This is a genomic window from Gallibacterium anatis DSM 16844 = F 149 (assembly GCF_000379785.1).
Lineage (GTDB): Bacteria > Pseudomonadota > Gammaproteobacteria > Enterobacterales > Pasteurellaceae > Gallibacterium > Gallibacterium anatis.
Map to the genome: position 1 here is coordinate 1 of NZ_KB903676.1, position 49,044 is coordinate 49,044.

Consider the following 49,044-nt stretch of genomic DNA (forward strand, 5'->3'; position numbering starts at 1 on the left):
AGGTTTATTCAACCGTTTCTCAAGCGAATCAACCCCCGCACTTACTACTTTTTGAGTTGAAGAAGAAAAGTTATTTTTGATAAATTTGCCTAATTTATATCCAAAGGTTTCTGACATAAATCCTCCTTTATTTGATAATACTACTTTAAAAATCAACTGCAATGAATTTCTATAACGTGAAGTTGAAGACAAAATTTTGTAAATCCATAGCAAAAACAAAGAAAAACAGAAATTAGCAATAACCAGTAGAGTTTTCGCTGTTTTTTTAGTAATTCATTGATTTTGTGCTTATCATTTTCCCAATCACTTTGTAAGGCATCGGGTATTTTACCTTTGACTTCAAATTGCTCTACATCATCAGCTATATTATCTAACATTTGTTTTTGATAACTTAACCCCAAATAACACATTGCACAATAAAAGCACAATGCAATATATACTAGCCAGTTATCGCCAGATTTTAAGGCGGTTGGTATAGCTGTTAAAAATGGTAAACCTAAGAACTGGGGCAATATTTTGCTAATACTATCGTTTACTTTTGTTATAAATTTCTCGCTATTTTCTGTGAGTTTTTTCACAAACTTCTCATAGCTGAAATTCTCCATATAGAGCGCAAATTGCTTTTGTACCGCTTTATCAATTTGCACAATTTGGTGTAGAACATCAATAATTGTCGCGCCTGGTTGCAATATATCAGAAAAAACAAATGCTAAAATGGACTTTTTTGCGTCAATATGAGAACTTGTTTTTTCATCATTTAGCCAAGCACTAAATCCTTGTAGAATTTGAATTTCTTTGTCAGTTAATGCTTTTAAAGATTGACTAAATGTCTCTACTTGTTGGTTTATTGCAATAGAAAGCTCAAAGTTCTTTTTACTAAAAAATACTAATTTTTTATTTACATTATCCACATAGGCTGCCATTGAGTTTAACTGTTGAACAAATTGTTTTACCTGTTCATAGTAATGGTAATAATCAGGTTTTTCAGCATCGCCTGAATATATTTTGTCTGCTTTGATAAAATACTCAGATTGGCTGATAGGCGAATGCAGCTGCCCCATATCGCCTTTAATCAACGCTTCAAAATTATCAAATAATCGACCCAATTTAAATTGAGGTTGCCTCAATTTCAGCTCAACAGTTTTACCAACAGCAACTGTTTCTGATAAGATTTCAATGGCGGTTTCTTCTTCGTATTCTTCTGATGCCAATCTCTTTAATAATGTATAATCCTCTCCTGAATTTGAGCAAAATACTGCTTTATCCGAGTTCTCAATAAACTCAGATTGACGGTAAATTTTAACTAAATCAGAAAAGGTTATTGTCATTATTGAAATGCACCAAGCAAGCTATCTGTTGGATTATTGATAATGATTTTATCATCAATAAGAGCAATTTCGCTATTTAAAACTGCTGTGCGATCAAAACTTAATCGCCAATGCTTTGTTTTACCAGTAAACGTTGAGAGTTTATTAATGGAACGTTTATCAGGAATAAAGCCATCTGCAATGCCATTTTCATCATCTGCCAGTTTATCTTTTAATTCTTGAGGATTTTCAGACCACACGCGATTAGCAAAGGTTTCAGCAGAAAAAGGCTCTTCATTTTCGTTTATTTCGTATAAGTATGCCTGAGAACGCTCAAAGAAAACTGTTTTTTGCTCAACATTTAATCCTTTTTCATTGGCAAATTCTTCTAATTGTTCGACCAGTTTTTTCGTTTCTTGTTGAGCAATAAGTACATCATTACAGCCTAAGAAAGACTTAAAGTATTGTGCAATATCGCCTTGTCCTTTTAGAAAGCTAATATAACGTTGTTCACCAGCTTGCCACGCAGTTAAGTTAATGCGACCTGCATATTTTAAATGTTCAAGGGCAAGCACCTCCTCTTCCTCTAGCTGCCAATTCGTTGTAGAGAAAGCGGTTTTTTCAGATAACATCGCAATTAAGAGATATTCGTTATGCTTTTCCTCAAAATGAATAATAAATACTTTTCCGCCTGTGGCTAAAGGTTGCTCTTGAATACGAGTAGATAAGGTATTCATCATCCTTTCTGTTGCGTTATAAAAATCTTGATTTTCTAAATATTCACGCACAATTCTTGGCATTGGGTAGCTATCTTCATCAACATCAAATTTACCAAATCCTTTTCCTGTCTTTCCTGAATAGGCTTCAATTAATTTACTTAAAAAGTTTAGGTGTACTCCGGTAGGTATAATTTCAGTGGGACTAGAAACAATACTTGGGTTACCTTTTACTTCTTTATTTAAAATATGGTAAATAATATGTTTAATCACCTTCTTTTCCCTCTATAAATTACTGATATTCAGTAGTTTTTCACTGCATTAAAGACATTTAACCCTATCGATAATCTACATACTAAATTACAGTATGTAAAGCCTATTGATTAAAAAGTGTGACAAAGATCAGGTGTGAGAAGACGCTTGATGAAACTCTTTAAATGCTTTTGCTATCGCTAACATTGCCATATGTTTTGATTGTTCGAGGGTATAACCTTTTTTATTTTTTTGATGAGAAGCTATTGCCTTTTCTATCTTAGCATTAGTCCATTTTTCATAATCTTTATCTTTCATTGGTTATCTCCATAATCTGCATTGGATATCATCCCAGCGTAGTTGCTCTATGCTACATTATAAACTTTGATATATTAAGTCTATTTGATTAGAAATAAGCGTGCTTTTATAATTTGGCAGATTCTTCATTTATTGTGGGCGTTGAACAGATGAAATTACAAATTTCTCCAAATATGATTCGTTGGATTGCCGATTTGCAGCATATTGAGCCGCAAGCGTTGGCACTCGAATTTGCGCCTAAAAAAGAACAGGCTTTCTTGAATGGTATTGTGACCAAAACGGTTGCTACTGAATTGGCGAAAAAAGCGAATATTCCTTTCGGTTATCTCTTCTTACAAACGCCGCCGGTTAAGCAACGTGTGGATATTCCTGATTTGCGTCAAGTGGTGGGGGCAGAGCCGTTAAGCAGAGATTTCTTTGAAGTGTTACAGGATATTGAATTTAAACAGGAATGGTTTAAAGATTATTTGCTTGATCAAGGCAATGAGGCGTTGCCGTTTGTAGCTCAATTTCCTTTTCATCACAACTTAAATCCGAATGATGTTGTGCAAGCGATTTTAAACACATTAGGGATTAAGGATTTTATGGCTGAAATTCAATACTTAAGTCGAAGTGATTATTTCCGGTTTCTTGTGGCGAAGTTTGAACAGGTGGGCATTTTAGTTTTTAGAAATGGTGTGGTGAACCACAATAATAAGAGAAAGTTGAATATTAATGAGTTTCGTTGCTTTGCCTTGGTGGATAGTATTGCGCCGGTGGTGTTTATTAATGGAGCAGATTATCCGGCAGCTCAACTGTTTACGTTGATCCACGAAGTTGCGCATATTTGGATTGGTAAATCTGGGGTTTCTTCTTGGAATCAGGAACAGGCTGTCGAGTCTTTTTGTAATAAGGTTGCGGCTGAATTTTTGATGCCTACGATGGTGTTTTGCCGGCATTGGCAGCCGGAAAATATTGAGCAAAGTATAGATGCGTTGGCGGCACTGTTTAAGGTGAGTCGGTTTGCGGTTGTGATAAAAGCGGTAACATTAAAATTATTGGATCAAGAGGCGATTGCTAAGGAACGTGAAAAGTTGAAACTTTCCGCTAAATCTGAGGCGGCAGGTGGAAATTTTTATAATACGGTAAAAATACGGCAAAGTGCCAGATTTTACGATACAGTGCTTAATTTGGCAATGAGTCGCCGTCTTCCTTTTAGAACGGCTGGAAAGTTGTTGAATATTCACGCCGATACGTTGATTCCTCTTTATCGGGCGACAAGGAAAAGTTAAATGGCGCGTTATTTAATTGTATGTTTTAACATTCAGGTGGACGCCTTTAATCTCCATAAATTCAGAGGGGTTGAATTCTTGGATGATCGGTTTAGCGCCATATTTACCGTGTAAATAATATTCTTCAACATTTTCATAATTTGTATTAGGTTTGAAATCAGTTAACGGATATAAAATGGTTGCTCTATCATTCCTTTTTTCACAAAACCAAATCTGATCTCTGCGTAATAAATTGTTTCTTAATACAGAGGTTTCGTGTGTTGTAAAAATTAATTGTGCGTTCTTAGTATTTATCGGGGAATTGAAAAGTTTAACTAAAAAACGAACCAAGTCAGGGTGTAGACTTTTATTTAATTCATCAACAATCAATGTATCACCATTATGTAACACGGCTAATATTAACCCTGTAAATTCAAATAGTTTTTGTGTGCCGTCAGACTCGTCTTGCAAATTAATTTTTTGTGCTTGTCTTTCGTCATCGTAATAAACAAAAAAAGTTTCGTGTTCAGAAATAATATGTTCTTCTATATTATTAATTATTTCATCCGGTAAGTTAGTAGGTAAATCTTCTAGGTTTATATTAGGTTTTTCAAAAATGATGTCATCGACAACAATGCCGGCAGCTTTTAATAATTCAATGACGATGGCTTTATTTTTTTCAGATTTTTTGCATAGGTGTTTAGATATTTCATTGCTGATTCTGTCTGTACGAATTACCGGCATTCGACTCGTTAAAGCACGGTAAATCGGTTGAAGTTGCTCACTGTTTAGGTGTACGGCAGTGGATAAAAATAATTGGTCTGTTCGGGTTTGTTTTTTCCAACTTGTTTTTTCACCTTTAAAATAATCAGACATTTTCCATTCGTAATCAGCGATCTCTTCTTTGTATTCGCGAGAAAACCAGTTTTGCTCCCTCCCTTTTGGGTAAACGCTTAACCATTCTTCATATACTTTATGTTCATCTACGACAAATCCATAATCAACACGCGTTTTTTGTAATTCGCCTTGATCATTGATTAAATCAACTACAAAAGAAATATCGTAAACTGTAGGCTGTTTACGATAGTGGCTATCAAAAAGGAATGTTTCTGTAAGAATAGGTTTGTTAGGTTTTTTATTGAATGAATTTGCAATAATCCCGATCATAACGTCCAATGCTTTAATAACATTAGATTTTCCTGAAGCATTCGCACCATAGATAACAGCAGTTTTTAACAACATAGGTGTAGCAGGAGCTTGACTAACGAAGTAGTTGTCGCTCATTTCTTCATCATCATTACGAACTAAAGAGAGTGTTTGTTCTTCTTTGATAGAACGATAATTTTCAACAGAGAATTGAATTAGCATAATATTTAAACACTAATAGATATCTATTGTAGATTATAAAATGAAAGTTAACTTTGAGGGGATAAATATCAAAAAAAGGCAAGAAAATCACGTTTCTTGCCTTTTTTATGATAAAAGTTAATTGAATTTTATAGGATTTTTTTCATCTTCTTCCATTTCTGTTTGAATTTCTTGAAAGAATTGTTTCAATGTGACACAATTTTGAGAATATTGCTCAAAGAGCAATTCTGCATTTTTAGGGCCTAAATTTTTCTTTTTTTCTTCATATTTTGCTTCATAATATTTTTTATATTTATTAATAGATTCTTGCACATTAAGATTAAAATCATCTTCAATGAGCAGTTTATTATCAGCTATTTCTTTAAAAGCCAATCCAGCCTCTCTATTCTTTCGAGAGAAATCGTATAAAGATTGATAAAAATATCCTTTATTTAGTGATAAATAATCAATTTTCCCCATTGTCTTGAGCATATCGACACAGCTAGATGGTAAAGTACTTTTATTATCCTCACAAGCTGTTAATATAGGTAAAATAACCAATCCTGAAATAATTAATTTTTTCATTTTGCATTTCCTTTATATTGGTAGATAACGTTATTTTTGTCATCTAGAACTTTAAATCCTACAATTTCTGCAATTAGATCAGACAACGAGGTTGCAGAGATAAATTTAAAGTCTAATTCCAAAGTAACTCGTCTGTCTCTTATCCCATCGCCTAGACTTCGTCTACTTTGTAAGAATTTTTTAGCTTCATCTTCATTCATTGGAATGCCGTTAACAATATCTTTATTGCTGAAAGAAAAGATAATTTCTTTAGGAAAAGCATATATACTTTCTGATGCTTCAATACGTGAAGCACTAATATTTTTCAATGGTTGGAAGTCAAACGCTTTTTTATCAAAATCGTATTCACCAAAACGAGAGTGTATTACAGAACTAAATACCTGAGGTTCTTTTTGTTGTTTTAATTTAGCAAAAAGATCTTCTTCTGCTTTGGCAATTAATCTTGGTCTTTCAAATTCATCATTTTGATATAATTGATACTCTTTTGGAGAGAATATCGCAAGGTAATCTGCTGCTACTGAAGTGGTAAATCGTTCAAAGTGATTTAATCTCAATGATTCTAACAGCACATTGGGATAATTATAGACTTCAGAATGAGCATAAAGAGATGTAGATAAAAATATTAATGGAAGGAAAAAGAAGCTGTAGATTTTTTTTAGGACTAAATCAATAATACTTGCTGTGCTGTGCTGTGCTGTGCTGTGCTGTGCTGTGCTGTGCTGTGCTGTGCTGTGCTGTGCTGTGCTGTGCTGTGCTGTGCTGTGCTTATCATTATGACCTCTTTTAAAAGCTAAATTATCTAAAAAGCTTATCCATTTTCTTGTTATATGTAAAGCCTATTTTGTGTTTTTTATAAAAATGAGATCAGCTTCATTATTTAATTGGATCAGGGAACTTTAAATAGATAAAAAAGAAGCTTACTGATTCTTCAATCAGCAAGCTATAAACAGGAGATCATCATATAACCTAGTCAGTAAGTTTTATAATTCGCTCTGCCAAATCATTAAATTCTGCTTCAAAATTTTTCTTGCTTTCATCCATTGTATTCAAAGAATGCCCAAATTGTCCTGAGTTCGCTATTTGCTCTTTAGTCAGAGAAAATACAGGAATTCTTAACTCTTGGCTAATTGCAATTAATGAATTAAAATCAGCAATATGTGCTAAGTCATAAGGCTCAAGGGTAGGAGATGTTTTTAGGATCTCTTCTATCTTGTTTTTATCAATAATGCAGTTTAGGTTATTTAATGTAGGCACGAAACGAGAATTAACTTCTTCTTTTATGCGTTCAATCCACTTATCGAAAGACTTCGCTGGACTTCCTTTTCTCGGTCTGTATCGTTGTTGGATCGTTCCTAAGAACTTAGGTGCATTTTTGATCGCATAATTAGCCGTATCAAAACCATTGCTTCTCTTAAAGTGATTAATTTCTTCGTGCCATTTTGAGATATTTTTAGTAAGTGAGCCAATTGCTTGCCAACAAAAAAAGTCAGGCGCGGTTGGAACAATAAAATAATCGCTAGACATTAGAATGACTTCATTCAATCCTCCAATATTAGGGCTTAGATCATATAATATATAATCAATATTATTTTTAGCTGCTAATTTATGGAGTAGTTTTGGTAAATTTCCAGGTATATTTCTTGTTGCAGGTACACCTACGGCGATTTTTAGAGATACGCTAATTTGAGAATCTAATTCAGAAACGTTGAGGTGACCAGCCAATAAAAATAAGTTTGGATTTAAAGTGTCTGTGATATTGCCAATAGAACCATCTAAAAATAGATCCGGATTATTTCCATTAATTAAACTTTCAACAATTGTTTCCATTGTGAGGTTATGACGGTTATTATAAAAGTTTTCTAATTCAGAGTCTTCTTTGCATTTACCATATCCTAAAACCAGTCCGGTCAAATTACATTGAGAATCTAAATCAACCATCAATACTTTATACCCTTTATTCGCCAAAGCCCAACCTACATTAAACGTTGTAGTTGTTTTACTAACACCGCCTTTATGATTAAAAAAACAGATTGCTTTGGTCATATTTTCTCCTGAACTAACTATAGGTCAATATTTTAAGATAGTATCCGTTGTATTGTCCGTTGTCTGAGTCAGTATGTAAAGTCTTTTATAAAATGAAAGTTAACTTTGAGGGGATAAATATCAAAAAAAGGCAAGAAAATCACGTTTCTTGCCTTTTGGGGGTACAGGAAGATTGATTAAATGCTATTTGCACTTCTCAAATGATTTTGCCCAAACCAAAACCGGTGTTTTGTGATGTGCGGTATGTGCACCAAATAAGCTGCCTTTCACAATCTGACAGCCAGTGGGCGTTTTGTCTCCAGGTCCAGCGTTAACATTGACGACTTGCATTCTTTTAACGTTTCTTGCTGGATTGTATAAGTCATCATTCGGGGCAGGAACAACATCAATTCCTTGTTTTAAATAAAGATATGGGTAATTTTTCTCAATTTTGATGATACCTTGTAGAGCCACATCATCTTTATCATACACATAAGTCTTAGCTTGGGCAGTATAACTCAATCCAAGTAAGCTGATACCTAACATTGTGAATAATACTTTTTTCATTTTGTCGTCCTCTAGTAGTAAATGTTAATTTCCTGAAGCTGGGATTTCTTTACCTTCTTTCCATCCCTCAACTTTCCGAATAGTTTGAACAAAAACATCCAATTGTTCTTTAGATAATTGACTCATTTTGGTATTTTTGTCAAGCCCTGTCGCATTGGTAATATGGCGAATATATTGCTCTGTCGGGTTTTCGTGCGGAGGCGCATATTTTTTCATTGTTTCTTCAATACTCAGATTGTAATAATCGTTCTTGTCATTATTACGTTGCAGCAAAGCATAAACCGCTTTCGTGCCGGTTGATTCATCCGGGAAAACGGCAAAGCCACCTGGGCCACATCCGATTGCTCCCATACTGCGTGAGAAGTTACCGCATTGAATATTACCAGGATTGTTATTACGCCAAGCTAAAGAACCACCTTCTCGGCGAGTTAGTGTGCCGTCTGCATTTTTATAGACAGTGGCTCGCCCATCTGCAAACGCACCATCAGATAACTTTGACAACGCGCCAGTACCGCCAGAATTTTTACCGCTTCCACCGGTATTGATGCCGTTATAAACACCTGTTCCGCCGGAACCATCAGGAATATCAAGATAAATAGGCTCATCAGGGCTGATGTAGAAATCCCCTTCGTTACTGTTATTAAGATCATCTTGTTTACCTTCAAAGTTATGCTGTTTATCGCCGGCATTACTGTTGAGCGTATTTTGTTGATCACGAACTCGTTTATTAATGACCATTAAAGCCGTATTGTTAGTGAGAGAACGCTGTAATTCCATTTCCATCCTGACTTGTTCAATCTCACGATCAAGCATTACTAATGCTTTTTCAAGTTCGGTTTGAGCCTTATCGTTGACGGACACGTTCGGTTCACGCATTCCTGCCAAAATCGCTCGTCTGGCTAATAAGGCTTTATTCAATACTTTAGAGAGAGCAACTTCACTGGCAAGCCGGTGAGCAAGTACTTTTGCTTCCGGATCTTCTTTCAATGCTTCGATTAATCCTCGAGTTACGGGAATCATTGGTGAACTAACAGCCTGTAATTGTTCAGCGGTTGGTTCTGGCGTATTAAGTACGTCTTGTAAATCTTTTAACACTTTGATGTGTTCTTCTTCAATTACCGGAGATAATCCAGAGCCGGCTGTCGCTTTTTGTTCACCGCAGGTATTGCACGTTTTAATACCCTTATCGCCGATCACGCGTTTGGTAAAATCTCGAATATCGGATGGTTTCGGAAAAGTTTGACACATAGCACCACTACATTCACTGTTTGACACAGCAGAAGAGCTTAAAACAGGTTTTCCGTTCAGAATGTTATGTCCGGCAGCGACAACATCGCCGATAACATCAATCAGCTTCTGACCTTCGCCTCCGCGTTTTTCGCCGCCTACCCAATTAATACCTCTTTTTCCATCTTCTTTATCAGATTTTTGTTTGGCTCTAACAGCATCTTGTTCGGTTGAAGCGATTTCTTGGAAATTTTGTTGTTTTGCCATCATTCCCCAGCCGGCGTCAGCCATATAATCAGCGGCTTTATTGGCAAGTTCTTCACAACTGGTTTTTGCATCTGCAAAATCTAGTCGTCCTTGCAACACACCGTTTGTTAGTATGTCATACAGCTGAGGGTTGGCGCGTTGGATAATCATAGCTGGCATACTGGCTACTGCACCGGTCGCCGATTGAATAACGTTACCCATTAGGTCTTTAAATCCGTCAGTGATGCCGTTAAGTTGATTTTTAACCGTTGTTTGTATATCAAAATTACCGCACATCAAATTCGCTTTCCAGCCAAGCCCTAGTGCTAATTCGTGAGGTCTTTTTCTGGACGGTGGAGTCATCACTGCAGAACCTCCGCCGATCTGATAAAACACATTATCAGATAACACCGATCCGGATTGATTAATGGATAAATCTTTGTTGGTGTTGGTAGAGAAAAAATCGGCGTAGCTGTAACTACCAGACATCAACAATAAAGCTAAAAATGAAAGTTTAAATTTGTTTGTTATCATAGGTATCCTCATTAGTTCCAATCAGTACTGTATAAGAAAGTTTGCCCACGGCGTTTACAACAGGAATACGGTCGCCATAGTGCCCAAGCGTAATCTTGTTGTGTCGACAACTTATCTTGGTAAGTGTTTAACGCATCTCTATCCGGAAAAATTGCACAGGTGCGCTCCATCTTCGGATAGAGCATTTGCCATTTGTGTGTTTTTATTTTGCCTTCTTCCACTGGAGGGGGAGGCCAGTATCCGCGACTAGGTCTAGCTTTCTGTGCAGCAGGCAAATAGACGTGAGGTTGTCCTGTTCGTGAAATGATATCGGCTGCGCGTTGCGCTGTAACGGCAGCCGCTTTATACGGATGCACTTGAGTGATGGCACCGGCGCGAGGGTAAATATTGCCCCACATATCACCAAGATTGCCAACTTCACGCATTCCGGGTGTTAAGGCTTCGGGATATAACGCTTCCGGCATTCCATTTTGCCACCCAATAACATCCAGTCCGCTTAAAAAGTGTGGCTTGAATGCTGTCGTTTGCGTATTGCAAAAATAGCCCATTGAGCTTAATACGCGATTAATTTCGCCACCGGGATGACCGATAACATCTACGTTCTTAAACGTTAATTGGGAATATTGTTTTGTTTGTGGACGGTCATTTTCTGGCCCAGCTTTAATACCTTGCCCGAGCATATTCATTTCAGACCAAGGATTTTGTCCGCCGTGGTTATAACTTGATACAACTTGTTCGGGTAAGTAGTGACGGACTTTTGTTGAGGTTCGTACTCTGCAACCACCCCAACCACAATAGAGCCAATAGCAGATTCCGACAACACGATATTCAACACAGCTAGGTGATGCACTTGACATCATTATTTGAGCAGTATTTAACGCAAATGCGCTTCCTGCAGCAGATGACAATAAAAAAGTGGTAATAAGAGAAAGTTTAGGCATTTTCATTGTGCTGACTCCTGATATGACTCCTGATATTGCTGATAACGAGTCAAAGCAACACTGACATCAGTAATGCCGTAAAGCACATAATTTTTATGATCTGACCCAGTAATTTGAATGGCCGGTATTTTGCGAATACCGTTAGTAAAACCGGCAGAAATGCCTTCATAGGCAGATTTTAATTGCTGTTCCAGTTGTAACCAGTCATTAGACTGTCGCAGTTTATTGATCTGTTGCAAAGCAGCCTCCGGCTGCTGTCCTAGTGGAAATTGTTCAGCAAATTTATCTTCTATTTGCTGCACTTGATCCAGATAGTAGATTTTGTTGGCCAGCTCAGCGTGCTGGATGGGATAGTGTTGAGAGCTATACACCGTGACTTGTACTTGTCTTTCTGTTTCTACAGCAGAAGCAAAATTAGCACACAGACAGATGATGAGAGACGCAATTAATTTCTTCATATGTTCCTCATTAAAAATCAAATGGGAACATTATTAAATTACATAAATAAGGGAGAAGTGAACAGGAAATTGATTATTGAATTAAATCAATTAATGTAGAGGGGGCATATAATCATCATAACTTCATCATTAATAATTTGTTATCGCCCCTCTCCATTAACGCCTATTATTCAATACATTGAACAAGATTCTGGATATTAGGCACTTGTGCATCTAATTGCGATTGATTTACTGAAACAGCCTTTCCTAAAACATCTCGCTTTCCTGAAGATAAACGACTTATTGGGATACCCAATGCACCAGAAACTACAGAGGCTGAATTAGCGTCTCGAACTTCATATTGAAACATTTTTCTGAAGCTAGTTTTGTTAGTAGGAGTTCCTGCTCCGGCAGGATGAATACAAAATAAATTAGCATTAGTATTCCAAACATTATAGATTTCATTACCGATTTCTTCTACAACGGTTTTAAATGCTGTCGCCGATGCTTTGGCATTGATAGTTAATCTATTACCGACATACATATAAATTTGTGGTAAAGCTAATTTGCTCTTTTGAGCTTCAGTATAAAAGTAAGAACTTACATCACCGGCGTGTCGTTTAACGCCATAAACAAGAGACAATACTGATTTAACAGCTCGTTTAGAAGAGCCATCAGCAGAAAATGGGATAATTAATCTATCAGAAGCGGCAAGAGCCAATTCAGTGTAAATAGTGAAACTTGGATTGCAATCTATAAATACAACATTATCGTCATTGTCCCAAGCATTTTGAATGTCTGAAATTAAATCACGTATCCATAGATGAACCAATCTCCAAGAGTCTGGAACGTGAATGGCTTGAGAAGCGTGTAAAATACCGGATGATTGAATTTCTAATTCTTCATCACCAACGACAAGATAAAGATTTTCTGGAACATATTCGTTTATGGTGCTTACTTGAGTAATAAATTTGGTCGCACTATTAATTGAACGATAAGGACTTACTAATCTTTCTGAAATATACCCAGCAATAGTGTTTTTATTGGCTTGAGAATGAATTTTGGCCAGTTCTAATTCTCCTTTCTCAATACCACCTAATAGCATAGATGATGAATTTGCCTGAGGACATAAGTCAACGACAAGAACTTTTTTATTTGGATGTTGCTTTGCATACTCACAGGCAATTTGAAAGGTTAAGTAACTTTTTCCTACGCCGCCTTTGTTATTCCATATTGCATAAATAGCCATAATTCCCTCTCATTCATTACAGTGAATACATAACTAATCCAACACCAATCAGACGTTTGATTGTATTTTGAACTTTCTTTTCTAAGTTTTATATTCTTGATATATAAGGCTAGTTAATAGAGTTTACATCTTAGTATCATTGTAGTCTGCTTTGATGTGGTATGTAAAGATAAAATGAGCTCTTATTTCTAAGAGCTCATAATGACTATGCTGGTTGTTGAGAAAATTGAGTGGTTAGAGTGTTTCTTGCCTCAGAGATAGCCTCTTTGACTACGTCTCTGAGTGAACCACAAAAGCTCTTATCTCCTGCTTTAAAACAACACAAAAGCGGATAAGATTCACCCAAAATAGATTTGGACTGCTTATCTTCAACAGCAGCACTGATAAAAGCGAATTGGTATCCGAGTTTAATATCTTCGATATCAAATTCATCAAGATCGTCCAACTCTGCCTTATCAACAGAGATTGAAATACGGTATTTATCCGTATTTTTCTCAATATGCTGACTATCTTCGACACTGCAGTTTTCATACAGCTCGTATCCTTCCTTTTCAAGAACGCGAGAAACATATCGAATATGTTCCTCTAACCAGCTGTAGAATTCAGGATAAACCTCAATAAAGAGGTTAACCTCTCTAAATGAGAGATCGTAATCTGAAGCATAACGTTTCAGAATCTCAATATCGTATTCATCGAGCTCTTCTGGACCTTCCAACTCCATTGTGTTGAAGTGGGAATAATGGTAAGAGAATCTATTACCATAAATTTTACTACAGTAATTCTCTTGATATAGTTCCTCTATCAAATCAAAAAACTTGTCTGCGTTGTGCCGCAGATTTATTTTTTGATTAATTGTTCCAACTTCTTTTAAGAATAATTGAAACAACCCTGTCAATGAATAGCGAAGCTCGCCATAAAAAGCGACACCATCGCCCTGACAATAATTCAGGCTGTACCTGATATCGAAGTCTTCGACATCCATCGTATCAAATCCTAAATCATTTAATCTTTTTTGAAAATATTCAGTTAATGAGTTCATAGCGTTTCTCCTAAAGAAAAAAGGGAAACACTATGCCCACCGGGATAATGTTTCCCGTATGGGTGAAGTGTGGAATGATAACGAAAAATTATTTCGTTAATTAGAAAAATTTATTAGCAAGTAATGCACCAATAATGGCAATCACTGAACCGATTAAAGCAAACGTTAAGCGATTAATCGCCTGGTAAAAATCCGCTTTTAGTCCTTGTAATCCGGCTCTTAATTCGGTTCTTACCTCATTGATTTCAGTCCTCAATTCAGTTTTTACTGCATTCAAATCCTCAACAGTGGCTAAAGCAGAATTGCTTTGTGTAATTGCCCCATCAACCGCTTCAGCTAATGCCTCCGATTGCTCTTGGGTATAGCCTTTAGCCGTTAATTTTTGAGTAAACACAAGTTTGTCAAAATTTAAACGCATAGTATTGTCCATTTTGTTAAACTCCTCTTAAATTAAGTGAGGAGCTTTCCTGTCGGGATTGCTCCCCACAGGGTTAGTAAAAATTAGTCGTTAAACAAACACTCACCATCGTTTACACGATAGAGGCTGGTTTCAAAGTGTTCGCAGCCTTAGAAAGGGCGGTGAATTTTTAAAACCGTCACCTCGGTTTAAAGGGCGACCATACATTTGACAACGTCAAACACGGCATTACAGGTCAGCCGTTATAAATGCTATCAACGATAGCGATTTATATAGGACGTGGATATAATCTGCTTGAGTGGATTACAGCAATGATCCAAATATGATCATCTCTTTCCTGGTAAACAATGCGATATCCACGAATAAATGCTTCTCTTGTATTTGTGCCGTCATTTCTAGCTCTGCCTATCGCAGACGGCATATAACCAATAGATTCTATTTTTGAAAAAATATCTTCTTGTAGTCTAATTCCGCTATTTTCAAAACCTGTATATATCATAACTTGGCGAACACAGGTTTTAATATCACTAACTGCTTCAGGAGATAAAATAACCGGTTTAGACATAATTTAAGCGACTGAACGTTCAAAATCAGCTAAATCTTTAGCTGTCTCTTCGATGGTTTTTTGCACAAAAGATTTAGCTTTTGCGAGGGGTATTCCTTTCCCTGCTTCTAACTCTGCTTGACCCTTTGCTATTTTTTGAGCTAAAAACTCATCATAACCTTTTTCTTTTAAAAACATTTTCCATCCTATCTATTTAGTAATTAAGGAGATCTACTAACGGTAGACTTTATTTAGTTCCATTATTGATTAAGGGTTCCGATGCCGTCAACCTTTTTTTGATCAAAACGGATATTCAATTTCCTGTTCACTTTCACGCCATCTATGTAATTTAATTATGTTCCCATTTGTTATCAAAAATAATTGAGGAACACATAAATATGAAAAAAACAACACTAGCACTACTCTTATCTGCAATTTTATCTTCAACAACATTAGCAGAAGAAACTCAATCACAACCAAACATTGTCAATATCACGATTAACAACGTTGGTGATGACAGTGGTTTAGAAATGGGAACTGGCTCACGAGCAAGGGGAATCGGTTCAATCGCAACAGGGAAAAACTCTGTTGCACTTGGTAAAAATGCGGTAGCCACAGGCGGCAATGAAACAAAAGATAGCATTAACGCAAAACTCGCAGAGAATAAACAAAAACTTGATGATATTGCTACTGCCGAAGCTAACACTAATCGCCTGTTAAGTGAATTACAAAATATCCGTAAACTCGAAGCCGATGTGATTGAAGCTGGTGAACGTGTAAAACAAGTACGTCTAGCAAAACAATCTGCATATGACGTATGGCAAGAAAAACTTAAAACCTATAACGATACTGTCGCTAGTTCGACTCAATTATTTAAAGATGCTCAAGCTAAGATTGACGATCTAAACAGTCGATTAACTGGGGTAAGCCGTATTGGTAATGTTGATATTAGCTCTGACGAGGGGTTAACTAATGCTGCAACACAACTTAAATCTATTGCCGAAGAGGGAACAACACTTAATTTAAGTGTAGATTTTTATAAAGATTATGTGAGTAGTTATTATCGAGCGTTAGGAGATTTGCGACATAATCAAGTTATTATTAATAATACTTATTCACCTTCAAGTTCAGCATTCGTCTATTCTTCACTATATAACTCAGGGCAATCAGTAGTTATTAATCCTTATTCTTTTTACGTTTCTTTTCTAAATAACATTCAAGTAGGAACATACCGAGATACAATGGGATCTGATGGCGGTACAGATAAAGTAATATATAAAAATATTTTTGCCGTAGATACAAGTATAACCATTCCCACAGACAATATTTATTTTAAAAATATAGAAACAGATTTATCTACACATGATGAATTTGAAAAAGCAAGATCATTATTACCAAAATATAAAACTGCTTTTAAATTGTATTTTGAGCACACAAATAATCCTTTTGCAACCAGTAAGCTAAAAAAATCTATTATCGATAGAATTAATGCAAAACTAGATGTCTGGGGAAAAGCATATGAAGTAACTTATTATCAAAGTCAATATGAAGATACACATCAAACAATATGGCTAGATAAAAAACAACAAGCACTTAATGAATATCATCAACTTGTTGCTGAATTTAACGCATTACCAAACCCAACATCAATTAACGCATCTGTTATAAATGAATGGAAAGCAGAAAATATTGATGCAATCGTCCAACGCAACAATATCACCACTACTACCCTCACATCAGAACTCGAAAAAGCCCTAGGCATTAACAAAAATGCTATTGCAGAAAAGCAAGCCGAAATCGCTCGTTTAAAGACAGCGGCTGACCAAGCCAAGAGTACATATGACAACACCAATCCAAGCACAGCAGACATTGCTTTATCACAACGCTATGAAGAAGTTATGCGTCAATTAACCGCTAAAGCAAATCAACTTAAATCCGAACAAGACCGTTTGCAAGCGTTAAAAGATGCTTTGACGTTACACGACCTCACAAATGTTGGTGAAAATGCTTATGCGATTGGGACAAACGCTTTAGCGACTGGAACTAACAGTCTTGCTATCGGTACTGATACTATCGTGACAGGTGAAAACTCAATCGCTATGGGTAAAGGTTCAGTTGTGACAGGTACAAACTCGATTGCGATTGGTACAGGGCATAATGTACTAGGCAATAATTCAGGAGCTTTTGGCGATCCCGATTATATCTATGGCGATGGTAGCTACGCTTTCGGTAATAACAACACGATTGGCGACCCAAACAAAGTACACCAAATAGGTAATAATACATTTGTTCTTGGTTCAAACATTGTTACTACTGCAAATAATGCCGTTATTCTTGGAGCGAATAGTACTGACGGTGGTGATAATACCGTATCTGTAGGCTCATCAACTGCACAACGTAAGATTGTTTATATTGCTAACGGAGCAATTAATCAAACAAGCAAAGACGCTATTAATGGAAGTCAACTCTATGACATCTTACAAAATGCAACAGATATTAATGTTGCAAACTGGCAAGCCAAACTCACTGGCGACACACTTAATTCCGCATTAAGTAATGTATCAGCAAAACTTAAAGTCATTGCAGGCACAAATACGACCGTGACAACTAGCACGGATGGTGACACAACTACTTATGCCGTAAACGTATCTGATCAGTTGATTAAAAATGTAATGCAATCTGATATGAATATAAAAGCTAATACTGATGCAAGCAACATTAACACTGAAAAATTTGCGGAGAAACTTGGTACAGGTACAGTTTCCGAAAATGATACAAATCTTGTAACTGGTAAAACTGTTTATCTTGCATTGCAAAATGCCGTATTAAATGGAGTGGATGTGGCAAATAAAGCGAATAAAGATGCTTCAAATTTAAGTGATGAAGACAAATCTAAGTGGCAAGAGGCTTTAGGCACAGGCACAGCCGAAGCTGGCAACAAAGGCTTAATCAGCGGAGATACGCTTAACACTGCATTAAGTGAAAAAGCCAATAAATCTGAAGTTATTCAGAAACTTGGGTCAAAAGCTGACAAAGACGCAAGTAACATTGACGTAGCAAAATACACTGAAAAACTTACTACGGGACGCATTGAGTTAGGTAACACAGGCTTAATCAACGGCGGTCAAGTGCATAATTACGTACAAAATTATGTTGCCGATATAAGTGGTAGAACACTGGCACAAGCCAACGCATACACTGATTATCGCATTGGCTCACTCAAAGCGTACACAGATAAACGATTGAAAGATATTCGTGATGAGGCAAGAGCAGGCGTCGCAAGCGCAATGGCAATGGGAGCAATTCCAATGGTTCCTAATAAGCGTTTTTCCATTGGTGCTGGCACAGCGACTTATCACGGTCAAAATGCGGTTGCAATCGGTTTAAAAGTTAAAACCGAAAATGACAAAGCAGTCATCAGTTTAAGCGGTTCCGCAAGTTCCAATGGCGACTTTGGCGCATCTGCCGGATTTGCGTTCGGGTTCTAAAAACGGCAAAAAAGGAAGGAAGGGAGCCTGCGGCTAAGGGTAAATATTAAGGGTAACCGTTCCTCGAAGAGGAACGGGCTTACCCGTAAAAGGCTCTCTTCATTACCTCAAAAGGCGAAAAGGCTAAAAGGCAATGAAAATCATAAACTTATTTTTGAAAATTCTTCGATTGAAAAAACAAAATAAACAAATATTAAAACAATCAGAAAAGCAACTAAAACTTGATGATGGATGGTTACAACCAAAAACTGCCTCAGAACTCTTATCAACGGCATTACGTCAAAGATTACTTAAAAACATATATCAATCTGTCTCTATGTCTGAGGCAATGTTCAACACACTTTATCGCACCCCAATTGAGAAATATGCAGAATTAGTGCAAGAACTGCCTGCATCAGAATCTCATCATCACGCGCATCTAGGTGGAATGTTAGATCACGGTCTTGAGGTAATTTGTTTTGCGGTAAAATTACGCCAAAATTATTTACTTCCACCCAACTCCGCACCGGAAGATCAAGCTCAACAAAGCGAGGCTTGGACTGGTGCAGTAATTTATTCTGCATTAATACACGATATTGCGAAAATTATCACAGATATTGAAATTGAAACATTACAAGGTAGATGGTTTCTTTGGCAAGGCAAACTTGATCAAGCATACAGATTTAAACACATCAAAGGACGTGACTATCATTTACACCCAACAATGGGCGCTTTTGTATCAAGCTATTTATTATCACCATTATCACTGGATTGGTTAGCGAAATATCCGGATGCATTTTCATCCTTTTTTTATTTAGCCGCTGGTCATTATGATAAAGCTGGCATTCTGGGAGAGATTATTCAACAAGCTGATCAAACAAGCGTATCGCTTTATCTCGGCGGAGACACGACAAAAGCCAAACAGCCACAAAAATCATTTGCTAATCAAATTCTTGTTGCACTACGTTATCTCGTTGAACACGAATTAAAACTCAATAACCCTAAAAGCGGATCGGATGGTTGGCTTACTGATGATGCATTATATCTTGTCAGTAAAACGGTTACAGACAAGATTAGAGCCTATTTAATGCAGAATGGTATATCAGTTCCTAGTCAAAACAGTAAAATGTTTGACGAAATGCAAGCACACCGGATTATTGAGTCAACGCCGGATAATAAAGCAATTTGGAATGGTACGATTAAATCAGATGCTGGTTGGCAACCGAAAAATACCTTTACATTGCTTAAAGTCAGCCCATCTTTAATCTGGAACAGTTTTAATGATCGTCCACCGGTATTTGCTGGAACAATTATTATTGATCAACCAACAGAGGCAGCAGAAATCACACAAGAACAAAGTACAAATAATCAAGCTGGTTCTAATCACATTCCAACTGATGTGATAACCGATACACAAGAAACCTCAAAAGTACTGCAGCAGGAAGTTATTAATAGTGAATCGTTATCAACCAAAGAAGAGCAGAGTAATCCGCAGGAAGCGGACAGCTTTGATTTCGCACTAAATTTATTTGCTGATAACAATCAACAAGATAAAGTAGAAAATGAAATTGGCAATGATGAAGTTAAACCGCATACTGAACTAACTGTAACAGCAGCCTCAATACTGTCTGATAACACTGCAGATAGTGAAAAACACAATACAACAATAGATATACTTTCATCATCTAACAATAATAAACCTAATGAAACAGCAGAGCATTTTGTTGAATGGTTAAGAACATCACTGGCAACTGATAAATTGAGCATCAATGAGCCAGAGGCCAAAATTCACATTGTTGAAAATCAATTATTTCTGGTTACTCCGGCAATTTTTAAACTGTATTGTGAAACGATGTTTGGCCACAATAATGATAAGTCTTGGCTCACATTGCAGAAGAGATTTCAGGCGTTGAACATACATAAAAGAAAACAGCCAGGAAATTATAATATATGGACTTGTAAAGTTGCCGGAGGGTATCGATCATCTGTAATTAAAGGATACCTTATTGAAAATATAGCTTTTTTTACCAATAAGCATTATTTTAATAATATGTATCTTACTTTACAGGATGTAAGTGATGACACTGAAGAATAGTTTCTATGAGAGTTTATCTTTTGACGATTTACTTGAAAAATTCTTAATTATGAAATACTTAAGACCGGAAACTAAAAAGAGCTATAGAAAGATGGTATCACTTTTTACTCGAGCGTATCCCGGAATATTAGCAGACGAGATAACAAAAGAGCTTGTCTGTAATTGGCGCAATGAGCAATTATGCAAACTTAGAGAAACATCCGTTAATAGTTATCTTCGAAACTGTAAAGCGGTCATTAATTGGGGAATTGAAAACCATTTCATTAACCGTAAAGATAACCCGTTTACGGGTACGTTTGTAAAAGAGCCGCGAAAACAGAGAAAAATTATTACACAGAAGGATATAAATATACTTATTAAGTGTATCACACAAGAAGATGTCGAAAAATTGTGTGGTAACGGTTATTGTACAATTGCTTTCGCGCAAGCCTTAATTTTTACGCTGTTATATACGGGAATGCGACGCAGTCAGCTTTTAAAATTAAAAATTCATAACATTGATCTGTCTAGCAGGACAATTTTTATTCCTCATTACATCAATAAAAATAATGATGATCATATGATTCCAATATCATCAAAACTATATCCCTATCTTGCAGTCTTTCTGGATGAGCTTAAAATAAGAAAAATACCAATTGATTCTCAGCTATTTAATATCAATATATTTTCATCAACCACGCGCAACAATGGCAATATGACAAACGATCAATTAGCGCATTTTTTCCGGAAACTTTCCAAAATAACGAGGATAAAGCTATCGTCTCATAGATTTAGACATACGATTGCAACTCAACTAATGCGAAGTCCGGAGCAAAATTTGTATGCGGCGCAAAAACTATTAGGACACAGAGATATAAAAACTACATTAAGCTACATCGAATTCGATGTAGATATGTTGAGAAAAGTTGTAGATTCTATTTAGTGTTTAGATACATACAATGAAAAAACAATGTTGTATAATTTATAACTACTACTAATAATAAAAATATACTTTACATACTAATATAGAAAATGTAGTATCGTTAATGACACAAACAATTAAAATAATCAATATAGAGAGCAGTTGATTCAAAATCAACCGCCTTCGGGTGTGCCGGTTCGAGTCCGGCCCTAGGCACCACTAAAAAGATTTCAAAAAAAAGACCGCCGATAAAAAGGCGGTTTTTTGTTATCGCTGTATTTTCATTGTTCAACAATTATTCCTCGATAAAGGAGCGAACGATGATTACACTAATTTTTCTGCTTATTCTTGCAATTGGTTTTGGTTTAATTGCAGCACTGCTTATCGCTAATCATTGCCGCTCCTGTGCTCTTTTTATATATGTTGATGATTGGCTCTATTCTGTGGTTATCAGAAATCAAAATCTTCCTGGATGTGATAAATAAAAAAGAGATCTAACTATTTAGATCTCTTTATATAAGAATAATTTATAAATGAATAAATTATGCTTGGTAACGTTTGAACACTAATGTTGCGTTAGTTCCGCCGAAACCAAAACTGTTTGACATTACAGTCTGTAAGTTGGCATTACGGATGGTTTTAGTGATGATATTGCAACCTTCAGCACGTTCATCAAGTGTTTCAATATTAATGCTTGGCGCGATAAAGTCGTGTTCTAACATTAATAAAGTGTAGATAGCTTCGTGTACCCCTGCCGCACCTAAAGAGTGACCGGTCATTGATTTTGTTGAAGAAATTGCCGGCATTTTATCAGCAAAGACATTTTTGATTGCTTCAAGTTCTTTTACGTCACCAACCGGAGTTGAAGTGCCGTGTACGTTAAGATAGTCAATCGGTGTATCAACGGTTGCTAACGCTTGTTTCATACAACGTTCTGCACCCTCTCCGCTTGGTGCTACCATATCGTAACCATCGGATGTCGCACCATAGCCTACGATTTCAGCATAAATTTTTGCACCGCGAGCCAATGCGTGTTCCAATTCTTCAACAACGACAATACCGCCGCCACCGGCAATAACGAAACCGTCACGGTTAGCATCATAAGCACGAGAAGCTTTTTCCGGAGTATCGTTATATTTTGTTGAAACAGCACCCATTGCATCAAATTCACAGGCACATTCCCAAGATAACTCTTCCGCACCGCCGGCGAATACAACATCTTGTTTACCTAATTGGATTAATTCAACTGCGTGTCCGATACAGTGAGCAGAGGTGGCACAGGCTGAGCTGATACTGTAATTAACGCCTTTGATTTTGAATGGCGTTGCTAAACAGGCGGATACACTTGATGCCATTGTACGCGTTACAGCATAAGGCCCGATAGCTTTGACGCCGCGAGGTGTGCGCATTGCATCAGCGGCTACGATTTGATTGTGTGCGGAACCGGTACCGGCACCGACCACTAAACCGGTTCTTTCATTGGATACCATTTCTTCGCTTAATCCGGCGTCCGCAATCGCTTCTTTCATAGAAAGATAAGCATAAGCAGCGGCATTACCCATAAAACGCATTACTTTGCGATCAATATGTTCGCTTGGGGTGATTTTTACTGTGCCGGCAACGTGAGAACGCATCCCCACTTCAACAAATTCCGGCATAGTAGTAATACCTGATTTCCCTTCTAATAATGACGCCAACACTTCGTCTTTGTTATTTCCGATACTGGAAATAACGCCAAAACCAGTAATTACAGCTCTTTTCATTCGTTGTCCTTAATGTCGCTTTTGATATAAAAATTAAAAAATTGTTGGTTGTTATACTAGGAATTTCCTAGATTACAAGAAATTTTTGCAAAACCGCCAACAGATAAGACCATTTTAAAACGCTATTGAACAATTCAAACTGAGAATAGTGAATTTATTCGTATCCGACAGAGCGTTTAATTTGCCCACAAATTATCGGTGATAAAGTCAAATGTTTCAACCGATCGGGAGATTTTGGTGAAATCGAGCGTCCATTATAATATCATTAGCTACCTTGATAAAGGTTGTTATGGATTGTTATGTCTATTCAAAAAATCTCGTTTGCACAGATTGCTTTTGAAATGCAAACGCCGAAATCGGAACAATTTGGCGATATCTATTTTTCTGCTGAAGATGGATTAGAAGAGAGTCGTTATGTTTTTCAGCAGGGAAATGCCTTATGGCAGCGTTGGCAACAGCATTCCGCATCGCATTTTGTGATTGCAGAAACCGGATTTGGTACCGGTTTAAATTTTTTTGCGGTGTGTGAGCTGTTTCATCAATTCAGAGCGCGTTTTCCACAATCACCGTTGAAACGGCTTTTTTTTATTAGCTTTGAGAAATATCCGCTTACAAAAACTGCATTGGAGCAGGCTTATCAGGCTTACCCTCAATTTCAATCATTATTGCAACAACTCTTGTTGCATTGGCAGCAACCGATCGCCGGATGTTATCGTTACCATTTTTCGTCAGACATCTATTTGGATCTGTGGTTTGGCGATTTGCTTGAGAATTTGCCACAGCTTAGCGATTATTATAATGAACGTGTCGATGCGTGGTTTTTAGACGGTTTTGCACCAAGTAAAAATCCAACGATGTGGAGCGATTTTTTATTTCAACAAATGTATCGTTTAACGGCGGTTGGCGGCACATTTGCTACGTTTACCGCAGCTTCTTTAGTACGCAAAGGCTTGCTTGCAGCAGGTTTTCAAGTGGAAAAACGGAAAGGTTTCGGGCGAAAAAGAGAGTGCCTACAAGGTGTGAAAACTACGGCAATAAAACAGGCGTTTGCGTTACCTTGGTATTTACCGCAAGCAGCCCAACAAAAGGATGAAGTAGCTATTATTGGTGGTGGTGTTGCCAGTGTTTGTTTAGCCTACTCTTTGTGGCAACGAGGATGCCGAGTCACAATCTATTGTCAGGATGATGATTTAGCCTTAAATGCTTCCGGTAATAAACAGGGAGCATTTTATCCGCAACTAAGCGATGATGATGAGCGTCATTGCCGTTTTTATGCCTATGCCTTTGCTTATGGGCAACAATTTTTGCGGCAGCTAACGAACCAAGTCGATTTTGAATATCAGTGGTGTGATGTATTGTTATGCGGTTATCAAGCATCGGTGCTGAAAAAATTGCAGAAAATTGCTGATCGTGGTTTTCCGGAAAGCCTGTTTCAGTTACAGACTGCAGCGCAATTAAGTGAACGAGCCGGTGTTGAGATAAATTGTGACGGTGCTGTGATCCACGGTGCAGCTTGGTTGAACCCACGACAAATGGTGCAGAATACGGCACAATTTTTGCAACGGCAAGGCGTTAAAATTGTGACAAAAACAGCTATTGATTGTTTGCAATATGATCAAGGGAAATGGACATTGTTCAGCGGCGAACAGCAGTTCGAACATCCAACGGTGGTGATTGCCAATGGGCATAAATTGAATTGTTTTTCACAAACGGAAGAGCTGCCGACCTACTCAGTGCGCGGGCAAGTGAGTCAAATCCCGACTTCACCTCATTTGCAACGGCTCAAAGCAATATTATGTTATGACGGCTATTTAACGCCGGTGGATACGGCTAAACAATTCCACTGTTTAGGTGCAAGCCATATCCGAAATTGCGAAACACGCGATTTTAGTGAACAGGAACAGCGTGAAAATCAGCAAAAAATTCAACAAAATTTAGCACCGGCATCTTGGGTAGAAGAGATTGATGTCAGTGCGCATTTAGCACGAACCGGCGTGCGTTGTAGTGTTCGCGACCGGTTGCCGATTTGTGGCAATGTAGGTGATTTTGTGCAGCAAACGCAAGATTATCATAATATTTTTAATTTACGTCGTCGCCGTCAAGCCATAGCAACAGCGGCATATTATCCGAATTTATATCTGTTCGGGGCATTGGGTTCAAGAGGCTTGACTTCTGCGCCATTATTGGCAGAAACCTTAGCTTCCCTAATTTATGGTGAACCGTTGCCACTGGGGCAAGATATTTTAACGGAATTGGCACCGAATCGTTTTTGGTTACGAAAATGGCTTAAAGGCACGCCGGTAGTGAGCAGAACGAAAAAATAGAGATTGGATTTATAACCATTTTAAGAAGGCAGGAATGAAACTATATAGTAAAAATCAACGAGTATTGGATCTTTCCCAAGCACAAGTGATGGGAATTCTTAATGTAACGCCGGACTCTTTTTCTGATAGCGGCAAATTTTTTTCATTGGATAAAGCGTTATATCACGCCGAAGAGATGCTAAAACAAGGTGCGAGCATTATTGATGTTGGTGGTGAATCGACACGACCAATGGCGGAAGAGGTAACGTTGCAGCAAGAATTGGATCGGGTGATTCCTGTGGTTGAAGCGATTAGACAGCGTTTTGATTGTTGGATTTCAGTGGATACCTCAAAAGCGGAAGTAATGAAAGCCGCCGCGGATGCCGGAATGGACTTAATTAATGATATTCGCGCATTAACAGAAGAGAATGCTTTACAAACAGCAGCAGAATTGGATTTGCCGGTCTGCTTAATGCATATGCAGGGACAACCGAAAACAATGCAAGCCAACCCTGAATATCAGAATGTGGTGGAAGAGGTGTTGGCGTGGTTGTTACAACGGGCAGCGATTTGTGAGCAGGCAGGTGTGCGAAAAGAAAATATTATTTTGGATATCGGCTTCGGTTTCGGTAAAACTTTGCAGCACAATTACCAATTATTGAATCATTTAGAGCAATTTGTTGCCACCGGTTATCCGTTATTAATCGGCTTGTCACGAAAATCGATGATCGGTAATTTGTTGCAGAAAGATGTCAATCATCGCTTAGTCGGTAGTGTTGCCGGTGCGTTGATTTCAGTAATGAAAGGAGCTCATATTGTCAGAGTGCACGATGTCGAAGCGACAGTTGATGCGTTAAAAGTATGGCAGGCGACAAAAGCGGCAATTTAATTAAACAAATTTTTAGGTAGGCATACTGATTAATGCGTAATTTGGAGTAGAATGGCGACATTTTACTGTTTGAACAAACTAAACAAGGAATAAAAATGGCAGAACGTAAATATTTTGGTACTGATGGCGTGCGTGGACGTGTTGGTACTTATCCGATCACACCGGAATTTGCATTGAAATTGGGATGGGCAGCCGGAAAAGTGTTGGCAACGCAAGGTTCAAGAAAAGTGTTGATTGGTAAAGATACTCGTATTTCCGGTTATATGTTGGAATCAGCATTGGAAGCCGGTTTGGCAGCCGCAGGATTGTCAGCGGCATTTGTTGGTCCGATGCCGACACCGGCAATCGCCTATTTAACCAGAACTTTTCGTGCGGAAGCCGGCATTGTGATTTCCGCATCACACAACCCTTATTATGATAATGGGATTAAATTTTTCTCTGCACACGGTACTAAATTGCCGGATGATATTGAATTAGCGATTGAGGAACTGTTGGAACAACCAATGACCTGTGTTGAATCTGCGGAATTGGGTAAAGCCAGTCGTATCAATGATGCTGCCGGTCGTTATATCGAATTTTGTAAAAGCACATTCCCGGCGCATTTAAGTTTGGAAGGGTTAAAAATTGTGGTGGATTGTGCCAATGGTGCCACTTACCACATTGCACCGAATGTTATGCGTGAGCTTGGCGCAACCGTAATTGAAATCGGCACCAAACCGGACGGTATGAATATCAATGAACGTTGTGGTGCAACGGATGTGCGTGCATTGCAGGAAGTGGTTGTACAAAGCAAAGCGGATGTCGGCTTAGCTTATGACGGGGATGGTGATCGTATTATGATGGTTGATCATTTAGGCAATAAAGTGGATGGTGACCAAATTCTTTTCATCATTGCTCGTGAAGCTTTGCGTTCCGGTAAACTCTCCGGCGGTGTTGTCGGCACTTTAATGAGCAATATGAGCTTAGAATTGGCATTAAAAATGTTAGGTATTCCGTTTGTTCGAGCCAAAGTGGGCGATCGTTATGTATTGGAACAGATGCAGGAACGCGGTTGGAAATTAGGTGGCGAAAATTCCGGACACATTATTATTTCTGAGAAAAACACAACCGGTGACGGTATTGTTGCTTCATTGGAAGTGCTGGCGGCAATGGTCAATCACGGTTTATCACTGAATGAGTTGGCTAGCGGCGTACAATTATTCCCACAAGTGCTAATCAATGTTCGTTTTGAAGCGGGAAGTAATCCTTTGGAAAACGAAGCCGTAAAACAAGCTGCTGCAGAAGTTGAACAAAAATTACACGGCAAGGGTCGCGTGTTATTGCGTAAATCCGGCACAGAACCTGTTATTCGTGTAATGGTGGAATGTGAAGATCAAGAGTTGGCTCAACAGTGTGCAGAAAAAATTGCAGAAATTGTTAAGAAAAGTTAATTTAAATTAATGCAAAATGTACTTTTATTCGGTAGAATTAAAGGCGTTTTTTATCGTTTTAACGTAAATTTAATTTAAAGGATAAGGTTTATGAAATTGACAAAATTACTCGTGCCTGCTGCGTTATCGATTGCACTGGCTGCTTGTGGAAACTTAAGTAAAGTCAGTGATGAGGGGACTACGGATAAACCGGTATGGCCAAAAGTTGAAGATAGCAGATTCAACTCTGATGGCTCTCAAAAAGGTACTTGGCCAAATTGGGATAATGTTCATATGATTGAGAAAGGAATGAACAAAGATCAGATTTATCACTTGATTGGTCGTCCTCATTTTGCTGAAGGTTTGTTCGGCGTGCACGAGTGGGATTATGTATTTAACTATCGTGAAAACGGTGTGCATAAAATTTGCCAATACAAAATCTTGTTTGATAAAAATATGGAAGCACAATCTTTCTTCTGGTTACCGGAAGGTTGTAGCGATCGTACCGAGTATCAGCTTTCAAGCGATTTCCGATTTGACTTCGATTCTGCCAACTTAAAAGCGGGAAGCCAAAAAGTGATTGCAGATTTAGTCAACAAATTACCGAAAGATAAACAGATTTCAATTGTTGGTTATACCGACCGTCTAGGTTCCGACGCTTATAATTTGGCACTTTCTCAACGTCGTGCCGTGGCAGTGAAAAATGCGATGGTCGCGTTAGGTATTCCGGCTTCTCATATTCAGGCGAGCGGAATGGGCAAGGCAGATCAGGTTAAAGCGTGTGAGAATGAAACCGGCGCAGAATTGCGTCAATGTTTAGCCCCAAATCGCCGTGCCGTGATTTCAACTAACTAATTGTTCTTCTCTATTTGATAAAGGCTTGTTAAAAACATTAATAAGCCTTTTTCTTTTCAATTTATTTTTAGTAGTGCTAAGTGTAAAATAAGTCACTTATCTCAAGCTATAATAACCACTAATCAAATGGCTTTTTATATGAGTTAATCTTTTTCTGTTGAGATTAAATCTTACAAAGAAGACATAAAGGATATTTCAAATATGACATCAGAATCTAGTGTAAGAACAGACGATAATTTTAATCTTATTGTATTATTTCAATATTATTGGCGTAAAAAATGGTGGATTTTGTTATCTACTTTATTGTTTACTTTTGTTTCTTATCTTTATGTAAATACAATTAAACCGGAGTGGAGTAGTAGTGCTGAAGCAGTGCCGGCAAGTAATGGTTCTATTGAGGCATTGCTAGATTTGCAGCAACGTTATAGCTTAATTAGTAATGAGCCTTTTTCTATGCAGGGTATTTCAAGTTCTTTGTTTAATCAGTTCGTTAATAATATTTCGATTATTGATGCTCGTAAACAATATTTTTTGGAATCTCCCCTTTATCAACGACTCAGTGTAAATCAAAGCGACACGCAGAAGCAAGCTCTTTTGAATAGATTAATTAAAAGTATTTCAGTAATTACACCAGATATGACTAAAAAAGGAAATAATATTACTGTAATTACGGCAGAAAATAGGGCTTTAGCAGATATTCCATCCGTTAAAATTAGTTTTATTGATAATGATGAGCAGCTATTGCAATCAACATTGGATGGCTTTGTAAAATATGTCAATCGTATTACTTATCAACAAGAAATTGAAAATTTATTAATTCAAATTAAACAGAAAATTAAGGCTTTAAAATACCAACAACAGCAAATTACTGATCAGTTAATGTTGGAAAAACAGACTTATTTGCAATATCTACAGACTGCTTATAATGTTACTGCATTAGTAGAGAAAAATAAGGGAAATAATATTAATATCAATGTTAATATTGATTTGGCGAAAAATATAACACAATTAGATAATCCTTATCTGTATTTATTAGGACGAGAAAATTTAGCTGCACAAATTGAAGCAATACAGCAGCAAAATATTATTTATCCTATTTCTTATTATCAAGCAAAAACACAGATAGCAGAGTTGGTAAAATTGGTAGATGAAACTGATAAATTGAAAATAAATATTTTTCAATATAAAAATCCTCCAAGTTTTCCGGTTAAAATTAAACCACAAAAAAGTTTAATTTTGGCAATTGGCGTGTTGTTTGGATTTATATTATCGTGTTTAATTTTACTATTTATTAAAGTATTAAAGAAAGATTAATATGTCGAATGCAATTGGAGATAAACTACTGAAAAATACATTGATTTATAGTATTGGTAGTTTTGGTTCAAAAATTTTGTCATTTCTGTTATTGCCGCTGTTTTCACTCTATTTAACGACAGTGGAAATGGGGCAATATGATTTGATTTTAACATTTGTTTTATTGGTTACCCCATTAATAACATTGCAATTATCTGATGCAATTTATCGTTGGTTGATTGCGACAGATAAAACAAGCAGTGCCGAACAGGTCATTACAACGGCATTAAGTTTATTCCTCGTTGCAACGATCATTACATTTATTGTTGTGGGAATTGTTGTCTATTTTGAACCACAACCTTATGTATTGGAAACAATGTTATTTCTTTTCTTTTCTGCACTTTTTTTTATTTTACAACAAGTATTACGCGGATTGGGATTAACACAAAAATTTGCACTAATTGGAATTTTATATTCGTTATTGCTGTTATTGTTTTCATTAGTATTTTTATGGGTATGCAATAACAAATTGCAAGCTGTATTATTAGCAATGATTGTAGCCAATATTGTTGTGAATATTATTATTTTATGGCGTTGGAAAATTTACCATTATTTATCAGGAAAATATATTGATAAAAAATTAATTATACCGATGTTAAGTTATTCTTTGCCATTAGTTCCCAATGCAGTGAGCTGGTGGTTAATGACGATGGCAAATAAGTATATTATTTTCCAACAGTTAAATACAGTAGCAAACGGTATTTATGCGATTTCATCACGATTGCCTAGCATTTTAATGATTATTTTTTCACTCTTTTTATTAGCGTGGCAAGATGTTATCTTAAAAGATGATAAAGCGGATTATCGTGAGATAACAACAAATACATTTTCACAATTATCCAAATTTATGTTCTCGATAGGTTTAATTTTTATCAGCATTAGTGAACCATTAATTCATTATCTTTTTTCATCCCAATTTTATGAAGCGTGGCAATATATGCCGATTTTGGTGTTAGCAACGATATTCACTTCATTCTGCGCCTTTTTAGGCACGGCATATCAACAGAAAAAAAATACATTAAAAATATTAATAACGACAATTATTGGTGCGGTTGTTAATATTATGATTAGCTATTTCTTAATTGAATATATTGGGTTATTTGCAGCAGCATTGGGAACGTTATTAAGTTTTATTTTGGTATTTGTTATTCGTCAGCAGGATGTAAAAAGTTTTTATCCGGTTGTTTTAACCGTTAAATCTTTTTGGTTACCATTCATTTTAAGTCTGGTTTATTGTTATCTTGTTAGCTTAAATCAAATGTCTATTAATTGGAGTTTGTTTGTAATCGCATTAATTATTTCTTTATTATTAAACCAGCAATTACTCGGCAAAATCTTACAGAAGTTAAAAGGGAGAATTTTATGATTAATCCAAATAGAAAGCAGTTATCCCGCTTAAGTGAAATTATTTATGATCGTCTTGATCCATTAATTGATGGAGATTATGTTTTATTAGACATTCCGGATCATCAAAATATTGGTGATCAAGCAATTTGGGCAGGTGAGCTGGCGTATTTATCTCGACTTCCACATAAACTCAAATATTCAGCACCTTATTACAATGTCGATATGAAGAAAATTGATAAGGATGATATTATTTTATTTCACGGTGGTGGTAATTTTGGTGATGTATGGGATGTATGCCAAAAATTAAGAGAGAATGTTATTTCTCATTGTCGTGAAAATAAAATTATTGTTTTCCCACAAACGGTTTATTTCCAATCACAACAAAATTTAGAAAAGAGTGCTGAAATTTTCAATGCACACGGTAATGTGACTATTTGTGCAAGGGATCAGGTTTCTTATGGGATTTTGAATAAATATTTTACAAAATGTCAGATTTTGCTCTTGCCTGATATGGCATTCTGTTTAAATTTGGATAATTTTATTCAAGAAGAAAAAAACGGCAAAACATTATTTGTAAAACGTACAGATAAAGAGTTAAATACAACAGCGGATTATCACGAAGTAGCCGAAGTGGAAAATGTAACGGTTTCTGATTGGCCAAGTTTTGAAAAAGAGTTTAAACAACTGATTAAATATAATCCTAATTTTTCCGCTTTTGGTTTTAGAGAGTTTTTATTTAAAGTGGCTAATCGGATGCCAATATTTATGCCGCTTTATTGCCAGCCAATTGAAAAAATAGAAAATCGTCGAGAATTTTATATGGAATTGGGAATTAATTTCCTTAATCATTACGATACTATTTATACTACGCGTTTACACTGTTTTATTTTAGGTATTCTTTTAGGAAAAACAGTTTATATTTATGATAATTCTTATGGTAAGAACGCTTCGTTCTATCAGACGTGGCTACAAGATTTTGAACAATGTTATTTATTGAATGAGTCAAAATAATGAAAAATGAAGCTTTAGTTTCAGTTATTATTCCCTGTTATAATGCTGAAAAATATATTGAAGCAGCGGTAATGTCGATTTTACAACAGAGCTACCACCATTTAGAAGTTATTGTTATAAATGATGGTTCTACTGATAAATCAGCGGAAATTTTATTGCAATTTGCTCAGCAGGATTTACGTGTTCGTTATATTGAAAATGAAAAAAATCTAGGGTTAATTGCAACTTTAAATAAAGGTATCCAGTTGGCACAAGGGAAATATATTGCACGAATGGATGCTGATGATATAGCGTTGCCGGATCGTATTGAAAAGCAGGCGGATTTTTTATCACTTCACCCGAATATTGCCGTATTAGGTGGTGCAATGAAAACATTTGGTGAAAATGTTCAATCTGAAATTTTAGCATTACCGACAGAAGATAATGAAATAAAAGCTTATTTATTTTTAGCTTCAGCCTTTAATCATCCGACAGTGATGTTTAATTTATCTGTATTGGATCGTGATGATATTTTTTATCAACAGCAATATTATCGTGCAGAAGATTATGGCTTATGGATACATTTATTGGCGAAAGGATATCAATTTGCTAATTTAAAAGATGTGGTATTGAATTACCGCATATTGGAAAATAGTGAAACACGGCTATTAGCAAAAAATCTTGAGCAACGTAATCAGATAATATCAAAAATTCATCATTATTTATTGACTCATCTTAAATTATCATTAACAGATAATGAAATATTACAATATTCTTTGTCTACGAATAGAGCTAATATTGCGCAATTAAATTTAATGATGTTGTGTCATATTTATCGCAAGATCAGCAGAACAGTGAGTTATCCAGTGGGTAAATTATTGTTTACCCGATGGATCAAACTTTTAGGTTTAAAATGGCTGAGAAAATAGGTATAGCTAAGTGAGGAAAATAATGAGAAAAATTATATTTTATTGGTTATTTCTCACTTGGTTATTTAATATCAAATATAATTTTATTCCATTGCATCCATCATTTACGATGGGTGTAATTGGTCTTTATTTAGCATTCCAAAATTATATTAACCGAGAGCGTATCGCAGTGAATGTACTGCCGCTAGCTTTTTTATTTGTGCCTTTCGCCTTTTCATTATTGCCGGCAAAATTATTAAATCCTAGTGGGTTTGAAGTTGCTTATTTAATCCAAAATGGATTAACGCCTATTGTTTATCTGTTTGCTGCTTATTTTCTCTATTGTTTTGCTACTTGGATTTATCAACCTGTTGATTACCAGAGATTAACTTCTATCTGGATTACTGCAGTTGTAATTCAGTCAATATTGACAATTGGTGTCAATATATTGCCTTTTATGCAACAATTATTATTGTTTTTGATTAAGTATAGTGAAGGTCGGGGGTTAATCATTGCTTCATTGGAACAAGGAAATCGATTTATCGGCTTTGGAACACAATTTTTTGGAGCAGGGATTATTTATGCCTTTACTTTAATTTTATTGAGTTTCCGCTTATCAAAACAGAGAAAGAGTATTTTATTTATTCGTGATCTGATTTTATTTGCATTTATCAGTTTAGTCGGTTTACTGTTAGCGAGAACAGTGCTTGTCGGTATTGTGATTGGTGCAGTAATTTTCTGTTTTCAGCGTTACTTTATTAATTATTATCGATTGGCGTTATTTTGTTTCTTATTGATTCCGGGCGTGTTGCTATTGTTATTATTGTTCCTTTATGCTGTATTAAATAATTTACTTGGAATTGATTTAATGCATTCTAAATTATTCTACTTTGCAGCAGAACTCTTTATTAATCTATTTTCCGGACAAGGACTAGAAACAGAATCAACGGATATTCTATTGGAGATGTATCAAATTCTACCGACAACATTGACAACTTGGTTGGTTGGTGACGGATTTTATTTAGCACAAAATAGTGTCGACGGCCTTTATTATATGGGAACGGATGTCGGTTATTTGAGGATTATTTTTTCAACCGGAATTATTGGCGTGGTCATTAATATTGCTGTGCACGCTTATTTGTGTGCTAAAACAATGGCAATTACACCATCAAGAGCAATCCTTTATTTTGCTTTATTGAGTCTTTATTTAATTTTATTGATTAAAGGGATGGTGAGTTTTATTGCTTTATTTGGTTATTTTTATATTGCTGAATTAGCGAATGGAACAGAGAAAAATGCAGAATAATAAAATACATATCTTATATTTTTGTGGTATAGCAGTACACGGTGGAGTAGGTAGTTATTTAAAAACAGTAGCGCAAAATTTCCCACAAGGAAATTATGTCTTGCATATTAGCTATTATGCGCCACAGCGATTTGTTGAATTTGAAAATCAAATTTTAGCAGTTAATCCAAGTGTGCTTTTTCATCATCTACCAATGTTTTCAATTAAAAATTTAATTACCGGAAAATTATGGAAAGCAACCAAGCAGCTTTATCAACAATATCATTTTGATTTAGTCCACGCACATAATCCTTATTTATCTTTTATGCATTTTTATTGTGCAAAACAGAAACATATAGGACGTATTTTACATTCACACAGTAGTCAGCCTTCGGGTAGCAAAATTAAAGCCCTAATTAATCGTTTATTTTATTCATTAACAAAACCATTAGTGACGGATCGAATTGCGTGCAGTCGGGTAGCAGGAGAATTTTTATTTAAAAATCAGCCTTATAGAATTATTTATAATGCGATTGATTGTAATAAATTCATTTTCAAAGCAGATATTAGAGCATTATTACGTCATCAATTTAATTTATCTGATGATACTGTTGTTTTAGGGCACGTTGGTAATTTTGAACCGGTTAAAAATCATCAATTCTTATTAAATTTAATTTCAATATTAGCGAAAAGAACGGAAAATTATAAATTGTTTTTAATTGGTGTCGGTGCCGGAGAAAATACGTGCCGGCAATGGGTACAACAACATAAATTACAGGATAAAGTTGTTTTTTTAGGCTTCCGTAAGGATGTGGCACAATTATTAAATATATTTGATCTCTTTTTATTACCCTCTTTTTTTGAGGGATTTCCGCTTTCTGTATTAGAGGCACAATGTAATGGATTACCTAATTTGATCAGCGATCGAGTTACAGATGAAGTCGCGATTACTGATTTGGTTCAGTTTTATTCAATAGAAAAAATTGATCAATGGATTGAGGCTATTAATGCTGGGCAGACAAATAAGCAGCGTGAGCGCTATGCACAGATTATGTCGGAAAAAGGGTTTTCTATTGAACATCATATACAACAATTAATGGATGTATATCAGCAAGTTTTACAACGTTCACACTGAGTGTGAAGGAGTTTTTAATGAAGTTTTCAGTTTTGATGTCTTTGTATTATAAAGAAAAAGCAGAGTATTTAACGCAATGTTTTGCCAGTTTGGCAGCGCAAACTATGCCGGCGGATGAGATTGTTTTGGTGTTTGATGGGTCGATACCGCAGCAGTTGCAGGATTGCGTTACTGAATGGCAACAGAAATTACCACTTAAAATCGTGCCATTACCGCAGAATGTCGGTTTAGGTAAGGCGTTAAATGCCGGATTGGCAGAGTGCAGCAATGAGTGGGTATTTCGGATGGATACTGATGATCTTTGTGTTCAGGATCGTTTTGCAAAACAGATTGCTTATATTGAAGCTCATCCGGAGGTGTCAATGGTTGGCGGACAAATTGAAGAATTTGATGATGCCAATCCGGGTATTACTTCAATTCGCCGAGTGCCGATTGAAGATGCGGATATCAAAAAAATGGCGCCGGTGCGCAGCCCGTTCAACCATATGGCATTGGCATATAAAAAATCAGCAATTCAAGCAGTGGGCGGTTATCAGCATCACCTTTTTTTAGAAGATTATAATTTATGGTTACGTTTTTTAAGTGCCGGTTATATTGCTCATAATTTGCCAGATATTTTAATTAAAATGCGAGCAGGACAAAATATGTATAATCGCCGTCGTGGTATGCAATATTTTAAGAGTGAATGGAAATTAGCTAAATTAAAGATGAAATTAGGTGTACAAAATCCAATCGGTGCATTAGCAGTATTTTTTGTGCGTGCTTTTACCCGAATTTTACCGGGAAAAATATTAGGGAAAGTTTATAAATTATTAAGAAAAATTTAGGAATAAAAATGAAAAAAGTGGCATTAATTCCGGTATTTTCATCAGAAAAGTTAATGAATAAAAATGTGTTGATGCTGGAAGGTAAATTGGTTGCCGGTTATAGCATAGAAGCAGCACTGGCAACAAAATGTTTTGAACGAATTATTGTTATTACTGATAAACAACAATATCAAGATGCATTAAACACTTACCCTATCGATGTTTTTCAAGTAGAAAAACCGATTTGTTCAGTACAGGCATTATTGACTATTTGGCAACAATTAGATCCAAAGGTAAAACAAAATGATTATGCCGTGATTTTAATGCCTGAAACACCGCTACGCACAACCGAACAGATCGTGCAATGTTGTCAATTATTCGAACAACAGGAAACAGATTATTTATATTCTATTGATCCAAAAAAACAGGAAAATCATTCAATTTATTTGTATCGATTACCATTTTATACGTTAAATAAATTGGCGAATATTCAAACTTATATGATGGATAAAGAAGGATCATTATTTATTGAAGATAGCTTTGAATATGAATGGGTAAAAGCAATTTTGCAATTAAGAATAAAAAATCAAACTTCTTTATTAAATGTTCAACGTAGAATAAGAGAAAAATCTAAAGATTTTAATCGTATTTCCGATATTACATTGGTAGGGCATTCTCTTTGGGATTATTGGCAAATTGAACAGTTAAATAATATTGAAGTGAACAATTTAGGCATCGGTGGCATTACCACTCAACAATATGTTGAACTAATTTTACAGAAGCGATTAATAAAAGGGTTAGGAAAAGATACCTTAATATTTTTAGGTATTAATGAAATGTTTCGTGTTGGTTGGCACGCAGAAGATACGCTTTATTGGTTGGATCAAACAGTGCAATATTTGAGAAAAATTAATGCAGAAAGCCGACTCTATTTAATGGAAGTGAGTTATGTTGCTTTTAAACGAGAAGTTAACAGTAAGATGATTGATGATTTTAATCAGCAATTGAGAGATTATTTTTCTGATAAAAATATTACATTGGTTGATGTGAACAGTGTTTTGCAGGATCAATATCATCAATTAGACTTAGCATTCACTTCTGATGGATTGCATTTTAATCCTATTGGATATAAAAAATTAGCCACCTTATTGCAAACTGTATTATTTAATTAGGACTTAATAGATGCTGCAATTAAAGCTACCAGTAAAATTACTTATTTTTTCAATTTTTTTATTTTTATTTTTCCGATTATTATTTATTGGATTATATCCAGATTATTTTCTTGATCAGATTAGTATAAAAGAGCTATTACAATCTTTTTTGTATGGAATTAGATTTGATCTTAATATTAGTGTTATTTTCTTGTCTCCTATTTTATTAATTAGTATATTACCTTTTTCTATAATTGGTTCTTTAAGATTTCAAAAGGTTTTATCTTATTTATCACTAATTGTTTTCATTGTTTTTTCTATTGTTTCTTTGATAGATTTGGCTTATTTTGGTGAAGTGTATCGTCATTTAGGTAGAGAAATCTTTTTAGTTAATAAAGATATAGGTTTTCTTTTTGATGTTGCTTTTAAATCACGTTTGCTATACACCATTTTAGGATTTCTTATATTAGGGATGATAATATTAAGTTATGTTATTTTTATTATTTATCCATTAAAAAATAGTGTAAATTTGAATTCGAGCTCTATATTTTCCCGAAGTTTATTAGGAGTTGCTTTTCTTATTTTTTGTTTCTGGTTGGCACGAGGAATGATTATTCAAGGTAGACCGATTAGTTATGCGGATGCTTTCGAGAATACAACATCATCTTCACAAGCTAATCTAGTTTTAAATAGTCCATTTGTGGTGTGGAAGCAGCTTCGTAAGCAAGAAAAATTAGGTCCAATAAATTTATTAACTGATAAAGAAAAAGATCAGTTTTCTTTTAAAGATGATACATTTTTATTCCAGTCAAATGAAAAAGAAAATTATAAGAATATAGTTTTTATTTTACTAGAAAGTTGGAGTTATAAATATATTGATGGTTTAGCACATCGTAATTATAACGTCACACCTTTTATCGATTCATTAATTGAAAAATCAATGGTTTGGGATAATTATTATGCTGCAGGGAAAAGGAGTATTATTGGCATTCAAGCAGTTTTGTCGTCTGTGCCGGCATTAAATAATCATCCGGTATTGGGTTTTGGATTGGAATTAAATAAGATAAGTAGGATTGGTAAAATATTAAACGATCATCAGTATCGCACTATTATGATGCAGACATCCAACCGTAGATCTTTCAATGTGAACAGTATTGCTAATGTTCTCGGATTTCAAGAATATTATGGCAAGGAAGATGTACCTATTATAAAAAAATATCCACAGGAACCACCACATTTCGGCTGGGATTATGATAGCCTACAATTTTTATTAAATAAATTAAATGAAACACCAGAAAGCAAACCTTTCTTCGCTTTTTTATTTACCGGATCTACACACGAACCGTTTGCTGATGCTGGTAAAGCGTTTCATATTTATCCGCATAATCAATCTAATGAAAATGGTTTTTTAAATACGCTTCGTTATTCTGATTGGTCATTGGAACAATTTATGAAAGCAGCTGAAAAACAGCCTTGGTATAACAATACTATTTTTATTTTTACTGCGGATCATACATTAAATTCATTACCTTCAGAAAATTTAAAAGAGCAGTTTCATATTCCGTTGATCGTTTATTCACCGGATGGCAGTTTATCGGCAAAAAGAGAATCTCAATTTGCTTCACAATATGATTTATTTCCAACAATATTGGATTTATTGGGTATCGATACGCCGATATCTACTTTCGGACAATCTTTATTACATCCAAAAACAACAACACCGACATTATTTGTCGGTAACGGACAAATTATTGGTATGATCAGTCCTGCCGGAACAGCTACTTTTTTAGAACAGAAGCAGTTGTCTATAAGTAATGATAATGATGAATTAAGACAGCAAATATTAAAATTTAAACAAAGAGTTACTTTAGCAGATATGATGTTGGATAATAATCAATGGGCTAAGTAAAGGGAGATAAATATGCAACAGCTAAATTCGGAAAATAAAAATATAGATCAGCAAGAATTGGATAAATTTGCCAAAATGGCGGCGAGTTGGTGGGATTTAAATGGTGATTTTAAACCAATTCATCAATTAAACCCTTTGCGTTTGAATTATATTTTGCAGCACAGCAATGGTTTGAATGGGAAAAAAGTGCTGGATGTCGGTTGTGGTGGCGGTATTTTGTCTGAAAGTATGGCAAAATCCGGCGCAAATGTAACCGGTATTGATATGAGTCCACAGCCGCTTGCCGTTGCCAAACAACATGCACAAGACAATAATTTAATAATCGATTATCAGCAATCTACAATTGAGGATTTTTTACAGCAACATCAACAACTTCAAGCAGAAAAATTTGATGTGATTACCTGTATGGAGATGTTGGAGCACGTTCCTGATCCGCTCTCAATTATTCGTAGTTGTCGGCAGTTATTAAAACCTGATGGCGTATTGTTTATGTCTACCATTAATCGCACTTTGAAAGCTTGGGCATTAGTGGTGATTGGCGCAGAATATATTTTGAAAATGTTGCCACAAGGCACGCACGATTATGAAAAATTTATTAAACCGGCGGAATTATTGGCTTATTGTGATCAAGTCGGACTAACCTGTCAACAGTTGAAAGGTTATCACTATAATCCGCTTACCGGTAATTTTTGGCTTAATGACGATGTTAGCGCCAATTATTGGGGAGTATTTTGCCATAGTCAGAATGAGGTATAACAATGTTGTGTGCTATTTATAAAAGTTGCAGAAAAGATGGAATGTATCTTTATATTGAAAAAAGAGATGATTTTTCATCAGTACCTGAGTCATTATTAAACGCTTTTGGGACACCTCAATTTGTGATGTTGTTCAATTTAGACGGAAAAAAGAAATTAATTCATACAGATAATCAAAATGTTAAAGAGCAGATTGAGCAAAATGGATTCTACTTACAGATGCCTCCGCCGGTAGAAGATCTCTTGAAAACACTTAAAAATTAGTTAATTCTTCCGCAATACAAATAGCGATATTTGTTGTTTTTAATAAAAATATCGCTTTTCTTCTCTTATCTTAATATCATTTACACAGTAAAGGTAAGACAAGGGATTGCAGATAAAAGAGAAGACAACGTAAATATTGTTCTTATCGTGGAGAAGTAGGTAATATCGCGCCGAATCACTTACAACGAGACTTCCACGCCACCGTTCCGCACTAGAAATGGTTGACCGATGTTACATTCATAACAAGGTGTGTAGTATCAAATGTTAAGTTATCAACAGCTACCCACTCAGCACAATATTGTGCTGAATATGTCGAGGAAAGAAAATTGTTTAGATAATGCTGCTATGGAAAGTTTCTTTGGTCGGATGAAGGTGAAATGTTTTTATAACAACACCTTCGAAAGCATTGAAGAACTGGAATTTGTTATCAAAGAATATGTTCGTTATTACAATGAAAACAGAATTTAATTAACATTAAATGGACTGAGTCCTGTTCAATACAGAATTCAGTCCTTAAAACAATAGCCAAACTTTTCGGGATCAGAGCATTCAACTCTTTTGCTTTTTTTCTTTATTTATATTGTTTACGGCAAAATGGAGTAGTGATATTAAATTTTCTGTTTATACAAGCTAACATATTGATTATATTGAGTTTATTTGAAAGGTGTTTTTAAATATTTCTATCCTTACGTGTAAATTTACATTTCTTTGTTAAAATTTACTTGCACCCTCTAAAACTTATGTACACTCCTACGTAAATTAACTTAATCCTGAAGGAGTATTTAAAAAATGAAAAAATTGCTTTTAACAACTTTAGTCGTCGCAGGTTTGAGCTTATCGGCACAAGGTGCGTTTGCGGATGATCCGCCAGCATAAAAAGGCACTATTACTATCACCGGTAAAATTGTGGATACTACTTGTACAATTAATGGTGGCACTGGTGCTGATATTCCTGTTACCTTAGCTACAATTTCTAAATCTGCATTGCCTAACCAAGGTGCTACCGCAATGGATACTCCATTTGAAATTAAACTAACAGATTGTACTAAAACAGGAGGCGGAGCATTTTCTGCTAACGAAAAAATTTATGCTGCCTTTATTAATGATCCTCTAAAAGTGAGTACAGAAGGGCGTTTGCTTAATAAAGCCACTGATAGTCCAGCCACTGACGTGACTATTGAAATTGCTAATAATGCTTCCGATAACACTACAGTAATTGATATTTCTAAATCAGCTACTGCACAAGGCTCTAAAACTGTAGCAATAAGTGGCTCTTCACCAACTGGGTCTGCGACTTTACAATATAAAGTACGTTATTATGCAGAAAGTAATGCTGTTAGTGCTGGTAATGTTAGAGGTCAAGTTGATTATATGATCGCATACGAATAATCTATGTTCTAGTTCTTTTTCGGGCAGATATTCTGCCCGATTTTTTATCATCTTTGTATTTGTTGGCGGATGTTTATGTTAAAAAAAAGATTTGCTACGATTTTTATATTGGCTGCTTTCTGGGCTTCTTCCTCGACAGCAAATATTGTTATTACAGGCACGCGGGTAATTTATCCATCTGATGCCAAAAATGTGAGTGTTCAATTAACCAATGTAGGCGACTCGCCTTCATTAGTGCAAGCTTGGATTGATGATGGTGATGCTAATACACCACCAGAAAAAATTCAAACGCCCTTTGTGATTACACCGCCTATTTCTCGTGTTGATGGGAATAAAGGTCAAACATTGCGTTTAATTTATACGGGGGGATCATTGCCTTCAGATCGGGAATCACTTTTTTATTTAAATGTGTTAGATATTCCACCGTCGCCAAAAGATAAGAGCAAAAATTATTTACAAATTGCATTACGCAGCCGTATTAAGCTATTTTACCGCCCTGCGAATCTCTCTCTTTCACCATCAGAAGCTTATACCAAAGTAAAATGGCAATTAAAAGGTAAACAATTACAAGTGGATAATCCAACACCATATTACATTACCTATGTCGGTGCGGGTGTCGGTCAAGGGAAAAATATGGCTAAAACCTCACGAGCTAATATGATTGCACCGTTTTCTAAAGCTGTTTTTGAATTGAACAAAGTTCCTTCAGGAAAAAATACTACTGTACAATGGGATATTCTTAATGACTATGGTAGTGATTCGCTTGGAAGCAGCCCATTACAACATTAATGCCTAATGATTATGCGAAATATTTTCTTACCCTTAACAAAATTTAGACGTAGCTATATATCATTGGTGCTATTTAGTTTAGTAGTTGTTGCATCAATAGTTATGCTAGTGACTACGTTGAATTTGACCCTGGATTCTTATACGGCACTGAAGCTCAAAAAAATATTGATATTCAACGATTCAGTTATGGGAATCCTATTCCTGCTGGTGAATATCTTGCGGATGTTTATGTAAATAATGAGTTACGTGGGCGTATCACTTTACAATTTGTGGAGCTTCTGATCAAAAATCTATCGGACTTTGTGCTACACCAACGTTGTTAACATTATTAGATTTAAAATCTGCTGCGTTTTCAGGTAAAACTCATCAAGTTAAGCAATGTCGCTTATTTGCACCACAAGTGCCAGAGGCAAAAGTAAATTTTGATGCTGGGCAATTGCGATTAGATGTGGATATTGCTCAGGCTCTAGTTGTGCAACGTCCAAAAGGTTATATCTCACCTGCACAATGGCAAGATGGTATTCCTGTGGCATTTTTACGTTACAACGCTAGCCATTATCGCTACCAATACAGTGATCAAAATTTTTATCAAAGCTATCTAGGCATTGAGTCAGGTATAAACTTGTTTGGTTGGGCATTACGTCATCGTGGGTCTATGAGTAGGAGTCCGCAACAAGATTCTCATTACCAACGGATCGCTACTTACTTACAACACGATGTTGCCGCACTTCGTGGGCAATTAACTATCGGTGATTTATATACTAATGGCGTTTTGATGGATAGTTTGTCACTGCGTGGAATAAAGTTAGCATCTGATGATAGAATGTTGGCTAGTTCTGAACGCGGTTATGCTCCCGTTATTCGTGGCGTTGCGAATAGCAATGCTGTTGTTAGCATACGGCAAAATGGCAATTTATTGCGAGAAGTTTCTGTTCCTCCTGGTGCGTTTTCAATTGATGATCTCTTTCCAACAGGGTATGGTGGCGATATTCAAGTAGAAATTTTAGAAGCAAATGGAGAAAAACGCACTTTTACTGTTCCTTATACTGCGGCAGCACAATTAATTCGTCCAGGTTATAGCCGTTATCAAATTGCTGCTGGACGTTATCGTTATGGTAATGTTGTTTTTGATACAAATGTTGCACAAGCCACTTGGCAGTATGGTTTAACTAATAATTTAACACTGAATCTTGGGGCGATCCTATCTATAGATTACCATTCTGAGCTGTTAGGTCTTTCTTTTAATACACCGATTAATACACCGATTGGAGCATTTGCGGCAAATGCAACGCTCTCTAATGCAACTTTTCATAATCTTGATCAAAAATTTAAGGGATACAATCTTTATTTTAGTTATAACACGCATATCGAACCAACAAATACAAACGTTACTTTAGCTGCATATCGTTATTTATCACGCGATTACTTCAGTTTACAAGATGTCATTTTAGCAAATGGACGGAATTTTGCTTACGAAAACGGACTGAATTTATCATTGAATAGCTATCGCCCAAAAAATCAATTTCAGGTATCTGTAAGTCAAACATTTAAAGACGGATGGGGTGGGGCTTATATTACTGGAAGTACGTTTACCTATTGGGGAACAAAGCAAAAACGCAATGAATACCAAATTGGCTATAGCAATAATTACAAGAAATTAAATTATAGTCTGTCATTTTCTCAATCAATTAATAATGATGGCAACAATGATAAACGAATTTATCTTTCTTTATCATTGCCATTAGGTGATAACGCTAATGGCTCTTATCTTTCACAAGATATTAGCCATAGCGTTAAGGATGGCTATTCTGCCTATACGTCATTATCTGGTACATTGGGTGAACAACAGCGTTATACCTATACTCTCTCTGTCAGTAAGCAACAACAAAGTGATGTTAGTTCAATTGCTTTTAGTAACACCTATTCTAGTTCTTTTGCCCGTCTTAATGGTTCATGGAGTCGTAGTAATAAAGGTAATCAACAAATGTCTGTTGGTGCTTCTGGAGCTGTTGTAGCTCATCCAAAAGGCATTACATTATCCAATGATTTAGGTGACAACTTTGCGATTATTCACGCTAAAGGTGCAAAAGGTGCGTTGATTAATAGCTCAATAGGTAATGAAATTGATTATTTTGGTAATGGTATCGTGCCATATGTTGAACCATATACTATCAATTATATAGGTTTAGATGGCAATAATTTGCCGAGTTCTGTTGAATTAGCTGCTACCGAGCAACAAGTTATTCCTCGTGCTAACCAAGCACTTTTAATTAATTTTGCAACCACAGCAGGCTCAGCCGTGTTCTTTGAAATCGAAAACAAAGAACAATTGCCACCATTAGGAACAGAAGTATTTGATCAAAATGAGAAATCTATTGGCGTTGTTGCACAAGGTGGGCAAAATTTATACCAGAGGTATTGCTGAAAAAGGTGAGCTTCATCTCAGTTGGGAGGGGCATCGCTGTCGAGCGAATTATCAGTTACCAGAACAAGAAGACGGTAAATTACTTATCGTGCCAATACAATGCCAATTTTATTAAAAGGGGAAAAAATGAAAGGGAAAATAATTCATTGGTTTATATCAATGATGGCTTTAGTGATTTTGTTTAAACCATCATTTTCTTTTGCCTATAAATTTGATGGGATAGAGGTTGGAGGACCAAGAGGAGTACCAACACAAGAAAAATATATTAGCGCTAATTATAATCGTGTTGGTTATAATGAGGTGGTTTATCGTTGGAATATAGGTGAAATAATGGCGGGAAACTACTGTAGGCAACGTGCTGGTGTAATGAATCCAGTGGATAAATATTAGTTAGAAATTAAATATTTTGATACACAAGAAAAAAATAGTCAGTATTTTGAAAGAAGGTTACTGGAAGTAAATAATCGTCTAGTAACAATTAATGATGCAAGCTCATATCAATTTGCTATTGTTGAGCGTGGACAATCATTAATATTTGATTTAAGACTAAAGCTAAAAGATACTTTTCTCTATAGTACAACGCCAGCGGATATTTCTATTCCAGCAGGCACGCCATTGGCAATCATTACGATGTTATGTGTGGATAAAACGACAACAGGTAATACCGTAGCGGATTATGAAGCTAATGATAATAGGGATTATAAAAAAAAACTCATTCTCTATGATAAAAGTTACCTCCACGAATGAGGCAACCTTTAGTTTTGCCCGAACCTGCACACTGGAAAATAATGACCAAACGGTTACACTAAAAGATGTGACTGTAAAAGAACTTAATGAGAATGACGAAGTGCTAGGTAACACTTTTGATATTGGGCTTAATTGCCCCGGAGGAAGTGTAAAAAATGCTTATATTCTCTTTACTGATGCTAATCCTCCATCAAATACAGACACTCTACCTGTTGGGGCATTAAATTCACCTGAAACCGATGCTACACAGACTATATTAAGCGTAAAAGATTCAGTGACTAAACAGTATTTAACTTATAGACAACCTTTAATAGCAAACGGTGATTTTTTTAATAAGCCAACAGGAGCTCAAGCGGCAGGTTTTTACTCATTTAATCAGGAGGCATTAACTATTAATCAAAAGCCTAAGCATCGTTTGATCTGCACCCCAAAAGTTGGACTGATTATCCAACACACAGAGGTGCAGATTTTTTATGACTAAAAACAGCCAAATATTTAAAAATCTGTTTTTTTACCATCCAGAAAATCTGACCAGAATGAGGAAAAGCAAGCGCTCAGAGTGCTTTCCTCATTCTCTTTGGGCAAACAAAGACAACCCTACGGGTTGAACGTTGCTTTAGCAACGGCACGAAGTGCAAGGCGCAGCCGCAGTAAAATGGGGTCGCTCTTTAGGGCGAAATCTAAGCCTTAATACAAAACCAAAACATTAACATCCCCACCATAATGCATTACAATAACATCCCAAATTTCTAACAACATAATCAAGCAAAATGTTCAAAAAAGCAGTACTCACAGTTCTCACCTTAGCGTTGGTGGGCTGTGGCAGTTCCACTAATAAAACGCCATCCGATGTTAATTATTCCCAGCCACGTTCAGTTGCCAACTTTGATCAATATGTCGATTATCTGCGTCAACAGGCAGTAAAACAGGGCGTTGATGCCAATGTGGCATATTCTCAACAAAATATCCATTTTGTTGAACGTTCGATTGAATTGGATCAACAGCAGGCGGGGCGTAAACGTACCGCTAAACCGAGCCAACCTAACCCGAACGGTGTGACGAATTACCTCAATCGTGTGCTGACAATGAATAAAATTGCATTGGCGGTGCGTTATTACAATGAACAAAATCAAGAAATTATGACCGCCAGTCGCCGCTTCGGGGTGCAACCGCAATATTTAGTGGCATTGTGGGGAATGGAAAGCAGCTTCGGACGTTATCAAGGCAATTTTGATGTGTTGTCGGTATTGGCGACATTAGCCTTTGAAGGCAGACGGGAATCACTGTTTGCACCGGAATTTATTAAAGCGTTGAAAATTATTGACCGTGGACATATTGAACGTGAAAAAATGAAAGGGTCGTGGGCAGGTGCAATGGGGCAAACGCAATTTATGCCGAGTTCCTATTTAAGTTATGCCAACGACGGGGATGGTGACGGTATCGCTGATATTTGGACCAATTATTATGATGCTTTTGCTTCGATCGCTAATTATTTAGCTACCGTTGGTTGGAATGATAAATTGCCGTGGGGCGTTGAAGTTCATCTTTCTACTTGGATTGATCCTTCATTAAGTGGAATAGAAAAATATAAAGCAAAATCAGTCAGTGATTGGTTGAAACGAGGCGTTGTTGTGCCGCAAGACAATTTTTCACAGCAGGTGTTGGTGCAACTGCAATCTGCTCCGGTTTGGTTAGTGTTGCCAAACGGCTTGGCAGGACGGGCATTTTTAGTATCTCAGAATTTTAAAACCATTATGGACTGGAATAAATCTTATTACTTTGCTATTAGTATCGGTAAGTTTGCCGATGCAATAGCACAACGAGTGATGTTGTGATGTTAACAACTGTTTGTATCTAAACTCCGTTTCTAGCGGAGTTTTTTATGAAATTTAGTCTTGTTTATGGTTTTATCTTGTTCAAGAAAGAAGAGTAGACAACGGAAACTTTGAATAAAGTTTAATAATAAAAAGGAGAATATTAAGGATTATCTGAGATAATATGAAAAGGATGGCGGAGGAAAAGAGATTCGAACTCTTGGAGGACGTAAATCCTCGCCGGTTTTCAAGACCGGTGCCTTCAACCACTCGACCATTCCTCCGCAGGATAGCTTGTTTTCAGCGATGTGAAATATAGTATAGTTCAGAGAGCGAGTAAATAAAAATTTGTAAAAATAGGTTTGATAGCACGCTTTTTGAGCTTTATGTGCTTTTTTTACACTTTATGCTTTTCTTACACCTATTTTGATTGACTTTTAATGTTGAAATTATTACCGTTATCAGGTTATTTTTGGATAGTTAAGGAGACTGAACTTTATGCAACAAAAAATTGTTATTGATACTCGAGAAAGCACTTCTTCCGTGTTAAGTACTAATCGTGTATTGCGCAACACCTATTTTCTATTGGCGTTAACTATCGCTTTTTCTGCGTTAACCGCTTATTTATCAATGGCATTTAATTTGCCGTATCCGGGATTAATCGTGATGTTGGTCGGATTTTATGGTTTGCTGTTTTTAACTTATAAATTCGCTAACAGCGGTTTAGGCATTTTAGCAACGTTTGCCTTTACCGGCTTTTTAGGCTACACCTTAGGACCGATTTTAAATATTTATGTCAGTCAAGGATTGGGCGATCTTGTGGTGACCGCATTGGGCGGCACAGCATTAGTCTTTTTTGCTTGTTCGGCTTATGTTTTAACCACGAAAAAAGATATGTCATTCCTTTCCGGTATGATGTTTTCACTTTTCATTGTGTTAATCGTTGGGATGATTGCCGGCTTGATTTTTAACCTTCCGGCATTGCATTTAGCGATTAGTGCCTTATTTATTGTGTTCTCAAGCGGCGCAATTTTATTGGAAACCAGTAATATTATTCACGGCGGAGAAACCAATTATATTCGTGCAACAGTCAGCATTTATGTTTCGCTTTATAACATTTTTGTCAGCTTGCTCAATATCTTATCCGCTAATCGTGATTAATATTCAATGAATAAAGGAAACCGCATCAATCGATGCGGTCAGACCGCTGACAAACCCATCTTTCCAAAATCATTTGATAAAAGTGGGTTTGTTTTTTTACTTTGTCGCTTTTCTCTTGCTTTTCCTTTCAGATAA

The 49,044-nt window shown here is 36.1% G+C and carries 47 protein-coding genes, 1 tRNA gene and 1 pseudogene; 30 read left to right on the forward strand and 19 right to left on the reverse strand.

Annotation, left to right across the window (positions count from 1 at the left end):
* Positions 1–152 precede the first annotated feature (152 nt).
* From A3EO_RS0102010 to A3EO_RS13460, 3 genes are all read right to left on the reverse strand, one after another.
* Positions 153–1,328 carry a hypothetical protein gene (locus A3EO_RS0102010; RefSeq protein WP_018345777.1) on the reverse strand — a complete coding sequence of 392 codons (1,176 nt, stop codon included), beginning with the start codon at positions 1,326–1,328 and terminating at the stop codon, positions 153–155.
* Positions 1,328–2,296: a nucleoid-associated protein gene (locus A3EO_RS0102015; RefSeq protein WP_018345778.1), complete on the reverse strand. Its 969-nt coding sequence runs from the start codon at positions 2,294–2,296 to the stop codon at positions 1,328–1,330. The genes A3EO_RS0102010 and A3EO_RS0102015 overlap by 1 nt, the downstream gene beginning before the upstream one ends.
* A 129-nt stretch (positions 2,297–2,425) precedes the next feature.
* Complete coding sequence (locus tag A3EO_RS13460; protein ID WP_018345779.1) at positions 2,426–2,593, reverse strand: hypothetical protein; 168 nt, start codon at positions 2,591–2,593, stop codon at positions 2,426–2,428.
* Positions 2,594–2,742: 149 nt separating this feature from the next.
* Here A3EO_RS13460 and A3EO_RS0102025 point away from each other — a divergent pair, with 149 nt between their 5' ends.
* Complete coding sequence (locus tag A3EO_RS0102025) at positions 2,743–3,864, forward strand: ImmA/IrrE family metallo-endopeptidase (RefSeq protein WP_026210951.1); 1,122 nt, start codon at positions 2,743–2,745, stop codon at positions 3,862–3,864.
* Between the two features lie 12 nt (positions 3,865–3,876).
* On the opposite strand, the gene A3EO_RS0102030 is transcribed toward A3EO_RS0102025, so the two are convergent.
* The 13 genes from A3EO_RS0102030 to A3EO_RS13465 form a co-directional block, all read right to left on the reverse strand.
* Positions 3,877–5,211, reverse strand: coding sequence for an AAA family ATPase (locus tag A3EO_RS0102030; RefSeq protein WP_018345781.1), 1,335 nt, complete (start codon positions 5,209–5,211; stop codon positions 3,877–3,879).
* 117 nt (positions 5,212–5,328) lie between these two features.
* Positions 5,329–5,775 carry a hypothetical protein gene (locus A3EO_RS0102035; RefSeq protein WP_018345782.1) on the reverse strand — a complete coding sequence of 149 codons (447 nt, stop codon included), beginning with the start codon at positions 5,773–5,775 and terminating at the stop codon, positions 5,329–5,331.
* A complete protein-coding gene (locus A3EO_RS0102040) occupies positions 5,772–6,329 on the reverse strand; it encodes a DUF4852 domain-containing protein (RefSeq protein WP_018345783.1) in 558 nt (185 codons plus the stop codon). Before A3EO_RS0102040 ends, A3EO_RS0102035 begins: the two co-directional genes overlap by 4 nt.
* A 412-nt stretch (positions 6,330–6,741) precedes the next feature.
* Complete coding sequence (locus A3EO_RS0102050) at positions 6,742–7,818, reverse strand: ParA family protein (protein ID WP_018345785.1); 1,077 nt, start codon at positions 7,816–7,818, stop codon at positions 6,742–6,744.
* Between the two features lie 183 nt (positions 7,819–8,001).
* Positions 8,002–8,364, reverse strand: a complete 363-nt coding sequence (locus tag A3EO_RS0102055) for a DUF4431 domain-containing protein (RefSeq protein ID WP_018345786.1) — start codon at positions 8,362–8,364, stop codon at positions 8,002–8,004.
* 24 nt (positions 8,365–8,388) lie between these two features.
* Complete coding sequence (locus A3EO_RS0102060; protein ID WP_018345787.1) at positions 8,389–10,371, reverse strand: integrating conjugative element protein; 1,983 nt, start codon at positions 10,369–10,371, stop codon at positions 8,389–8,391.
* A gap of 11 nt (positions 10,372–10,382) precedes the next feature.
* Complete coding sequence (locus tag A3EO_RS0102065) at positions 10,383–11,318, reverse strand: TIGR03756 family integrating conjugative element protein (protein ID WP_013745147.1); 936 nt, start codon at positions 11,316–11,318, stop codon at positions 10,383–10,385.
* Complete coding sequence (locus A3EO_RS0102070; RefSeq protein WP_018345788.1) at positions 11,315–11,770, reverse strand: TIGR03757 family integrating conjugative element protein; 456 nt, start codon at positions 11,768–11,770, stop codon at positions 11,315–11,317. Before A3EO_RS0102070 ends, A3EO_RS0102065 begins: the two co-directional genes overlap by 4 nt.
* Before the next feature lie 166 nt (positions 11,771–11,936).
* A complete protein-coding gene (locus A3EO_RS0102075) occupies positions 11,937–12,998 on the reverse strand; it encodes a ParA family protein (protein WP_018345789.1) in 1,062 nt (353 codons plus the stop codon).
* Between the two features lie 205 nt (positions 12,999–13,203).
* On the reverse strand, positions 13,204–14,037 hold the full coding sequence (locus tag A3EO_RS0102080; protein ID WP_018345790.1) for a hypothetical protein: 834 nt from the start codon (positions 14,035–14,037) through the stop codon (positions 13,204–13,206).
* Positions 14,038–14,137: 100 nt separating this feature from the next.
* Positions 14,138–14,467, reverse strand: coding sequence for a CCDC90 family protein (locus tag A3EO_RS12545; protein WP_018345791.1), 330 nt, complete (start codon positions 14,465–14,467; stop codon positions 14,138–14,140).
* A gap of 256 nt (positions 14,468–14,723) precedes the next feature.
* On the reverse strand, positions 14,724–15,020 hold the full coding sequence (locus A3EO_RS0102090) for a type II toxin-antitoxin system RelE/ParE family toxin (RefSeq protein ID WP_013745143.1): 297 nt from the start codon (positions 15,018–15,020) through the stop codon (positions 14,724–14,726).
* A 3-nt stretch (positions 15,021–15,023) separates the two neighbouring features.
* Entirely contained in the window at positions 15,024–15,197 is a 174-nt protein-coding gene (locus A3EO_RS13465) for a hypothetical protein (protein WP_018345792.1), read from the reverse strand.
* Between the two features lie 200 nt (positions 15,198–15,397).
* On the opposite strand from A3EO_RS13465, the gene A3EO_RS12550 reads away from it, so the two are divergent.
* From A3EO_RS12550 to A3EO_RS0102110, 3 genes are all read left to right on the forward strand, one after another.
* Positions 15,398–18,487 (forward strand): YadA-like family protein, encoded by a 3,090-nt coding sequence (locus A3EO_RS12550; RefSeq protein ID WP_018345793.1) that lies wholly within the window; start codon positions 15,398–15,400, stop codon positions 18,485–18,487.
* A gap of 133 nt (positions 18,488–18,620) precedes the next feature.
* Positions 18,621–20,561 carry a MobH family relaxase gene (gene mobH / locus A3EO_RS0102105; protein WP_018345794.1) on the forward strand — a complete coding sequence of 647 codons (1,941 nt, stop codon included), beginning with the start codon at positions 18,621–18,623 and terminating at the stop codon, positions 20,559–20,561.
* A complete protein-coding gene (locus tag A3EO_RS0102110) occupies positions 20,545–21,483 on the forward strand; it encodes a tyrosine-type recombinase/integrase (protein WP_018345795.1) in 939 nt (312 codons plus the stop codon). Before mobH ends, A3EO_RS0102110 begins: the two co-directional genes overlap by 17 nt.
* Before the next feature lie 100 nt (positions 21,484–21,583).
* Here A3EO_RS0102110 and A3EO_RS13290 read toward each other — a convergent pair whose 3' ends face one another.
* Positions 21,584–21,754, reverse strand: a complete 171-nt coding sequence (locus A3EO_RS13290; RefSeq protein ID WP_018345796.1) for a hypothetical protein — start codon at positions 21,752–21,754, stop codon at positions 21,584–21,586.
* 28 nt (positions 21,755–21,782) lie between these two features.
* On the opposite strand from A3EO_RS13290, the gene A3EO_RS13470 reads away from it, so the two are divergent.
* Positions 21,783–21,947 carry a hypothetical protein gene (locus A3EO_RS13470; protein WP_018345797.1) on the forward strand — a complete coding sequence of 55 codons (165 nt, stop codon included), beginning with the start codon at positions 21,783–21,785 and terminating at the stop codon, positions 21,945–21,947.
* Between the two features lie 57 nt (positions 21,948–22,004).
* On the opposite strand, the gene fabB is transcribed toward A3EO_RS13470, so the two are convergent.
* Positions 22,005–23,225, reverse strand: a complete 1,221-nt coding sequence (gene fabB / locus A3EO_RS0102125) for a beta-ketoacyl-ACP synthase I (protein WP_018345798.1) — start codon at positions 23,223–23,225, stop codon at positions 22,005–22,007.
* Positions 23,226–23,524: 299 nt separating this feature from the next.
* Here fabB and mnmC point away from each other — a divergent pair, with 299 nt between their 5' ends.
* From mnmC to A3EO_RS0102230, 24 genes and pseudogenes are all read left to right on the forward strand, one after another.
* Positions 23,525–25,549 (forward strand): bifunctional tRNA (5-methylaminomethyl-2-thiouridine)(34)-methyltransferase MnmD/FAD-dependent 5-carboxymethylaminomethyl-2-thiouridine(34) oxidoreductase MnmC, encoded by a 2,025-nt coding sequence (gene mnmC / locus A3EO_RS0102130; protein WP_018345799.1) that lies wholly within the window; start codon positions 23,525–23,527, stop codon positions 25,547–25,549.
* A 34-nt stretch (positions 25,550–25,583) separates the two neighbouring features.
* Positions 25,584–26,417, forward strand: a complete 834-nt coding sequence (gene folP / locus A3EO_RS0102135) for a dihydropteroate synthase (protein ID WP_018345800.1) — start codon at positions 25,584–25,586, stop codon at positions 26,415–26,417.
* 95 nt (positions 26,418–26,512) lie between these two features.
* Positions 26,513–27,847 (forward strand): phosphoglucosamine mutase, encoded by a 1,335-nt coding sequence (gene glmM / locus A3EO_RS0102140; protein ID WP_013745132.1) that lies wholly within the window; start codon positions 26,513–26,515, stop codon positions 27,845–27,847.
* 90 nt (positions 27,848–27,937) lie between these two features.
* Entirely contained in the window at positions 27,938–28,681 is a 744-nt protein-coding gene (locus tag A3EO_RS0102145; RefSeq protein ID WP_018345801.1) for an OmpA family protein, read from the forward strand.
* A 201-nt stretch (positions 28,682–28,882) separates the two neighbouring features.
* A complete protein-coding gene (locus tag A3EO_RS0102150) occupies positions 28,883–29,995 on the forward strand; it encodes an LPS O-antigen chain length determinant protein WzzB (RefSeq protein ID WP_018345802.1) in 1,113 nt (370 codons plus the stop codon).
* Position 29,996: 1 nt separating this feature from the next.
* Entirely contained in the window at positions 29,997–31,400 is a 1,404-nt protein-coding gene (locus tag A3EO_RS0102155; RefSeq protein ID WP_018345803.1) for a lipopolysaccharide biosynthesis protein, read from the forward strand.
* A complete protein-coding gene (locus A3EO_RS0102160) occupies positions 31,397–32,392 on the forward strand; it encodes a polysaccharide pyruvyl transferase family protein (RefSeq protein WP_018345804.1) in 996 nt (331 codons plus the stop codon). Before A3EO_RS0102155 ends, A3EO_RS0102160 begins: the two co-directional genes overlap by 4 nt.
* Positions 32,392–33,300: a glycosyltransferase family 2 protein gene (locus A3EO_RS0102165; protein WP_018345805.1), complete on the forward strand. Its 909-nt coding sequence runs from the start codon at positions 32,392–32,394 to the stop codon at positions 33,298–33,300. Before A3EO_RS0102160 ends, A3EO_RS0102165 begins: the two co-directional genes overlap by 1 nt.
* Before the next feature lie 22 nt (positions 33,301–33,322).
* Positions 33,323–34,585, forward strand: a complete 1,263-nt coding sequence (locus A3EO_RS0102170; RefSeq protein WP_018345806.1) for a hypothetical protein — start codon at positions 33,323–33,325, stop codon at positions 34,583–34,585.
* On the forward strand, positions 34,575–35,699 hold the full coding sequence (locus A3EO_RS0102175; protein ID WP_018345807.1) for a glycosyltransferase: 1,125 nt from the start codon (positions 34,575–34,577) through the stop codon (positions 35,697–35,699). The genes A3EO_RS0102170 and A3EO_RS0102175 overlap by 11 nt, the downstream gene beginning before the upstream one ends.
* Before the next feature lie 17 nt (positions 35,700–35,716).
* A complete protein-coding gene (locus A3EO_RS0102180) occupies positions 35,717–36,526 on the forward strand; it encodes a glycosyltransferase family 2 protein (protein WP_018345808.1) in 810 nt (269 codons plus the stop codon).
* Positions 36,527–36,534: 8 nt separating this feature from the next.
* Complete coding sequence (locus A3EO_RS0102185) at positions 36,535–37,677, forward strand: GDSL-type esterase/lipase family protein (protein WP_018345809.1); 1,143 nt, start codon at positions 36,535–36,537, stop codon at positions 37,675–37,677.
* A gap of 10 nt (positions 37,678–37,687) precedes the next feature.
* Entirely contained in the window at positions 37,688–39,565 is a 1,878-nt protein-coding gene (locus tag A3EO_RS0102190) for an LTA synthase family protein (protein WP_018345810.1), read from the forward strand.
* Between the two features lie 12 nt (positions 39,566–39,577).
* Entirely contained in the window at positions 39,578–40,321 is a 744-nt protein-coding gene (gene ubiG / locus A3EO_RS0102195) for a bifunctional 2-polyprenyl-6-hydroxyphenol methylase/3-demethylubiquinol 3-O-methyltransferase UbiG (protein ID WP_018345811.1), read from the forward strand.
* Positions 40,322–40,323: 2 nt separating this feature from the next.
* Positions 40,324–40,584: a YcgL domain-containing protein gene (locus tag A3EO_RS0102200; RefSeq protein ID WP_018345812.1), complete on the forward strand. Its 261-nt coding sequence runs from the start codon at positions 40,324–40,326 to the stop codon at positions 40,582–40,584.
* Between the two features lie 306 nt (positions 40,585–40,890).
* Positions 40,891–41,052 (forward strand): annotated as a pseudogene (locus tag A3EO_RS13880) (IS3 family transposase); the annotation flags it as partial.
* A gap of 438 nt (positions 41,053–41,490) precedes the next feature.
* Complete coding sequence (locus A3EO_RS0102210; RefSeq protein WP_018345813.1) at positions 41,491–41,973, forward strand: fimbrial protein; 483 nt, start codon at positions 41,491–41,493, stop codon at positions 41,971–41,973.
* Between the two features lie 75 nt (positions 41,974–42,048).
* Positions 42,049–42,762: a fimbrial biogenesis chaperone gene (locus A3EO_RS0102215; protein WP_018345814.1), complete on the forward strand. Its 714-nt coding sequence runs from the start codon at positions 42,049–42,051 to the stop codon at positions 42,760–42,762.
* A 170-nt stretch (positions 42,763–42,932) separates the two neighbouring features.
* The gene (locus A3EO_RS13780; protein ID WP_267895496.1) at positions 42,933–43,085 is read left to right on the forward strand and encodes a FimD/PapC N-terminal domain-containing protein; all 153 of its coding nucleotides are present in this window, start codon (positions 42,933–42,935) and stop codon (positions 43,083–43,085) included.
* A complete protein-coding gene (locus A3EO_RS0102220; RefSeq protein WP_267895477.1) occupies positions 43,079–45,187 on the forward strand; it encodes a fimbria/pilus outer membrane usher protein in 2,109 nt (702 codons plus the stop codon). The genes A3EO_RS13780 and A3EO_RS0102220 overlap by 7 nt, the downstream gene beginning before the upstream one ends.
* A complete protein-coding gene (locus A3EO_RS13650) occupies positions 45,126–45,302 on the forward strand; it encodes a FimD/PapC C-terminal domain-containing protein (protein ID WP_233432262.1) in 177 nt (58 codons plus the stop codon). Before A3EO_RS0102220 ends, A3EO_RS13650 begins: the two co-directional genes overlap by 62 nt.
* A gap of 11 nt (positions 45,303–45,313) precedes the next feature.
* A complete protein-coding gene (locus A3EO_RS13655; RefSeq protein ID WP_018345815.1) occupies positions 45,314–45,577 on the forward strand; it encodes a hypothetical protein in 264 nt (87 codons plus the stop codon).
* Positions 45,578–45,863: 286 nt separating this feature from the next.
* Positions 45,864–46,415 carry a hypothetical protein gene (locus tag A3EO_RS13660; RefSeq protein WP_018345816.1) on the forward strand — a complete coding sequence of 184 codons (552 nt, stop codon included), beginning with the start codon at positions 45,864–45,866 and terminating at the stop codon, positions 46,413–46,415.
* Positions 46,416–46,704: 289 nt separating this feature from the next.
* Entirely contained in the window at positions 46,705–47,769 is a 1,065-nt protein-coding gene (locus tag A3EO_RS0102230; RefSeq protein ID WP_018345817.1) for a lytic murein transglycosylase, read from the forward strand.
* A gap of 173 nt (positions 47,770–47,942) precedes the next feature.
* On the opposite strand, the gene A3EO_RS0102235 is transcribed toward A3EO_RS0102230, so the two are convergent.
* Positions 47,943–48,032 (reverse strand) — tRNA-Ser (locus tag A3EO_RS0102235).
* Between the two features lie 214 nt (positions 48,033–48,246).
* On the opposite strand from A3EO_RS0102235, the gene A3EO_RS0102240 reads away from it, so the two are divergent.
* A complete protein-coding gene (locus tag A3EO_RS0102240) occupies positions 48,247–48,909 on the forward strand; it encodes a Bax inhibitor-1 family protein (protein ID WP_018345818.1) in 663 nt (220 codons plus the stop codon).
* Positions 48,910–49,044: the final 135 nt, after the last annotated feature.

Bases quoted from the DNA above. Each gene is read 5' to 3' on its own strand.
- A3EO_RS0102035 (WP_018345782.1), bottom strand. From the start codon at position 5,775: ATGAAAAAATTAATTATTTCAGGATTGGTTATTTTACCTATATTAACA.
- A3EO_RS0102155 (WP_018345803.1), top strand. From the start codon at position 29,997: ATGTCGAATGCAATTGGAGATAAACTACTGAAAAATACATTGATTTAT.
- A3EO_RS13655 (WP_018345815.1), top strand. From the start codon at position 45,314: ATGAAAGGGAAAATAATTCATTGGTTTATATCAATGATGGCTTTAGTG.
- A3EO_RS0102150 (WP_018345802.1), top strand. From the start codon at position 28,883: ATGACATCAGAATCTAGTGTAAGAACAGACGATAATTTTAATCTTATT.
- A3EO_RS0102180 (WP_018345808.1), top strand. From the start codon at position 35,717: ATGAAGTTTTCAGTTTTGATGTCTTTGTATTATAAAGAAAAAGCAGAG.
- A3EO_RS0102165 (WP_018345805.1), top strand. From the start codon at position 32,392: ATGAAAAATGAAGCTTTAGTTTCAGTTATTATTCCCTGTTATAATGCT.
- A3EO_RS0102175 (WP_018345807.1), top strand. From the start codon at position 34,575: ATGCAGAATAATAAAATACATATCTTATATTTTTGTGGTATAGCAGTA.
- A3EO_RS13460 (WP_018345779.1), bottom strand. From the start codon at position 2,593: ATGAAAGATAAAGATTATGAAAAATGGACTAATGCTAAGATAGAAAAG.
- A3EO_RS0102170 (WP_018345806.1), top strand. From the start codon at position 33,323: ATGAGAAAAATTATATTTTATTGGTTATTTCTCACTTGGTTATTTAAT.
- A3EO_RS0102025 (WP_026210951.1), top strand. From the start codon at position 2,743: ATGAAATTACAAATTTCTCCAAATATGATTCGTTGGATTGCCGATTTG.
- A3EO_RS12550 (WP_018345793.1), top strand. From the start codon at position 15,398: ATGAAAAAAACAACACTAGCACTACTCTTATCTGCAATTTTATCTTCA.
- A3EO_RS0102215 (WP_018345814.1), top strand. From the start codon at position 42,049: ATGTTAAAAAAAAGATTTGCTACGATTTTTATATTGGCTGCTTTCTGG.
- A3EO_RS0102160 (WP_018345804.1), top strand. From the start codon at position 31,397: ATGATTAATCCAAATAGAAAGCAGTTATCCCGCTTAAGTGAAATTATT.
- A3EO_RS0102055 (WP_018345786.1), bottom strand. From the start codon at position 8,364: ATGAAAAAAGTATTATTCACAATGTTAGGTATCAGCTTACTTGGATTG.
- A3EO_RS0102200 (WP_018345812.1), top strand. From the start codon at position 40,324: ATGTTGTGTGCTATTTATAAAAGTTGCAGAAAAGATGGAATGTATCTT.
- A3EO_RS0102010 (WP_018345777.1), bottom strand. From the start codon at position 1,328: ATGACAATAACCTTTTCTGATTTAGTTAAAATTTACCGTCAATCTGAG.
- fabB (WP_018345798.1), bottom strand. From the start codon at position 23,225: ATGAAAAGAGCTGTAATTACTGGTTTTGGCGTTATTTCCAGTATCGGA.
- A3EO_RS0102185 (WP_018345809.1), top strand. From the start codon at position 36,535: ATGAAAAAAGTGGCATTAATTCCGGTATTTTCATCAGAAAAGTTAATG.
- A3EO_RS13660 (WP_018345816.1), top strand. From the start codon at position 45,864: ATGAAGCTAATGATAATAGGGATTATAAAAAAAAACTCATTCTCTATG.
- A3EO_RS0102050 (WP_018345785.1), bottom strand. From the start codon at position 7,818: ATGACCAAAGCAATCTGTTTTTTTAATCATAAAGGCGGTGTTAGTAAA.
- A3EO_RS0102090 (WP_013745143.1), bottom strand. From the start codon at position 15,020: ATGTCTAAACCGGTTATTTTATCTCCTGAAGCAGTTAGTGATATTAAA.
- ubiG (WP_018345811.1), top strand. From the start codon at position 39,578: ATGCAACAGCTAAATTCGGAAAATAAAAATATAGATCAGCAAGAATTG.
- A3EO_RS0102190 (WP_018345810.1), top strand. From the start codon at position 37,688: ATGCTGCAATTAAAGCTACCAGTAAAATTACTTATTTTTTCAATTTTT.
- A3EO_RS0102240 (WP_018345818.1), top strand. From the start codon at position 48,247: ATGCAACAAAAAATTGTTATTGATACTCGAGAAAGCACTTCTTCCGTG.
- A3EO_RS13650 (WP_233432262.1), top strand. From the start codon at position 45,126: ATGAGAAATCTATTGGCGTTGTTGCACAAGGTGGGCAAAATTTATACC.
- A3EO_RS0102030 (WP_018345781.1), bottom strand. From the start codon at position 5,211: ATGCTAATTCAATTCTCTGTTGAAAATTATCGTTCTATCAAAGAAGAA.
- A3EO_RS12545 (WP_018345791.1), bottom strand. From the start codon at position 14,467: ATGGACAATACTATGCGTTTAAATTTTGACAAACTTGTGTTTACTCAA.
- glmM (WP_013745132.1), top strand. From the start codon at position 26,513: ATGGCAGAACGTAAATATTTTGGTACTGATGGCGTGCGTGGACGTGTT.
- A3EO_RS13470 (WP_018345797.1), top strand. From the start codon at position 21,783: ATGATTACACTAATTTTTCTGCTTATTCTTGCAATTGGTTTTGGTTTA.
- A3EO_RS0102145 (WP_018345801.1), top strand. From the start codon at position 27,938: ATGAAATTGACAAAATTACTCGTGCCTGCTGCGTTATCGATTGCACTG.
- mobH (WP_018345794.1), top strand. From the start codon at position 18,621: ATGAAAATCATAAACTTATTTTTGAAAATTCTTCGATTGAAAAAACAA.
- A3EO_RS0102060 (WP_018345787.1), bottom strand. From the start codon at position 10,371: ATGATAACAAACAAATTTAAACTTTCATTTTTAGCTTTATTGTTGATG.
- A3EO_RS13465 (WP_018345792.1), bottom strand. From the start codon at position 15,197: ATGTTTTTAAAAGAAAAAGGTTATGATGAGTTTTTAGCTCAAAAAATA.
- A3EO_RS0102080 (WP_018345790.1), bottom strand. From the start codon at position 14,037: ATGAACTCATTAACTGAATATTTTCAAAAAAGATTAAATGATTTAGGA.
- A3EO_RS0102070 (WP_018345788.1), bottom strand. From the start codon at position 11,770: ATGAAGAAATTAATTGCGTCTCTCATCATCTGTCTGTGTGCTAATTTT.
- A3EO_RS0102230 (WP_018345817.1), top strand. From the start codon at position 46,705: ATGTTCAAAAAAGCAGTACTCACAGTTCTCACCTTAGCGTTGGTGGGC.
- A3EO_RS0102110 (WP_018345795.1), top strand. From the start codon at position 20,545: ATGACACTGAAGAATAGTTTCTATGAGAGTTTATCTTTTGACGATTTA.
- A3EO_RS0102065 (WP_013745147.1), bottom strand. From the start codon at position 11,318: ATGAAAATGCCTAAACTTTCTCTTATTACCACTTTTTTATTGTCATCT.
- folP (WP_018345800.1), top strand. From the start codon at position 25,584: ATGAAACTATATAGTAAAAATCAACGAGTATTGGATCTTTCCCAAGCA.
- A3EO_RS0102075 (WP_018345789.1), bottom strand. From the start codon at position 12,998: ATGGCTATTTATGCAATATGGAATAACAAAGGCGGCGTAGGAAAAAGT.
- mnmC (WP_018345799.1), top strand. From the start codon at position 23,525: ATGTCTATTCAAAAAATCTCGTTTGCACAGATTGCTTTTGAAATGCAA.